Raw genomic sequence first — 51153 nt, 5'->3', positions numbered from 1 at the left:
GGCCTTGGCTGCGGTGATCAGCTCTTGGGCGCCGGGGTTGAAGCGCAGTCGTTCGGTAAACACCTGCTCCATGTGCTGCACCGTCACGCCTTGGAGCAGGGCCACGCGCTGGCGCAGGCTTTCTTTGTAGTCGGTGATCACGCCCTGCATGGCGGCTTCGGTGATGGCCGCCACCTCGGCCTTGCGGCCTGCGGCATCGGCGATTTCGTCCACGCACTCGATGTTGATGAGCGTGGAGTCCATGTCAAACGCGATGAGCTTGTAGGCGGACAGGGACAGCGGGGGCTCGATGCCCTGGACAACAAGGCCGGGCGCGAATTCGGTAGCGTGGGCCATGGCAGAAACGGAGGATTCGATTTGTGGGGACATAACCCGCAATGGTATCGCTCCCCCTCAGCCGCCTGGCCCGCACGGGCCGGTTTCAGTGTGACGGTGGCAGGTTGTTGCCGAGACCCGCGTGTGCGCCTGTGGCAGGGTGGGGTGTGGGCGGCTCGTTCATCTTGACCAGGAACATGCGCACAAAAAATGCCGCCATGCACAGCATGAACCCGATGCCGATGATGCTCATCAGGCCGTAGTCGGTGGAAAACAGGTCGGTCAGCAGCTTCATGGGGCACTCCTTTGTTGGGGTGCCCCACTATCACGCCGGGGGTTGAAAAAGCCCTTGTGTTGCGTCAAACACCGGGGTGGCGCAGTCTGGCTGCGTCAGCCCATGGCCGGGTAGGCGCCTGTGCCTTCGGGCCAGGCGGTAAGCACCTCAAAACCGTCGGCGGTGACTGCCACCATGTGCTCCCATTGCGCCGACAGGGAACCGTCGCGCGTGACCACGGTCCAGCCGTCTGCCAGTTCGCGGATGTCGCGCTTGCCCGCGTTGATCATGGGCTCGATGGTGAAGACCATGCCTTCCTCCAGCCGCAGCCCCTGCCCGCGCTGGCCGTAGTGCAGCACTTGGGGCTCGTCGTGGTAGATCTGCCCAATCCCGTGCCCGCCGTACTCGCGCACTACGCTGAAGCGCTCGCGGTGCGCCACCGTCTGAATCGCGTGCCCGACATCGCCCAGCGTGGCGCCCGGCCGCACCTGCTGAATGCCCGCCCGCAGGGCCTCATAGGTGGTCTCCACAAGGCGGCGTGCCAGCGCGCTGGGTTCGCCCACAAAGTACATGCGGCTGGTGTCACCAAACCACCCGTCCTTGTTGACGGCCACGTCGATGTTGACGATGTCGCCCGCTTTCAACACCGTGTTGGCCGACGGAATGCCATGGCAAACCACCTGGTTGACCGAGGTAAGCACCGTTTTGGGAAACTCCATGTAGCCCAGGTTGGCAGGGATCACCTTCAACTCGTTCACGATGAAATCGTGGCAGCGCTGGTCCAGCGCTTCGGTGGTCACACCGGGTTGTACATAGGGGGTGATCATGCGCAGCACCTCGGCCGCCAGCTGTGCTGCCTCGCGGGCCATGGCGATATCGGCTGGAGATTTGAGAGGAACGCGGGATCTCATTGGACGCGCCTTCTGGACTGCATGGGCTGTGCGGGCACAGACGCGGCCACGGTGGCCAAATCAAACCCCCCGGCTTGTTCTGCCCGGATCAGCATCTGGCAGATTTCGCTGTGGTCGAGGTGGGGATGCAGCTCGGCCAGCATGCCGATGCGCATCCAGTGTTCTGCTTGCGCGTTGATGGAACGAGACAACGCGTTGCTGGCAACGCGCAGGTTCTCATGCATTTGATCTGAAATTTTGACGATACCCATGCCGCGAATTGTATATGAAACGTATATGGTTCATATGCTTTTGGGTTGGGCGTGACCTCCGACTACCTCAGCGACGGAACCGTGCACGGTACGCCCGTGAGGCTTATTGCGGCACCAACTCTGCAGCCTTCACCAGCTCCGCGTGGATCTTGATCTCTTGCGTGATCGCCTCCTTGAGCACTGGCGCTGACAACGCGGCGGTGGCGCCGTGCCGCTTTTCATGCGCCAAGGTCGTTTTTATTCAAAAAGCTATAATTTTGATAGCTTATAGCGCTTATTGGATAAGCGCTAGAGGCCAATTTGACTCATATTCTCTCGGTGCTAGGCCACCACCGGCTGCCCCAGCGAGCGCAAGATGTCCCGCACCATCTGCGCCCGGTCTTTCGGGTCCTTCAGTTCGCGCTCGATGCGCAGCTTCTCGTTGCCCGCCAGCTTGATGTGCTTGTTCTTCTGGATCAGCTCGATGATGCGCATCGGGTCAATCGGCGGCTGCGGTTTGAAGGTGATATTGATCACGCCGGGGGCAGCATCGACCTTCACCACGCCGTAGGGCTGGCTCAGCACGCGCAGGCGGTGCACGTCGATGAGGGTCTGCGCCTGCGGCGGCAGCTTGCCGAAGCGGTCCACGATCTCTTCGAGCAGGCCGTCGATCTGGTCGGGCGTCTTGGCCGTGGCCAGCTTCTTGTAGAACGACAGGCGCAGGTGCACGTCGCCGCAGTAGTCGTTGGGCAGCAGGGCGGGGGCGTGCAGGTTGATGTCGGTGGTCACGGACAGGGGGCTCAGCAAGTCGGGCTCCTTGCCGGCTTTGAGCGACTTCACAGCCTCGTTCAGCATTTCGTTGTACAGCTGAAAGCCGACTTCGAGCATGTTGCCGCTCTGGTTCTCGCCCAGCACCTCGCCCGCACCGCGAATTTCGAGGTCGTGCATGGCCAGGTAAAAGCCGCTGCCCAGCTCTTCCATCTGCTGGATGGCGTCGAGCCGTTGCTGCGCGTGTTTGGTCAGGCCCTCGATGTCGGGCACCATCAGGTAGGCGTACGCCTGGTGGTGGCTGCGGCCCACGCGCCCGCGCAGCTGGTGCAGCTGCGCCAGGCCGAACTTGTCGGCGCGGCTCATGATGATGGTGTTGGCCGTGGGCACGTCGATGCCGGTCTCGATGATGGTTGAGCACAAGAGGATGTTGTAGCGCTGGGCCACGAAGTCGCGCATCACGCGCTCCAGCTCGCGCTCGGGCATCTGGCCGTGGGCCACGGCGATGCGGGCCTCGGGCAATATCTCTTCGAGCTTCTGGCGCCGGTTCTCGATGGTTTCCACCTCGTTGTGCAGAAAGTACACCTGCCCGCCGCGCTTCAACTCGCGCAGCACGGCCTCGCGGATCACGCCCGTACCCTCGTTGCGCACAAAGGTCTTGATGGCCAGGCGCCGCTGCGGTGCGGTGGCAATCACACTCAGGTCGCGCAGGCCTTCGAGCGCCATGCCCAGCGTGCGCGGGATGGGGGTGGCCGTCAGCGTCAGCACATCCACCTCGGCGCGCAAGGCCTTCATCTGCTCCTTGTGGCGCACGCCGAAACGGTGCTCCTCGTCGATGATCAAAAGACCCAGGTCGTGGAACTTGGTTGATTCACTGAGCAGCTTGTGCGTGCCGACCACGATGTCTACCGTGCCGTCGCCAATGCCCTTGATGGCAGTGGTGATCTCTTTGCCCGAGCGAAATCGCGAGACCTCGGCCACCTTGACGGGCCACTTGCTGAATCGGTCTATCAGCGTCTGGTAGTGCTGCTCGGCCAGCAAAGTGGTGGGTGCCAAAAATGCCACCTGCTTGCCGCCGGTGACCGCGACGAACGCAGCGCGCAGCGCGACCTCGGTTTTGCCAAAACCCACGTCCCCGCAGACCAGGCGGTCCATGGGGCGGGGGCTGATCATGTCCTGGATCACCGCGTGGATGGCGGCGTTCTGGTCCGCGGTCTCGTCAAAGCCAAAGTCGTTGGCGAATGTTTCGTAGTCTTGAGGGCTGTAGCGGAAGGCATGGCCCTGGCGCAGTGCACGACGGGCGTAGATGTTGAGCAGCTCGGCCGCGCTGTCGCGCACCTGCTCGGCGGCCTTGCGCTTGGCCTTTTCCCATTGGCCGCTACCGAGCTTGTGCAGCGGCGCCTCGTCGGCGCTCACGCCGGTGTAGCGGCTGATGAGTTGCAGCTGGCTCACCGGCACATACAGCACGGCCTTGTCGGCGTACTCCAGGTGCAAGAACTCCTGCATGGCAGGCGTGCCGTCGGGGTTCTTGTTGCCCACGTCCATGTTGACCAAGCCGCGGTAACGGCCGATGCCATGCTGGCTGTGCACTACCGGGTCGCCCACGTTCAGCTCGGCCAGGTCCTTGATCAGCGCCTCGACGTCGCTGACCTGCTCCTGCTTTTTGCGGCGGCGCGTGGTGGGCCCGGCGGCAAACAGCTCGGTCTCGGTCACGAAGTCGATGCCGTCCTCGATCCAGCTGAAGCCCACGGTGAGCCCGGCGGTGGCAATGCCCACCTTTTCGTCGGCTGTGCCCTGGAACTCGGCCAGTGAGTCGAACGCGGGCGGGCTGACCCCGCTGGCACGCAAAAAGTCGAGCAGGCTCTCGCGCCGGCCATCGCTCTCGGCCAGCAGCAGCACGCGGTGCTGCGTGTTGCGGATGTGGGCGTGCAGCCGGGCCAGCGGGTCCTCGGCCCCGCGCACCACCGACAAATCGCCGAGCTTCTGGAAGTGCGGGTTGTCGGCAATGTCCTCCACCCCGGGGCGAATGGACAGCTGCGCGTGCAGGTTGGCGCGCGTGTAGAACTGGTCTACCGAGAGGAACAGCGACTCGGGCGGCAGCGCCGGGCGCTCCGGGTCGCCCTGGATCAGGCGGAACCGGTCTTTCGTGTCCTGCCAGAAGCGCTGGAAAGCCGGCTCCAGGTCGCCATGCAGCACCACCGTGGCCTCGCCACCCAGGTAGTCGAACACGGTGGCTGTGTCGTCGAAGAACAGCGGCAGGTAGTACTCGATGCCCGCCGTGGCCACGCCGTTGCCCATGTCCTTGTAGATGCGGCTCTTGGTCGGGTCGCCCTCCAGCATCTCGCGCCAGCGGCTTCGGAACTTGGCGCGCGAGTCGTCGTCCATCGGGAACTCGCGGCCGGGCAGCAGGCGCACTTCGGGCACGGGGTACAGGCTGCGCTGGCTGTCCGGGTCGAAGGTGCGGATGCTGTCGATCTCGTCGTCGAACAGGTCCACCCGGTAGGGCACCAGCGAGCCCATGGGAAACAGGTCGATCAGCCCGCCGCGCACGGCGTATTCACCCGGGCTCACCACCTGGGATACATGGCTATAGCCTGCCAGCGTGAGCTGGGCCTTGAACTTCGCTTCGTCGAGCTTCTGCTTGACCTGAAAATGGAAGGTGTAGCCCGCCAGGAAGGACGGCGGTGCCAGCCGGTACAGCGCCGTGGTGGCGGGTACCAGCACCACGTCGGCCCCCGTTTCCCCATCCTTTTGGCTGATGCGCCACAGCGTGGCCAGCCGCTCGCTGATCAAATCCTGGTGCGGAGAGAAAGTGTCGTAGGGCAGTGTCTCCCAGTCCGGGAACAGAGCGCAGCGCAGCGAGGGCGCGAAGAACGCCATTTCCTCGATGAGGCGCTGGGCATCGGTGGCGTCGGCAGTGACGATGGCGGTGGTGCGACCCCCTGCTTTGTCGCGCTCGGCCAGCCGGGCCAGCAGCAGGGAATCGGCGCTGCCCACGGGACGGGGCAGGGTGAAACGTTTACCGGGGGAGAGTTTGGGCAGTTCCATGCGGACGGTGTCGTCTGGGCCCGCCGCATCCCCTGGGGCGCAAAACGCGCACGGGCTGGATGGGGGGCAGCGGGAGATTTTAGAATGAGCGACCCATGACTGCTCCGTTGCTGCAACCTCCGCTCGCCCCCTTGTCCGCCCACGGGCGTTTTTGGGCACTGGTGCCCTGCGCAGGGATCGGCTCGCGCGCCATGGCGGCGGGTGCTGCGGCTCACCCCCCCGCAGGGGGCTCCTCGCCCGCCCCTGCAGGTGAGGGCTCCTCCAGCATTTCGACGCTGGCCGCATTTTCAGCCGCAGAAGTGGCACCATCTGTACTTACTGGCCCGTTACCCAAGCAGTACCACCCGGTGGCCGGTCATCCGATGGTGTTGCACACACTGGGTGCCTTTGCCGGCGTGGGACGGTTGCTGGGCACGCTGGTGGCGGTGGCGCCGGGCGACCATTTTCTGGACGCCCATGCCCATGCGGCCTTTTTTGTGGTCGAGTGCGGCGGCCCTACCCGGGCCGACACGGTGTTGGGGGGGCTCAAGGCACTGCTGGCGCGCGGGGCGCAGCCAGACGACTGGGTGCTGGTGCATGACGCCGCGCGGTGTCTCATCACCTCCGAACAGATCGATACCCTCATCGATCAATGCGCAGGCGACAGCGTGGGCGGCCTGCTGGCCCACAAGCTGGCCGATACGCTCAAGACGTCCATTGACGGGCCAGGCGGCGTGCGGGTGGCCTCTACGGTAGACCGCAGCAACAAGTGGCTGGCGCAGACACCGCAGATGTTCCGCATCGGGCCGTTGATGGACGCCATCGAGAAAGTGGGCTCCAACGTGACCGACGAGGCCAGCGCCATGGAGGCGATGGGCCTGCACCCCCGGCTGGTGCCGGGCGGGGCGCAGAACTTCAAGGTGACGTACCCCGACGACTTTGCGCTGGCGGCGGCCGTGCTGGCGCAGCGCGGTTATGGAACCACGCTGGCGCGCTTTGGTGGAGAGCGGGGCCAGGTGACGGTGACCCCGGGCAAAAAGAACCTGTTCTGAGCGGTGGATCGGCTGCTTTGTGCCACCGCACAAAGGCACCACCCGACCAGCGCCAACCACACACATCAATACAAGGCAATGCCATGAATTTCAGGATTGGGGAAGGTTGGGACGTGCATGCGCTCGTGCCAGGCCGCAGGCTGGTGGTCGGGGGGGTGGATGTGCCCCACACGATGGGACTGCTAGGACATTCGGACGCTGACGTGTTGCTGCACGCCATCACCGATGCGTTGTTGGGCGCGGCAGCGTTGGGCGATATCGGCAGCCATTTTCCGGATACCGACCCCACCTTTCGCGGCGCGGATTCCGGCGTGCTGCTGGCCGAGGCCACGCGGCGCGTTCGTGCCGCGGGCTTTGAGATCGGCAACATCGACAGCACCGTGGTCGCCCAGGCGCCGCGCCTGGCACCGCACATTCCCGGCATGCGCGCGGCCATTGCCCACGCCGTGGGTATCGCGCAGGACCAGGTCAACGTCAAGGCCAAGACGGCCGAGCGATTGGGGCCGGTGGGGCAGGGTCTGGCGATGGAGGCACGGGCGGTCGCGCTGATTTACAAGACCTGACGCGCCGTCGGCGCGCCCCAGACGCTCAGGCGCTTTCGCGCTGGATGATCGAAAAACCGACGTCTACCATGGGCTGCGCAACCACCTTGCCTTCAGCCCGGTCAGCGATCCACTGCGCAGCAGTCTGGCCCATGCGTGCACCGTCGATGCGTACGGTCGACAGGCGGGGGCTCACGGTCTGTGCAAAGTCAATGTCGCCAAAACCCATCACGGCCAACTGCTGCGGCACGGCAATGCCGCGCACGCGCGCCTCGGTCAGAACTCCCAGCGCCAGCATGTCAGAGCTGCAGAACACGGCGTCGATGTCGGGCGCATCGGCCAGCAGCGCGGCCAGACCTTCGCGGCCATCGGCATGGGTGGTGGGCGACTTGCCCAGCCGCATGGCGGGCGGGCGCAGACCCAGACGCAGGGCGGCGGCTTCAAACCCGCTGGCGCGGCGCGCAGCCCGCTCGTCGCCGCCGCTGAGCAGCGCCAACCGCCGCCGCCCTTTGGCAAACAGGTGTTCGCACACAGCGGTGCCCAGTTCTTCGTGCCGCAGGCCTACCAGCATGTCGATGGGGGTGTCGGTGAAGTCCCAGGTTTCGACGATGGGAATGCCGGATGCCATTAGCAACCGTCGACCCTCGGGCGAGTGCATGACCCCTGTGAGCACGATCCCGTCCGGTCGCCGCCCCACGATGGCGCGCAGCAGCTCGTCTTCGCGTGAGCGCGCGTAGCCCACCTGGCCCACCATTACCTGAAAGCCGCGCTGCTCCAGCGCATCGGTGAGGGCCTGCACCATCTCGCCGAACAAGGGCCCGGAGAGTGTGGGCACCAGTGCCGTGACCACATGGCTGCGCGCAGAGCGCAGCCCCCCCGCTACGAGGTTGGGCACATAACCTAGTGCAGATACCGATTCCTGCACGCGTGCTCGTGTGCGCTCGGACACCTGCTGCGGCGTATTGAGCGCGCGCGAGACCGTGATCATCGACACGCCAGCGCGCTCGGCCACCTCGCGCAGCGTGACAGCGTGGCGGTCGCGGCCGAGGGCGGCGTGAGAGGGGATGGGGCCGGACGCTTGCATGGTGGCGGAGTCTAAAGCGCAAACCCAACCCAAGCGCCGGAAGGTGCTCACTCGGGTTTCAGCAAACACGCGGTGTATCAAAACTAGGGTTTGTCCTATGTTGTCTGATGATGTTAACGTTAACATTTGCGTATTCGCTGATTTTTTCCGACAAAACCGGAGAAATTCAGTTCTTGTATGACCAGTTGACGTGTCCCTCTGTCCACGCTTGCTACTCACCATGACCCCTCAAGAACTCAAAACCATCATGGGCTCCGGCCTGCTGTCCTTTCCGATCACGGACTTTGACGAGCAGGGCGAGTTTCGCCCCAAGACCTACATCGAGCGCCTGGAGTGGCTGGCCCCCTACGGCGCCAGCGCGCTGTTTGCCGCCGGTGGCACGGGCGAGTATTTCTCGTTGGCTGGCGCCGAGTACAGCCAGGTCATCCAAACCGCTGTGGACACCTGCCGCGGCAAGGTGCCGATCATTGCGGGCGCTGGCGGCCCCACCCGCACCGCCATCGCCCATGCACAAGAGGCCGAGCGCCTGGGCGCACACGGCATTCTGCTGTTGCCGCATTACCTGACCGAAGCGGGCCAGGAAGGTCTCATCGAGCATGTGGCTCAGGTCTGCAACAGCGTGAAGTTTGGCGTCATCGTCTACAACCGCGACCGCACCAAGCTGACGGCCGAGTCGCTGGCCATCCTGGCCGAGCGCTGCCCCAACCTGGTCGGCTTCAAGGACGGCGTGGGCAACATCGAAATCATGTCGTCCATCTACATGAAGATGGGCGACCGCTTCTCGTACCTGGGCGGCCTTCCTACGGCCGAGGTGTATGCGGCTGCGTACAAGGCGCTGGGCACGCCGGTGTATTCGTCGGCGGTGTTCAACTTCATCCCCAAGACCGCGATGGAGTTCTACAAGGCCGTGGCGGCTGACGACATTGCCACCCAGCACCGCCTTCTCAAGCAGTTCTTCATGCCCTACCTGGCCATCCGCAACCGGGTGGAAGGCTATGGCGTGAGCATCATCAAGGCGGGCGCCAAGATCGTGGGCCACGACGGCGGCCCGGTGCGCGCACCGCTGACCGACCTCAAGCCTGCGGAGATGGAAGAACTCAAGGCGCTGATCGACAAGCTCGGCCCGCAGTAAGCGCTGGCCAGACTTCAGACAACCACTTTCCCCAAGGCCCCGCAGAGGGTCGCTCACCAAGACCACAACCTAAGGAGACATCCCTCATGCCTATTCAGAAACTGCTGCTGCTTGCCAGCGCCTGCACCTTGGCTTTTGCCGCCTCGGCTCAGACCGGCAATTCCGCCGCCTGGCCTGAAAAGCCCGTCACCATCGTCGTCCCGTTCCCTGCCGGGGGCTCTACCGACATGGTCGCCCGCGCCATGGCTGTGCACATGGGCGAGAAACTGGGCCAGAATTTTGTGGTGGACAACCGCCCCGGTGCCACGGGCACGCTGGGCGCTGGTGCGGTCAAACGCGCTGCGCCGGATGGCTACACGCTGTTGGTATCGTCCCTGGGCGCCTTCGTCGTGGCGCCGCACCTGCTCAAGAGCGTGCCGTATGACGCGCTCAAGGATTTCGACTACATCACCGTGCCCGTGCAGGCGCCCAATGTTCTGGTGGCAGCACCGGGCCAGAAGGCGCGCAGTGTGAACGAGGTGATCGCTCAGCTCAAAGCCAACCCCGGCAAGGTGAGCTTCGCCAGTTCGGGCAATGGCTCGTCGGACCACCTCTCGGCCGAGGTGTTCTGGCAGCAAACCGGCACCGAAGGCCTGCACATCCCCTACAAGGGCGGCGCACCGGCCATCAACGACCTGCTGGGCGGGCAGGTGGAGTTCTCGTTCCAGAATGTGAACGCGGTGCTGCAGCACATCCGCGCCGGCAAGCTGCATGCGATTGCCGTCACCGGCGACAAGCGCAGCCCCGTGCTGCCCGAAGTGCCCACCCTGGCCGAGGCCGGCGTGGCCGGTGCCGAGGTCTACTCGTGGCAGGGCATGGCTGCGCCCAAGGGCCTGCCGCCCGCGGTCAAGAAGAAGCTCTCGGACGCCGCCATCGCCGCCATGAACGACCCCGCCGTGAAGAAGCGCATGCTCGACCAGGGCCTGGAGATCGTGGCCAGCACGCCCGAAGCCTTCACCGCCTACCAGGCGCGCGAGTTCGCGCGCTGGAAAACAGTGATCGAAACCCGAAAAATCACTGCTGATTGAGCCCTGCCACGGGGCGCCTTCGCACGCCCCATCTTCGTTTCCAGACCACCATGACCACCTCTTCCATCCCTTCTGCCATCAGCACCCCTGTCGTCACCGAGCTGCGCGTGGTGCCCGTGGCGGGCCACGACAGCATGCTCATGAACCTGAGCGGTGCGCACGGCCCCTTCTTCACGCGCAACCTGATCATCCTGCGCGACAGCGCGGGCAACACCGGGGTGGGCGAGGTGCCCGGCGGCGAGAAGATCCGCCAGACCATCGAGGACGCGCGGCCGCTGATCGTGGGCCGGCCCATCGGCCACCACAACGCCGTGCTCAACGCCATGCGCGCCCAGTTCGCCGACCGCGATGCGGGCGGGCGTGGCCTGCAGACCTTCGATCTGCGCATCACCATCCACGCCGTGACGGCGGTGGAGTCAGCCTTCCTCGACCTGCTGGGCCAGCACCTTGGCGTGCCTGTGGCCGCGCTGCTGGGCGACGGGGTGCAGCGCGATGCGGTGCAGATGCTGGGCTACCTGTTCTACGTAGGCGACCGCGAAAAGACCGACCTGGCCTACCGCACCGAGCCCGGTGCCGACAACGACTGGTTCCGCCTGCGCAACGAGAAGGCCATGACCGCCGATGGCATCGTGCGCCTGGCCGAGGCAGCGTACGAGCGCTACGGCTTTGCCGACTTCAAGCTCAAGGGCGGCGTGCTGCGCGGCGAGGAAGAAGTCGAGGCCATCCGCGCGCTGCACGAGCGCTTCCCGGAGGCGCGCGTGACGCTGGACCCCAACGGCGGCTGGCTGCTGAAGGACGCCATCCGCATCACGCGCGACCTGCACGGCGTGATGGCCTATGCCGAAGACCCCTGCGGTGCTGAAGGCGTGTTCTCCGGCCGCGAGGTGATGGCCGAGTTCCGCCGCGCCACAGGCCTGCCCACCGCTACCAACATGGTGGCCACCGACTGGCGCGAAATGGCCCACAGCCTGGCCCTGCAGTCGGTGGACATCCCCCTGGCCGACCCGCACTTCTGGACCATGGCCGGATCGGTGCGCGTGGCCCAGATGTGCCAGGCCTTCGGCCTGACCTGGGGCTCGCATTCCAACAACCACTTCGACGTCTCGCTGGCCATGTTCACCCACGTGGGCGCCGCTGCCCCGGGCCGCGTCACGGCGATCGACACGCACTGGATCTGGCAGGACGGCGAGCGCCTGACCAAGGAGCCATTCCAGATCAAGGACGGCTTCATAGAGCTGCCCAAGAAGCCCGGCCTGGGCGTGGAGCTGGACATGGATGAGGTCGAGCGTGCCCACCGCCTGTACCTGCAGCACGGCCTGGGCGCGCGCGACGACGCGATTGCCATGCAGTACCTGATTCCGGGCTGGAAGTTCAACAACAAGGCGCCTTGCATGGTGCGCTGAGGGATATTGCGGTCTGGCCGCCTCCACCTTCTGATGCCGATACGATGCGCCAAAAACAAAGCCCTCCAAGTGAGGGCTTTATTCATGGGGCAGGGCGGAGCGATCACGCCATCCGGTCTTCGGCCCGCCGACGCGGAAGCTGGCGTTTGATGGACGGACGCTGCAGGCGCTGTTTGGGGTCTGCGCCTTCGGGCAGATCCGTGGCCCGTTGCAATTGCAGGTGGGCTACCAAGCCGCCGGTGCTGGAGTTGGCCAGCGCAAAAATACCGCCCATGCGCTGCACGGTCTTGTCAACAATGGACAGCCCCAGTCCGGCGCCCGCGGCTGCCGTGCGCGCGGTGTCGCCGCGAAAGAAGGGCTTGGTGAGGCTGGACAACTGCTCGGGCGGGACACCCGGGCCGTGGTCGCGCAGCTTGACCAACACCCAGTTTTCGCGGCCCTTCGCTACGATATCGACATTGGTGATTCCGGTGTCGTCCGCCTTGCCGTAGCGCCGCGCGTTTTCCAGCAGATTGGATATCACGCGCGCCAGTTCCACTTCGTCGGCCAGCACATTCAAGTCTTCGGGCACCGTCATCGTGATCTGCAGCTCGCGGTGGTCTTGCACGGCATACACGCAGGACGACACCACGGCGAGGAGGTTGACCGGTGTCAGCGTGACATGGTCCGGCCGCGCGTAGTCCAGAAACTTGTCGATGGTGGCATCCAGCTGCACGATGTCGGCCACCATGTGCTCGCGCGCCACTTCATCGGTCACGCTCATTTCGGTCTCCAGCCGCAGCCGGGCCAGCGGCGTGCGCAGGTCGTGCGAGATGCCCGCCAACATCACCGCGCGGTCTTGTTCCAGCTTGGCCAGTTTTTGCGCCATGCGGTTAAAACCAATGTTCACCTCGCGGATTTCGCTGGTGACCACTTCTTCGTCCAGGTGGCTGGCCGCAAAGTCACCGTCCTTGACGCGGTTGGCTGCGTATGACAATTGCTTGAGCGGCCGGTTGATCAGCCGCGCAATGGCCGCGGCGCCCGCCAGCGACAGCGCTGCCGCGGTGATCAGCCATATCAGCCAGGTGCGGCCCCCGGCGGGGCTGAAGCGCGAGCGGTCCATCAGCAGCCAGTTAGGGTCCCCGTTGATGTTGAAGCCGACCCACAGGCCGTTTTCACCATTCACGCTCTGCGCCACGATGGTGTCTGGCCCCAGGCGCTGGGTCAGCTCGTCGGTCAGGCGGTTGCCCAGCGCGGTGTTGTCCAGCAGCGCAAACTTGTCTTTGGGTTCGCGCGGGAGGATGCGCACACCCTCCTGGTCCGCCATGGTCTTGATGAGCGACACGCGCGCAATGGCATCGGAGTGCACCAGCGCCGCGCGGCTCAGGTTGACCAGTGAGGCGATTTGCTGCGCGGTGTGCAAGGTGCGCGGTTCAAATTCGAGCGCGCGCAGCGTTTGCAGCCACGCCAGAATGCTGCCGACCAGCAGCAGCGCCAACAGAAAAAACGTGCGCCAGAAAAGATTCAAGCCCACGCGCGCGCGCTGTTCCCTCGCTTTGCGAAGCGATTCAAGCGGCGCGGGGCTGGTGGCGTCGGAGGGGGCGGTCACGGACTGCCGAAACGGTGATCTCGGCTTGCCGTCGGTCTTGCGCATGAAAGGGCTCAGCTCGTTCCGTCCGGAACAAATACGTAGCCCACACCCCACACCGTCTGGATGTAGCGCGGTGCGGCGGCGTCCACTTCGACCAGTTTCCGAAGGCGTGACACCTGCACGTCCAGGCTGCGGTCAAAAGGCTCGAACTCACGGCCACGGGCCAGCAAGGCCAGTTTTTCACGCGACAGAGGCTGGCGCGGGTGGCGAACCAGGGCCTTGAGCATGGCGAACTCGCCAGTGGTCAGGGGCAGTTCTTCGCCATTGCGCTGCAGGGCGCGGGTGCCCAGGTCGAAGGTGAAGGGGCCAAACGTGACAACCTCGTTGTCGCCCGACGGTGCGCCTGGCGCCTCTTGGGCGGGGCGGCGGCGCAGCACGGCGTGGATGCGGGCCAGCAGTTCGCGGGGGTTGAAGGGTTTGCCCAGATAGTCGTCGGCGCCCACTTCCAGGCCCACGATGCGATCCACGTCCTCGCCCTTGGCGGTGAGCATGATGATGGGGGTGCGGTCATTGGCGGCGCGCAGACGGCGGCAGATGGAGAGGCCGTCCTCGCCCGGCATCATCAGATCCAGCACGATGATGTCCACCGTCTCACGCAGCAGCAGGCGGTTGAGTGCCTTGCCGTCTTCCGCGACCATGACTTCAAAGCCTTCCTGGGTGAGGTAGCGGCGGAGCAGATCGCGAATTCGCGCATCGTCGTCCACCACCAGAACTTTGTCGGTGCGATTGGTTGTTGTGGCCATATTGATCTCAAGTCCAATTTGTAACAGAGCCGATTCTGACCAGTTGAAACGCCGAAGTTCGGCTTTTGGGGCCTGGTTTGACCAACTGTTACAAGTTTTGCGCAGCTTCGCGTTGCGTGTAACGCGGCTTTATCGCTGGGGTCACCGGATGCCGTTAAGGTGGTGCCCCGCACTGACCCTACCCGGATGATGCACCGATACCAAGGACTGACCTCATATGAAAATCACTACTAAATTAATAGCTGCTAACGCTTTACTGGTGTGCGCTGGAGCCACTTTTGCTCAAAATCCTGCAGTGACCGAGCCCCGCAATGTGGTGCAGTTGTCTGCCACCGGCACGGTGGAAGTGCAGCAGGATTTGCTGGTGCTCAACCTGTCCACCAACAAGGAAGCCGCCGACGCCGCCACCGTTCAGACCCAGCTCAAGCAGGCGCTGGATGCAGCGCTGACCGAAGCCAAGCGCAGCGCGCTGCCTGGTCAACTTGACGTACGCACCGGCCCGTTTGGCCTGTACCCGCGCTACGGCAAAGACGGCAAGATCAACGGCTGGCAGGGCCGTGCCGAACTGGTGCTGGAGGGCCGCGACTTTGCCCGTATCACCGCCACAGCCGGCAAGATCCAGACACTGGCGATCAGCAACGTGGCGTTTGGCCTGTCGCGCGAAGCCCGTGCCAAGGTCGAAACCGAGGCGCAGACCGAAGCCATCGAACAGTTCAAATCCCGTGCGGCCGAACTGGCCAAGGGTTTTGGCTTCAGCAACTACAGCCTGCGCGAAGTGGCTGTGAACAGTAATGAAATGGTGCCCGGCCCGCGTCCGCGCATGATGGCGGCCGAGGCCAAGATGGGCTCGTTTGCTGATTCTGCCGTGCCGGTAGAGGCGGGCAAGGCCCAGGTCATCGTAAACGTTTCAGGGTCGGTGCAAATGCGCTGATTTTCAAGCTAAATTGGCTGCTAGCGCTTATCTGTAAAGCGCTGGCAGCTATCATTTTTGAAGAAAGCAGCGCGTGCGGCCGCCACTCGGGGGGCTCTCGGCTTACTGCGCTGCCCAGCCGCCGTCCATGTTCCATGCCACGCCACGCACGTTGTTGGCGGCAGGGGAGCAGAAGAACACGGCAAGTTCGCCCAGCTCTTCGGGCGTGGTGAACTGCATGGACGGTTCTTTTTCGCCCAGCAACAGCTTTTTGGCGTCTTCGTTCGACAGTCCGTGCTCTGCAGCTTTGGCGTCCACCTGTTTTTGCACCAGGGGCGTCAGCACCCAACCGGGGCAGATGGCATTGCAGGTGACACCCGTGGTGGCGTTCTCCAGGGCTGTGACCTTGGTCAGACCGACGATGCCGTGTTTGGCGGCCACGTACGCAGACTTTTGCGCCGAGCCCACGAGGCCATGCACCGATGCCACGTTGATGATGCGGCCCCAATTGGCGCTCTTCATGGCTGGCAGCGCCAGGCGGGAGGTGTGGAAGGCGCTGGTGAGGTTGATGGCAATCACCGAGTCCCAGCGCTCCACCGGGAAGTCTTCAACATTGGCCACGTGCTGGATGCCGGCGTTGTTGACCAGAATGTCGACGCGGCCAAACTGGCTGGCGCTGTACTTCATCATGTCTTCAATGTCGGCCACACGGCTCATGTCGGCGCCGTGGTAGGCCACTTGGGCACCTGCAGATTCACCCGCCGCCAGCACCTCGGCACGGGGGCTGTCCACATCGCCAAAGCCGTTGAGCACAATGTTGACGCCCTGGCGGGCGAGGGCCTTGGCGATGCCAAGACCAATGCCGCTGGTGGAACCGGTGACGAGGGCAGTTTTGCCTTTCAGCATGAGAGTCTCTCCGAATGAATTACGATGCAACGCAAGGAAAAGTCGGCACGCATGCGTTGGTGATGCGGGCCGACTTTCACAAGCATTATCAAGCGCCGCTCCAGGATTTCGCACCCATGAATGAACCTACGCTGAACTACGTACTGTGCCCTGGTTCCGCGGCCCCGTCCTCGCCTGCCGGTGATGCCCCGGCTTCAACCCCACAGCACCGCATGGCGTATTGGGAGTGGAATGCCACCGGAAACCCGGTGCATCCGCATGTTGTGGTCTGCGTACATGGACTGTCACGCCAGGGGCGCGATTTCGACACCCTGGCGCGTGGGTTGAGCCAGCATGCGCGCGTGGTGTGCCCTGATGTGGTCGGGCGCGGCCAAAGCGATTGGCTGGCCGATCCCATGGGTTACCAAATCCCTCAATACGCGGCCGACATGCTGGCGTTGTTGGCGCAATTGCACCAGCAAGGCCCCATCACCACCCTGGATTGGGTGGGCACCAGCATGGGCGGGCTGATTGGCATGGGCGTCACAGGGCAGCCGGGGCTGCCTTTGCCCGTGCCGGTGCGTCGCCTGGTGCTGAACGACGTGGGGCCGGTGATTGAGTGGCTGGCGCTGCAGCGCATCGGCCAATACCTGGGGCAGCTGGCGCGTTTTGAATCGGTGCAGCAGGCGGCCGACGCCATGTGGGCCATTTCCACGAGCTTTGGGCCACACACACCAGCGCAGTGGCTGGAGCTGTCGCGCGCCATGGTGCGCCCGCTGCCCGACAAGGACGGGGGTGGCATGACCCTGCATTACGACCCGGCCATTGCCGTGCCGTTCAAGGCCATGACGCAAGAGTCTGCGGCAGCCGGAGAAGTGGCGCTGTGGCAGCTGTATGACCACATCACGGCGCAAACGCTGCTGTTGCGGGGGGCGCAGTCGGATCTGCTGTCGCCTGAGACCGCACAGGCCATGGCGCAGCGCGGGCCCCGCGCGCGGGTGGTCGAATTTGAAGGCGTGGGGCACGCGCCCACGCTGGTGGCGGCCGATCAGGTCGCCGCCGTCACGGACTTTCTACTGGCCGGGGAAGGGGGTGCGGCGGGATGAAGACAAACCCCGCCGCCCAGGCGTCCTTCGCCCCCCAGTCTGACGCTCTTCCGCAGCTCATTGCTGCCACTGCGCACACGCTGCCAGAGCAGGTGAACGCGTTGGCGCGGGCGCGAGCCTTTGCCGAGCCTTTGATGGCAGGCGAAACGCTGACCTCCGGCGAAAACACGCTGGCCCATGCGGATGCCGTGGCCACGATTTTGAAAAGCATCGGAGGCTCGGAGGCCATGCAGGCTGCCAGCTACCTGGTGCACGCATGCATTCACCTCAACAAACCCGAGGACGTGATTGCGAAGGCCTTTGGCGCCAATTTTGCGGCGCTGGCGGTGGAGACCACCAAACTCATGCGCGTGCAGGAGCAGGCCCGCGCCGCCGAGCATCTGGACGATCCGGTCATGCAGACCGAAAACGTGCGCAAGATGCTGCTTGCGTTCTCGCGCGACTTGCGGGTCGTGATGCTGCGGTTGGCATCGCGCCTACAGACACTGCGCTTTCACGCGTCCACCAAGCGCCCTGTGCCGCCCAGTCTGGCGCGTGAATCGCTGCAGGTTTTTGCGCCGCTGGCCAACCGTCTGGGCATCTGGCAGGTGAAGTGGGAGCTGGAGGACCTGTCCTTTCGCTTCCTGGAGCCCGACACCTACAAGGACGTGGCCCGCCTGCTCGACGAGAAGCGTGGCGAGCGCGAGGTGTACATGGAGCAACTGCGCGGCCGGCTGGAGTCTGATCTGCGTGCGCGCAGCATCAGCGCCAGCGTGCAAGGGCGGCCCAAGCACATCTACAGCATCGTCAAAAAGATGCGCGGCAAGTCGCTCAACTTCGATCAGGTGTTCGACATCCGCGCGCTGCGCGTGGTGGTGCCTTCGGTGAAAGACTGTTATGCAGCCCTGAGTTGGGTGCACGAGCAGTTCAAGCCCATCGTCGAAGAGTTTGACGACTACATCGCCAAGCCCAAGCCCAACGGCTACCAGTCGCTGCACACCATCGTGCGTGACGACCACGGCAAGCCCATCGAGATCCAGATCCGCACGCAGGCTATGCATGAGCATGCCGAGCATGGCGTGGCTGCACACTGGGCCTACAAAGAGGCGGGCGCCAAGGGTTACGCGGGCGTGTCGGCCACTGGCGAATATGACGCCAAGATTGCCGTGTTGCGCCAGCTGCTGGCGTGGGAGCGCGACCTGTCGGGCTCTGTGCCCAACCGGGGCCTGTTCGAAGACCGCATCTACGTGCTGACGCCCGATGCCGCCGTGGTGGAGCTGCCCCAGGGAGCCACCCCCGTAGATTTTGCGTATGCGGTCCACACGAGCCTGGGCCACCGTTGCCGGGGTGCCAAGGTGGATGGCGCCATGGTCACGCTCAATACGCAGTTGCAAAACGGGCAGACGGTGGAGATCTCCACCGTCAAGGAGGGGCGCCCGTCGCGCGACTGGCTCAACGCGGATCTGGGCTATCTCACCAGCAACCGGGCCAAAGCCAAGGTGCGCGCCTGGTTCAATGCCCAGGCCACGCACGAGACGGTTGGGCGGGGTCGCGAGGCGGTAGAAAAGCTGCTCCAGCGTGAGGGCAAGACGGCCATCAAACTTGATGACTTGGCGGTGCAACTGGGCTTCAAGTCGGCCGATGCGCTGTTTGAAGTGGTGGGCAAGGACGAGTTCTCGCTGCGCAACATCGAAACCGTGCTGCGCCCGCCCGAGCCGGTCATTCAGCCCGACGATTTTCTGCTGCTCAAGAAAACGCGCACGAACACATCTGCTCCGAAGGGCGGGGTGCTGGTGGTGGGCATCGACTCGCTCATGACGCAATTGGCCAAGTGCTGCAAACCTGCGCCGCCGGACGATATTCGGGGGTTTGTCACGCGTGGCAAAGGCGTCAGCGTGCACCGGGCCGACTGCAGCAACTTCCGCGAGATGGCCGCGCGCAGCATTGAGCGCGTCATTGATGTGGAGTGGGGCACCCCCAAATCCGCGGCGACGGTTGCCGTCTACCCGGTGGATGTGGCGGTAGAGGCGGCAGACCGCCAGGGTCTGCTGCGCGATATCTCCGAAGTGTTTGCGCGCGAGAAAACCAATGTGATTGGCGTCCAAACCCAGTCGGTCAAAGGCACCGCGTGGATGACGTTTACGGTCGAGGTGTCCGATTCAGGCCGCCTGAACAAGGTGTTGGCCATCGTTGCCGGGGTATCGGGGGTGCGTTCGGCGCGCCGCCGTTAAATGGCAATGCGCCTGCGCACCGCGCTTTGTTGTGCGCTTTGCCAAATGGCCTGGTTTTTATGGCTATAATCGTGGTCTTGATTAACGACAGGCGCGTAGCTCAGCTGGTTAGAGCACCACCTTGACATGGTGGGGGTCGTTGGTTCGAGTCCAATCGCGCCTACCAAACACCGCAAGCCAAACCAGGGCTTGCAAAACGAAACAGCCCGCTTATTCAGCGGGCTTTTTTGTTTCTGCACGGTTGCTGTTGTTGTGCAGGACTTTGCCTATCGCAATCATGGGCCATCGATGGTCCGCTGAGGCTGCATGCGCCCGATGCGCTTTCTGGCTGAGACGTGTTCTGGACTTTGTCTGACAAAGCTGGACGACGCGGGTGGATAACCTCGTGGCTCCATTTAGCAAGGGCGACTCATCATGAACACATCGCAAAACGTCTCAGATGCACCCTATGCGTTTGCAGACGCTGATCCAGAGTTCGGAACGTATGACATTCGAATCTTCTGGCTGGCAGCGCTGGCCGCGGTCGTCGCCGTGTTGGCGGTGGCCTATTTCAAAATGGGTTACTGAGGGAGAAACTCCGATTTCGCTCCCTTCGACGGGAAGCGCTTTCGGTTCTTGTCAGTGATACAACCTGCAGTTTGCAGCGCCGCCCCAGCCTCGTTTGAATGGGTCTGGCGGCAGCTAACAGGATCAAAAGTGCGGTGGCGGGTCTTGCACCGGCGGTACGCCGGGTTGGGGTGGTGGATCACCCTTGGTAGGCTCGGGAGCCCAGGTGGGGGGAGTTTCCACGGGAGGGAACGGTGGCACCGGGGAGGGCGAGGGGGCTGGCAGCATGGTAGGTTCCTTTCAAGTTGAATCGGTCAGTTCAGACTTGACCTTACCCACCAGTCTGGTTGCTCTGTGCCAGTCAACTTCCCGAGTTCCTGTCGATTTTTAGAGTCCCCAGAGCCACCTCCTCGCTCTCAATCGCCCAGCTCATGGCATGTTCATGGCGCGAGTCGCTGGCAGGTTGCCTGCGGCTGTCTTGAGATCTTCCGCGCCAGCAGGCATCCGAACCTGGGGCAAACAGTCGGGGTATTCCCGTTGGATGAATGTGACGAGCGCCTCGCGCACGCGGCAACGCAGGTCAAAAGCGAGGCCCGACGAGCGTGCCGAGACCAATACGCGGATCTGGATGGTGCGCTCGGTCACGTCGGTCAGTTGCAGCACGCTGACACGCTTGTCCCACTCCGGTGCGGTCTCCAGAATGCGCTGAAGTTCAGCGCGCAGTGGGTCCAGCGGCAGGCGGTAGTCGGCAAACAAGAACACCGTGCCCAGTATTTCCGAGCTGGTCCGTGTCCAGTTCTGAAACGGGTGTTCAATGAACCACTGCAGCGGAATGATGAGGCGCCGCTCATCCCAGATGCGCAGCACCACGTAGGTGCTGGTGATCTCTTCCACACGGCCCCACTCGCCTTCGATGATGAGCACATCGTCGATGCGAATCGGCTGCGCGAGCGCAATCTGCAGCCCCGCAATGATGTTGCTGAACACCGGGCGTGCGGCAATACCTGCCACGATGCCCACCACCCCGGCCGAAGCGAGCAGACTGGCACCCACCTGTCGCGCCCCCGGAAAGGTCATGAGCATGAGCGCCAACCCCGCCATCACCACCCCCGTCATGGCGGTGCGCGACAACACACGCGCCTGGGTGGCAATGCGCCGGGCGGTCAGGTTGTCTTCCACATCTGCGGGGTGTTGGGCAATGATGCCGTTGGCGAGACCTCCAATGGCTGCAATCAGCAACCAACAGGCTCCGGCAATGATGGCCAGTCCGTTGATATGGCGGATGCCACCGATGTAAAGCAGGTCGTTGCCAGCGGCCTGCCACACCATTTGCAAGGCAATCAGCGGCAGCAAAACCCGCATGACGGGGATACAAGCCAAGACGACTGTGTGCACCACCGGAAGTGGTGCGGTCGCCCGGCGCAGCACGATGGCGATGATGCGATGCGCGATGGCTGCCAGGGTGATAGCAAACAACGCGGCTACAGCAGTGGCGAAACCAGGGGAGAGTTCAAAACCTTCGGGCATGGGCGCAGATGAGATGGCAGATGGGCAAGCGGCAACTATCCCACCGGCTTGCCAAGGCGTCTGTCGGACGTTGTCCCGCACGGTTTTGACGAGGATGTCGGGCAGATGCGGAGTGCTGATGGTGGCTGGCGGCGGTTTGCGCGCTGGGTGTCGCACTCGCGACAGAACGTGCGCAGACTTCATCAGGGTATTCCTTTGCTGGTGCGTGGGCGCCCGTTCCCTAGAATGTGCTGCACTGCAATACATGGGTGTCTAACCCGAGGAGTTCGTCGTGTCCGAACAGAAAAGTGCCGCTCCCAAGTCGGTGCAACGTGTCATCAAGAAGTACCCCAACCGCCGTCTGTACGACACAGACACCTCCACTTACATCACGCTGGCCGAGGTGCGCCAGCTCGTCATGGCCAACCAGCAAGTGGTGGTGCGCGACGCCAAAACCGGTGAAGACCTGACGCGCAGCATCCTGCTGCAGATCATTCTGGAAGAAGAGGCCGGTGGCGCGCCGATGTTCACCGAGGCGGTGCTGGCCAACATCATCCGTTTCTATGGCCATGCCATGCAGGGCTTCATGGGCGCCTATCTGGAAAAGAACGTGCAGGCCTTTACGGACGTGCAAGCCAAGCTGGCCGAGCAATCACAAAGCGTGACGCCCGAGATGTGGGCCCAGTTCATGAACCTGCAGTCGCCCATGCTCAAGGGCATGATGGGCAATTACGTGGAACAGTCCCAGTCCATGTTGACGCAGATGCAGGAGCAGATGCAAAAGCAGACCGAGCAGATGCTGGGCGCCTTTGGCTTGAAGAGATAACCCTCTGAGTCGCCTGCGGCGCCTTCCCCCTTCAAGGGGGACGACCCCAGTGGCCTGGCAAAGCCAGTTCCACGGGGTCCGCTGATAGTTAGATCGCGGTAGTTTCACGGGCCCTGGGGCGCGCAAACTTTGCTGCGAATCGGCAATACCACCCGTTCAACCCCGGAACTGGGACAATACGGGGATATGAGCGAAGCACTGTCCCCCACAAAAACACCCAAAGTCGGATTTGTCAGCCTGGGCTGCCCCAAGGCCCTGACTGATTCCGAACTGATCCTCACGCAACTGAGCGCCGAGGGTTACGAAACCTCCAAGACCTTCCAGGGCGCGGACCTGGTCATCGTCAACACCTGCGGCTTCATCGACGATGCGGTCAAGGAAAGCCTGGACACCATCGGCGAGGCGTTGGCCGAAAACGGCAAGGTCATCGTCACTGGCTGCCTGGGCGCCCGCACCGGCGACGATGGCGGCAACATGGTGCGCAAGATGCACCCCAGCGTACTGGCTGTGACCGGCCCCCACGCCACGCAAGAGGTGATGGACGCCGTCCACCTCAATTTGCCCAAGCCACACGACCCGTTCATTGACCTGGTGCCCGGCAGCTTCGGCATTGCAGGCATCAAGCTCACACCCAAGCACTACGCGTACCTCAAGATCAGCGAGGGCTGCAACCACCGCTGCACCTTCTGCATCATTCCCTCGATGCGCGGCGATTTGGTGTCGCGCCCCATCGGCGACGTGCTGAGCGAGGCCAAGGCCTTGTTCGCTGGCGGCGTCAAAGAACTGCTGGTCATCAGCCAGGACACGTCCGCCTACGGCGTGGACGTGAAATACCGCACCGGCTTTTGGGACGGCAAACCCGTCAAGACCCGCATGCTGGAACTGGTGCAAACCTTGGGCGAAATTGCCGAACCCTATGGTGCCTGGGTGCGCCTTCACTACGTGTACCCGTACCCCAGCGTAGACGAGGTCATCCCGCTCATGGCCACCGGCCGTGTGCTGCCTTACCTCGACGTGCCCTTCCAGCACAGCCACCCCGATGTCCTCAAGCGCATGAAGCGCCCCGCCAGTGGCGAGCGCAACCTGGAGCGCATCCAGCGCTGGCGCGAGGCATGCCCCGAGATCGTGATCCGCAGCACTTTCATTGCAGGCTTCCCCGGCGAGACGGAAGAAGAGTTTGCGCACTTGCTCGACTTTGTGCGCGAAGCGCAGATCGACCGAGCGGGCTGCTTTGCCTACAGCGACGTGACCGGCGCCGCTGCCAACGAGCTGCCCGGCATGCTGCCGATGGAAGTGCGCGAAGAGCGCCGTGCCCGCTTCATGGCCGTGGCCGAAGAGGTGTCGATTGCCAAGCTGCAGCGCCGTGTCGGCGCCACCATGCAGGTGCTGGTCGACTCAGCCCCCGGCCTGGGCCGCAAGGGTGGCGTGGGCCGCACCTATGCCGATGCGCCCGAAATCGACGGCACCGTGCAGCTGCTGCCGCCCGAAAAAATCAGCAAGACCATGAAGGTGGGCGAGTTCACCAAGGCCCGCATTGTGGGTGTGCGTGGGCACGATCTGGTGGCGCTGCCAGTGTGAGTTTTGTCAAAAATAGGAGCTACCAGCGCTTGAATTTATTCGGTTTCAATGTGATTTGATATTGAAAACCATGAATGACAAGCGCTACAAGCTCTTATATTGATAGCTGAGACCGCGATATCGCAGGGCGATTCCCCGGCGAATTCGTATATGCTTTTGGCGGCGTACCCCATCCGGGCGACACATACGAGGAATACATCATGGGTCTCATCCAGGCGGCTGTTGGTTCGATTGGCGGGATGCTCGCCGATCAGTGGAAGGATTTCTACACCGTGCCCGAGGGCCTGCCTGCCACGGCGGCGTTGTTCGCCGCGGTACCGCGTGGCACAAACGCCGGGCGGGGTTCGAACACCAAGGGGTCTTCGAACATCATCACCAATGGCTCCAAGATCGTTGTGCCCGAGGGCTACGGCCTGCTGCTGTTCCAGGATGGCGCCATTACCGGCTTTGCCGCCGAGCCCGGCGGCTACGAGTGGAATTCCAACGATCTGCAGTCAAAGTCGATCTTCACCGGCGGCGGTTTTGTCGAATCGATGGTGAAGCAGAGCTGGGAGCGCTTCAAGTTTGGCGGCCAGCCCGGCTCGCAACAGTCCGCGTTCTTCGTTTCGCTCAAGGAACTGCCCGACAACCGTTTCGGCACGCAGTCCGACATCTACTGGGATGACCGCTACCTCAATGCCCAGGTCGGCGCCATCACACGCGGCAGTTACACGCTGAAAATTGTCGACCCGATCCTCTTCGTCAAGAGCTTTGTGCCGGCCAAGTACTTGCAAGCGGGCCAGGTGTTTGATTTCACCGATCTCGACAATGCAGCGGCCAGCCAGCTTTTCAACGAGGTAGTGGGGTCGCTCGCTCCGGCGTTCAGCCTGTACACCAACGACCCCGAAAAGGGCAACCGCATCACCAAGATCCAGCAGGACTCGGTCGGTTTTGCCAAGAGCCTGTCGGACGCGGTGGAGAGCGCCTACCAGTGGAAATCCGACCGCGGCCTGGCTATCGTCAAAACCGCCATCATCTCGATCGAGTACGACGCCCAGACCAAAGAGCTGCTCAAGACCGTGCAGCGCGCGGATGCGCTGCTGGGCGCGCGCGGCAATTCCAATCTGCAGGCCTCCGTCGCAGCGGGCATGCAGTCTGCGGGCGAAAACAGCGGCGCCAACGGCATCTTTGGCATGGGCATGGCAGCGGGCGTGGCAGGCATCAGCGGGCTGCAGCAGCCCGTGGCGCCCGCGGTGCCCGTGCCCGCTGCACCGGCCCCTGCGCCAGCCGACGACCCGATCGCCCGGCTGACCAAAGCCAAACAGATGCTTGATGCGGGCCTGATCACCCAGGCCGATTACGACGCCGTGAAGGCCAAGGCGCTGGGCCTGTAGGTTTCACCACATGACGCAGCCTGTGATGCCCACCGGGCCGGGGTCGCCGCGGGACGTGCCGCCCGCGCCAGGGCAGTTCCCGGTCGACCCGGCAACGCTGCCTGCATCGATTCGCGACGAATTGCAGGCCCCTGACCCCACCGCCATCGACACCTCGGCCACCGAACTGCGCGATGGCGTCAACCGCTGCCCAAAGTGCGGCTCCACCGAGGTCCGGCACCGTGCGGGCTCCGACAAGCTGATCTGCCTGTTCTGCCGCCATGAGTGGGTGGGTACGCGGGTAGAGGACGAATTCGGTCTGGGCGAGGGCATCGACGATCTGCGTGGAACGGTGATCGCCTCCGGGGCCAAGACCATCCAGGCCGATGTTTCCAGCCTGCGCACCTTCAAGTGCGGCGGCTGCGGCGCAGAAGTGGTGATCAACACCGAAAACGCGATGACGGCGCGCTGTCATTGGTGCCGCCACGTGCTGGGCGCCAACGAGCAGATCGACAACGGCGCTGTGCCCGATGCCGTTTTACCTTTCCACATCAAGAAAGACGACGCGGTGGCGCGCATCCGCCAGTTTGTGGGCAAGCGCCAGATGTTTGCGCTCAAGGCCTTCAAGGAAGAGTTTTCCCCTGAAAACGTGCTCGGCGTGTACCTTCCCTACATGGTGGTGGATGCTAAAGCCAGTGCTCAGGTCGCCGGGTTTGGCGAGGTGGAAACGCGCCGCTACACACGTGGCGAGGGCAAAGACCAGAAGACTTACTTCGATGCCGACGTGTACCAATTGCAGCGGCATGTGGACTTCACGGTGGACGACCTGACGATGGAGTCGAGCGCCCAGCGTGGCAACCTGGACACGAAGGCCAACACCAACAACATCGTAAACACCATCCTGCCCTTTGACACCAAAAACGCGGTGACGTGGAACGCCTCGTACCTGGCGGGCTACACCTCGGAAAAACGCGATCGCGACGTTGCGCACCTGAACCCGCAACTGGAAGACCAACTGCTCTCCATTGCGCGCGCGCAGGTGCAATCGTCGGTGCGCCAGTACGGCCGTGGCGTGCGCTGGGAGCAGGAAAGCATCGACGTGCAGGGCACGCGCTGGGTGGCGATGTATCTGCCGGTGTGGCTGTATTCGTACCAGGAGCCGGGCAGTGGTAGCAAAGGGATGTTGCACTACATCGCAGTGAACGGCCGTACCGGCGAGACCATGGGCAGCGTGCCGGTGCAGCAGTGGAAGCTCATCACCGCCGCGCTCACCGTGGGCACGTTGGTCGAAGGCGTGGCACTCTGGTTGGTGGGGAGATGACCATGGACAGCGACGGCATTCTTTTTCTGCTGGCCCTGGGCCCGGCGAGCGCTGCGGGGCTGTACTGGATGTTGTACCGCTACTACCGCAATACCGACAAATCGCACCATTTCGAGAGCGAGACCGAGGTCAAGGCGCAGCCGGTCACGGGTGTTGGCGAGGACGCGAAAGTCAACGAAATCCGTGGCACGCAGGAGACGCAGATTCGCGGCAATAACGTGGGTGACTATCGCAAGCGCGTGCAACGCACATAGCCGTTGTACACACGGCCCGCGCGCCAACAAAAAAGGCTTCCCGAGGGAAGCCTTTTTTGCGGATGGCAACTCGCCAACGTGTGGATTACACGCGCTTGCGGTATTCGCCGGTGCGGGTGTCGATTTCGATCTTGTCGCCTTGCGACACGAACAATGGCACGGGCACTTCAAAGCCGGTGGCGATCTTGGCGGGTTTAAGCACCTTGCCGGACGTGTCGCCCTTGACGGCTGGCTCAGTCCAGGTGATTTCGCGGTCCACGCTGGTGGGCAGTTCGACCGAGATGGCCTTGCCGTCGTAGAACACCACTTCCAGCGTCATGCCGTCTTCCAGGTAGTTCAGTGCGTCGCCCATGTTTTCGGCTTCGACTTCGTACTGGTTGTATTCGGTGTCCATGCAGACATACATGGGGTCAGCGAAGTAGGAGTAGGTGCACTCCTTCTTGTCCAGGATCACGTTGTCGATCTTGTCGTCGGCCTTGAACACGTTTTCGGTGCCGAAGTTGCCGATCAGGCTCTTGAGCTTCATGCGCACGGTGGCTGCACCGCGGCCGCCGCGGGCGTATTCGGTCTTGAGGACAACCATGGGGTCCTTGCCGTGCATGATGACGTTGCCGGCGCGAATTTCTTGAGCGATTTTCATAGCATGTTGCTTGGGTTGGGGCCGCTCAACGCGTGGGCTCGTGGTCTTCTGAGGGCAGAAGGCTCGCCTTGCCTATGCATGTTCCGCGGCGGGACTGCGCGGGTGCTGGACACCGGTGTGCCGCACCTGTTTTGCGCAAAGCCTCGGATTTTACCGTTTTTCGGCGACAAAGCCCAAAAGTTGTGCGACGAGATCGTCTTGCATCAAAAGGCGTGCGCGCGCCGCCTGAATGCAGGCCGTCCATTCGGCCAGCGTTGTGTCGTCAGGCCACTGCAGGGGTGCGCTGTCCAGTCCGTTCCAGGTGGCATGAAACGCGCGCAGGGTGGCGGGCGCGTCCAGCCAGTCCAAAAATGCCAGCAGCTTGGCATGGTGGGCGTTGTCGTCTTGCGGGTAGATGTGCCAGACCAGCGCCTGCCCGGCCCACAGCGCCCGCACCAGCGAGTCTTCGCCCCGCACGGCGTTGAAGTCGCAGGCCCACAGCATCTCGTCAAACGCGGCTTGTGGGCGGTGGGGTAAATATGAAATTGATAGCTGGTGGCGCTTGTTGGATAAGCGCTGGAGGCCATTTTGGCTTGTATTTTCTGCCAGGGCTGACCGCACGGCAGCCGCGGGGCGGCCCGGCGTGACCAGGAGCTGCGTGGGTCGTGCCTGGCTTTGCTGCAGCAGGTCGGGCAGTGCGGCGGGCTCGTAGCAAAACAGTGACACCCAGCGTTGGCCAGGCCCGACTTCACCCAGCCCGAACGCCGCCGCGTGTGTGGTGCGCCAGGCGGTGCGATCAAACAGTTCACGCCGCGCCATCAGGTCCGGCTCGCGCAGCAGACCGCCTGTGGCGGGGGTGAAGCCGGGGTAGAAGAACCAGCGCGTCCAGCCTGTCGCCGGGCCGGACATGAGCAGGGAGGGCAGGCGATGGTTGCGCTCGACATAGCGTTCTGCCGACAGGTATTCGAGATTGATCCAGAGAGGTTGGGTGCCTGTTTTTTGGTGTTTTTGGCCTCTAGCGCCTGATGGATAAGCGCTGTAAGCTATAAATTCAGGAGCAATTTCGCAACCAAACGCTTCCACCATCACATCCGGTGCGGGCTCGCCCGGGCCGGGGGGTGGCGAGCCCCAGGCGCGCAACTCCACGCCGGGGCAGCCTTCGGGCGCCATCCATGCCAGGGCCGAGGCGTCGTCCACCCACAAACGCACGCGGTGCCCCTGGCCAGCCAGCTGCGCCACCAGTCGCCAGCACACGCCGATGTCGCCAAAGTTGTCGATCACGCGGCAGAACACATCCCACTGGAGGGGTGGAGTGCAGGGTAGAGTCATGTCAGTTGTCCAATATTGCTGCGCACCACACCACATGCGTCTGAAACGGGCGCCGCCAGGATAGGGGTAGCCGCGCAAGGGCCGCCCCGCCGTTGAGACGGCGCTTCGCTTGCGTGCGCTGGCTCAGTCCCCCTGCCCGCATTGCGCAGCAATGCGAGAGCGGGGGGAAGGCCCGCAGGGCCTCAGGGGGGCGTTTCATCGTGCGCGCAAATGCTCCACCAACAGCCGGGCAACGCTGGAGAGCGATTCTTCAGACCGCACACACAGCGCCAGTCGCCGCTGCGCCCAGGGTTCGTTCAGTGTGACGGTGCGGATGGCCAGCGTGCCCTGGTACAGCGCAGCACTGCCACGCGGCATCACCCCCACGCCCAGGCCCGCGTTCACCATCAGGCACAGCGCGTCGTAGCTGGTGACCTGCATGCGCAAGCGCAGCGGCAGGCCCGCCTCGGCGGCGGCGCGCGTCAGCTGGTTGTTGATGGCGCTGTTGGGGTGCGCGCCGACAAAATCGAAAGGCAGGGCGTCTTCCAGCCGCACGGACTTGCGCCGTGCCAGCGCGTGGCCGGTGGGCACCACCAGCACCAGTTCATCGCTGCGGTACGGGAGCAGCGTCACGCGTTCGCCGTAAGTGCCTTCGTTCAGGATGCCGATGTCGGCTGCGTTCTCGGCCACGGAATGGGCTATCGCGCTGCTGATCTGCTCCTGCAGTCGCACATCCACCTGCGGGTGTCGCGCCAAAAAACTTTGCAGCTCGGCGGGCAAAAACTGCGTGATGGCCGAAATGTTGGCCACCACCCGCACATGGCCGCGCACGCCGGTGCCGTATTCGCGCATTTGCGTGGCGATGCCATCGAGGTCGTTGAGCACGCCCCGCGCCAGGTTCAGCAGCGCAAAGGCGGCGGCAGTGGGCTCGGTGCCCTTGTTGCTGCGCGTGAAAAGGTCGACGCGCAAGGCCGATTCCAGGTCGGCCAACCGGCGGCTCACCGCCGATGCCGCCAGGTGCTCGCGCGCGGCGGCGGCGGCGATGGTGTTTTCTTCCATCACAGCCACAAACAGGCGCAGGGAGACGGGGTCGAGTTTCATGGAGGGTGGATGGTAAGGCAGCGCAAGGCCAAGTCTTCGCCATGCCGGTTTGCGATGGCGACCTGTTGCATGAGCGTTTTGCAGGCGAGGCGACTGTGCGCATCATTCGCGCCAACAAGCCAAGGGTTCATGGGATATGAATCACCCCCATACCGTTCAGGCTGAGCTTGTCGAAGCCCTGCGCCGCGCTTCGACAGGCTCCGCGTGACCGGGTTGGGGCGCATTGGGCCACTTGGTATCAGACCCCGCAGGAGACACACATTTCCATGGATTCCATCGCCTCCCCCGCCGCGCTGCACGGTGTGCGCGTCATCGAAATGGGCCAGCTCATCGCCGGGCCCTTCTGCGGCAAGACACTGGGCGAGTTTGGCGCCGACGTGATCAAGATCGAGGCACCGGAGACCGGCGACCCGCTGCGCAACTGGCGCCTGATCAAGGAAGGCACTTCCGTCTGGTGGCAGGTGCAGTCGCGCAACAAGCGCTCGGTGGCGCTGGACCTGCGCCAGAAAGAAGGCCAAGCCATCGCCCGCCAACTGATTGCCGAGGCGGACGTGCTGGTCGAGAACTTCCGCCCCGGCACGCTCGAGGGCTGGGGCATGTCGCCCGACGAGCTGCACGCGATCAACCCCGGCCTGGTCATGCTGCGCATCTCAGGCTACGGCCAGACGGGCCCCTACCGCGATCTTCCGGGTTTTGGCGCCATTGGCGAGGCCATGGGCGGCCTGCGCCACCTGACGGGCGAACCCGGCCGCGTGCCAGTGCGCGTGGGCGTGTCGATTGGCGACACGCTGGCGGCGCTCCACGGCACCATCGGCGTGCTCACGGCGCTGTACCACCGCAAGGTCAACGGCGGCAAAGGCCAGGTGATTGACGTGGCGCTGCACGAGGCGGTGTTCAACGTGATGGAGAGCCTGATCCCTGAATACAGCGCGTTTGGTGCGGTGCGCGAGGCCGCGGGCAGCGCGCTGCCGGGCATTGCGCCCAGCAACGCCTACCCGTGCACCGACGGCTGGGTGCTGGTGGCGGGCAATGGCGACAGCATCTTCAAGCGCCTGATGGACGCGATTGGCCGTGCCGACCTGGGGGCCGCCCCCGACCTGGGCGACAACGCAGGCCGCGTAGCGCGCGTCGAAGAAATCGACGCCGCCATCGGCAAGTGGAGCGCGCAGCGCACCGTGCAGCAGGTGCTGGACGCACTGGGCACCGCCCGCGTGCCCGCAGGCAAGGTCTACACCGCCAAGGACATTGCCGAAGACCCGCATTACCGCGCCCGCGACATGCTGCTGACCCAGCAGACGCGCGATGGCTACAGCGTGGAAGTGCCGGGCATCGTGCCCAAACTATCGGCCACGCCGGGGACCATCCGCAGCAGTGCGCCGCACCTGGGGGATGACACGGATGCCGTGCTGGCCGAGGCTGGGTTGACGACAGAACAGATTGCGCTGCTGCGCAGCAAGGGGGTGATCCAATGAGTACGTCCCACACCGTGTGGCAGGGTGCGAACCGGCGCATCCACATGCAGGAAGTCGGGCTGCGTGACGGCCTGCAGATGGAAAAGGCCTTTGTGCCCACGGCCGACAAAATTGCAATGTGCAATGCGCTGTCAGCAGCGGGCTTGTCGAAGATCGAGGTGACCTCGTTCACCTCGCCCACGGCCATCCCGGCGCTGAAAGACGCCGAAGTGGTGATGCGCGAGATCACCCGCCGCCCCGGCACCGTCTACACCGCGCTGGTGCCCAACCAACGCGGGGCAGAGCGCGCCATCGAATCGCGCACGGATGAGCTGAACCTCGTCATGTCGGTCAGCGCCACCCACAATCTGGCCAACCTGCGCATGACGCAGGAGCAGTCGTTTGCGGCGCTGGTGCAGGTGGTGGCCATGGCGCAGAGTGCCCAGGTGTCAGTCAACGTATCTCTGTCGTGTGTGTTTGGCTGCCCCATGGAGGGCGATGTGCCCGAGGCCGATGTATTTGGCTGGGTGCAACGCTTTGTGGACCGGGGCGTGCGCGGCATCACGCTGTGCGACACCACCGGCATGGCCTACCCCACGCAGGTGCACCAGCTCACGGCAGCGGCCCGCGCGCGCTGGCCGGGTGTGGAGTTCACCCTGCATTTCCACAACACACGCGGCATGGGCCTGGCCAATGTGCTGGCGTCTATCGACGCAGGCGCAGACCGGTTCGATGCCTCGCTGGGCGGCCTGGGCGGCTGCCCTTATGCACCGGGTGCCAGCGGCAATGTGTGCAGCGAAGAAATCGTGCACGCGCTGGCGTTGATGGGGTACGACACCGGGGTGGACTTGGACCAACTCGTGGCAGCGGCGCAGCAGTTGCCTGCGCTCATCGGCCACGACATTCCCAGCCAGATCGCCAAGGCGGGCCCGCGCCTGGCGTTGCACCCGGTGCCTGCCGATTTCGACGCGATCCGCGAACGGGCGCTCACGCGTTCCTAGAGTTTTTAATTTTTCAGCAACAACAAGGAGACAGAGACATGAACATCACCCGCAAACAATTCACCACCATCGCCCTGGGGGCGTTGGCAACGGCCCTGTGCACCGGCGCCTTGGCCCAGGGCACCTACCCCACCAAAAATGTGACCATGGTGGTGCCCACCGCCGCAGGTGGCACCACCGATCTGTCGGCCCGCATGCTGGCCCAGGCGCTGGCCCCGGTGCTGGGCCAGTCGGTCATCGTGGACAACAAGGGCGGTGGCAACGGCAACATTGCTGCCAGCATCGTCAAACGTGCCGAACCCGATGGCTACACCGTGTTCATGCAGTACTCGGGCTACCACGTCATCTCGCCCCACATCACCAAGCAAAAGCAGTGGGACCAGGCGGACTTTCAACCCGTGGCCAATGTCATCTCGGCCCCGCAAATCATCGTGGTGCGCAATGACCTGCCGGTGAAGACACTGGCCGAACTCATCGCCTATGCCAAGGCCAACCCCGGCAAGCTCAACTACGCGTCGTCGGGCAATGGGTCGCTGCAGCATGTGACCGGTGCCATGCTGGAACAACAAGGCGCCATCAAGATGGTGCACGTGCCCTACAAAGGCACTGGCCCCGCGCTGCAGGATCTGCTGGGCGGCCAGGTGGATCTGACGTTTGGCACCGCGCCGCCGTTCATGCCCCACATTGCCAGCGGCAAGCTGCGCGTGCTGGCCGTGACCGGCAAAGAGCGCCTGCCCAGCCTGCCCGACGTGCCCACCACGGCCGAGGCGGGTTACCCCAAGGTCGATGCGACGTCGTGGTTTGCGTTGTTTGTGCCCGCTGCGGTGCCCAAGCCGGTGGTGGACAAGCTCACCGCCGACATCCGCACCGTGGTGCAAAGCGCCGCCTTCAAGCAAAAGGCGCTGGAGCAGGGCTCCACGGCCGACTACCAGACCCCGGCGCAGCTGGGTGACAAGGTCAAGGCCGACCTTGCCAACTGGGCGTCGGTGGTGAAAAGCTCGAAGATCGAAGCGGAGTAATGGTCAAATTGGCCGCTAGCGCTTGATAGGTAAGCGCTAGCAGCTATTTATTTGATAGTGGGTAGGCCATGCTGCGCGCGGGGCCACAATACGCGCCATGTCCCATTCCGAAGAACTTCTGGCGCAGGTGGCTGCGCTGCCTGCACTGCCCGGTGTCTACCGCTATTTCGACGCCCAGGGCGCGCTGCTGTATGTGGGCAAGGCGCGGCACCTGAAGCGCCGCGTTTCGAGCTATTTCACCAAGAACCATGGCGGCACGCGCATCGGCCACATGGTCAGCAAGATCGTCCGCATGGAGACCACGGTGGTGCGCTCCGAGGCCGAGGCGCTGCTGCTCGAAAACAACCTCATCAAGTCGCTGAACCCCAAGTTCAACATCCTGTTCAGGGACGACAAGAGTTATCCGTATCTCAAGATCACGGGCACCGCGGCCGGTACAGGTGATGCGCCGGGTCAGAAGTTTCCGCGCATGGCGTACTACCGGGGGTCGGTGGACAAGCGCCATCGGTACTTCGGCCCGTACCCCAGCGCCTGGGCGGTCAAGGAAACGATCCAGCTGCTGCAAAAGGTGTTTCGCCTGCGCACCTGCGAGGACACGGTGTTTGCCAACCGCACGCGGCCCTGCCTGCTGTTTCAGATCAAGCGCTGCACGGGCCCGTGTGTGAACCTGATCTCGCCTGAGGCCTACGCCGCCGATGTCTCGCACGCTGAGGCCCTGCTGCGCGGCGAAACGCAGGAGGTGCTGCAGGCCATGGAGGCGCGGATGATGGCGCACTCCGACAAACTCGAATTTGAACAAGCGGCCGAGGTGCGCAACCAGATCCAGGCGCTGTCGCGTGTGCTGCACCAGCAATCCATCGAAATTGCGGACGACAAGGACGTGGACATCCTGGCTGTGCGTGTGCAAGGCGGCCGCGCCTGCGTGAACCTGGCCATGGTGCGCGGCGGGCGGCATCTGGGGGACCGGCCGTACTTCCCGGTGCATGTGGAGGATGCGGCCGCTGTGTTTGAGGAAGAGGGCGATGACGGCGCCCCGACCAAGCCGGTTCGCCGGGTCGAGGTGCTTGTGCTCGAAGCCTTCATCGCCCAGCACTACATCGGCGTGCCGGTACCGCCGGTGCTGGTGACCAGCGAGCCGGTGGACAAGGCGCTGCTGGAGGCACTGGGCGACCAGAGTGGTGTGCGCGTCACCGCCATCCATCAACCCCGCGAACAACGCCGCGCCTGGCTGGACATGGCGCAGAAGAACGCCGACCTGCAACTGGCCCGGCTGCTGGCCGAAGAAGGATCGCAACAGGCCCGCACCCGTGCTCTGGTCGAAGCGTTGGACCTGCCGCCCGAAGACCTGGACCAACTCACCATCGAGTGTTTTGACATCTCGCACACGGGCGGTGAATCCACGCAGGCGTCTTGCGTGGTGTTTCACCACCACAAGATGCAGAGCAGCGAATACCGCCGCTACAAGATCGAAGGCATCACCGGTGGAGACGACTATGCCGCCATGCGCCAGGTGTTGACGCGTCGCTACAGCAAGGTGGCCGAGGCCGCGCGCGAAGCGGGGGGCATCGACTTTGCGGCCGCACCACCGCCGGATACATCCAATACCGACGGCGCGGTCAAGCCGAAAGGCGTGGCGCGTCTGCCCGACCTCGTTCTCATTGACGGTGGCAAAGGCCAGGTGGGGGTGGCGCGGGAAGTGTTCACCGCGCTGGGTCTGGACTTGACCCGCATCGTGGGCGTCGAAAAAGGCGAAGGCCGCAAGGTGGGACTGGAAGAACTGGTGTTCGCGGATGGGCGCGAAAAGGTCTACCTGGGCAAGGATTCGGCCGCACTGATGCTGGTGGCGCAGATCCGCGACGAAGCGCACCGTTTTGCCATCACCGGCATGCGCGCCGCGCGCGCCAAGGTGCGCGTGGGCGGCGGCCAACTGGAGGAGATTGCAGGCGTGGGGCCCAAGAAGCGTGCACGTTTGCTGCAGCGGTTTGGCGGGGTGCGTGGGGTGGCGTCTGCCAGTGTGGAAGACCTGATCAGGGTGGATGGCATCTCGCGCGAGCTGGCGGAAGAGATCTACCGGGCGTTGCGCTGAGGACCAGAGGCACCACGGCTAATTTCGCACACGCCGCAATTCGCCGTGTTGCCATGACACAATCGCCGCCATGTTCTGGACTATCCCCACCTTGATGACCTGGACGCGCATCGTCGCGATACCCTTGATCGTGGGGGTTTTCTACGCGCCGCTAGACCCGGCCATGCGCAACCTGATTGCCACCGTGATGTTTGTGGTGTTTGCCGCCACCGACTGGTTGGACGGCTACCTGGCCCGCAAGCTCAACCAGACCTCGTCGTTTGGTGCTTTTCTGGACCCGGTGGCCGACAAGTTTCTGGTGTGTGCATCGCTCCTGGTGCTGGTGCATCTGCAGCGCGCGGATGTGTTTGTGGCGCTCATCATCATCGGCCGCGAGATCGCCATCTCGGCCCTGCGCGAGTGGATGGCGCAGATTGGCGCCAGCAAGAGCGTGGCCGTGCACATGATCGGCAAGGTCAAGACGACCGTGCAGATGGTGGCCATTCCCTTCCTGCTGTACGACGCGCGCCTGTTCGGCGTGATTGACACCGGCGTGTGGGGCACCTGGCTGATCTGGGCATCTGCAGTGCTCACGGTCTGGTCCATGGTGTATTACCTGCAGAAGGCGCTCCCTGAAATACGGGCTCGCGTCAAGTAAATTTCAAGTCATTTGTGCCTCTGGCGCTTGATGGATAAGCGCTGGTAGCTATATTTTCAGGAGCGTTTGAATGGCGAAACATCGCATTGCAGTCATTGCCGGTGACGGCATCGGTAAGGAAGTCATGCCCGAGGGCCTGCGCGTGATGGACGCCGCAGCGCGCCAATTTGGCATCGACCTGCAGTTCGACCATTTCGATTTTTCAAGCTGGGACTATTACGAGAAGCACGGCAAGATGCTGCCCGACAACTGGAAGGAGCAGATCGGCGGCCACGAAGCCATTTACTTTGGTGCCGTGGGCTGGCCCGAGAAGATTGCCGACCATGTCTCGCTGTGGGGCTCGCTGCTCTTGTTTCGCCGCGAGTTCGACCAGTATGTCAACCTGCGCCCCGCGCGTCTCATGCCCGGTGTGATCGCCCCCGTGGTGCGGCGCGATGGGTCGCCCCGTCTGCCGGGTGAAATCGACATGTTCATCGTGCGCGAGAACACCGAGGGCGAGTACTCCAGCATTGGTGGCCGCATGTACGAAGGCACCCCGCGCGAGATCGTGATGCAGGAGACGGTGATGTCCCGCCAGGGCGTGGACCGCGTGCTGAAGTTCGCGTTTGAATTGGCGCAGTCGCGCCCAAAGAAGCACCTGACGAGTGCCACCAAATCCAACGGCATCGCCATCACCATGCCCTACTGGGACGAGCGTGTGGCCGAGATGGCCAAGTCGTATCCGGATGTGAAAGTCGACAAGTTCCACATCGACATCCTCACAGCGCATTTTGTGCAGCGCCCCGATTTCTTTGACGTGGTGGTGGCCAGCAATCTGTTCGGCGACATCCTCAGTGACCTGGGCCCGGCCTGCACTGGCACCATCGGCATTGCGCCCAGCGCCAACTTGAACCCCACGCGCACCATGCCCTCGTTGTTCGAGCCGGTGCACGGCTCGGCGCCCGATATAGCGGGGCAGGGCATTGCCAACCCCATCGGCCAGATCTGGTGCGGCGCGATGATGCTGGATTTTCTGGGTTATCGCCCCGCACACGACGCCGTTTTGGCCGCCATAGAGTCCGTCCTCGACCCCAAAAGCGGCGGCCCGCGCACGGCAGATTTGGGTGGCACCGCCAGTACGCAAGACGTTGGAAAAGCCATTGCCGAGGCTTTATCGAGCTTTGGGGGTTGATGGCGCTGAAGTGTCAATACGGAATGCTGCCCATACGGCGTGTTTGAGACAAAAACAGCCTGCAAGCCCTGTCGCAGCGTGAAATGCGACTAGAATTCATTCCAACGCTGCCTCAAAACAGCGTGTTGTATTGACACCCGGAAACTCGATGGCTTTAATCTGATGCAGCAGCACCTGCTGTGTATGCCAGTCATTCCCCCGTCCAATCACCACCAGCCCCAAGGGCTGTGCTTTTTGACGTGTGAAGACCAGATATCCGCGAGATATTCCATCAACTCTTTTCCGAGAGGCTTCTTGTGAACAAAACCGAACTGATTGAGCACATCGCTACCAACGCCGACATCTCCAAGGCCGCTGCGGCACGTGCTTTGGAATCCACGATCGAGGCAGTCAAGAAGACCCTGAAGAAGGGCGGTACCGTATCGCTCGTCGGTTTCGGCACTTTCGCAGTGGGCAAGCGTGCTGCTCGTACAGGTCGCAATCCCCGTACGGGCGATACGATTAAAATCAAAGCTGCTAAAGTTCCTAAGTTTCGTCCTGGCAAGGCATTGAAAGATGCCTTGAACTGAGGATCAGTTTAGGTGGGGTCCTTAGCTCAGTTGGTAGAGCGGCTCCTTTACACGGAGTAGGTCGGCGGTTCGAGACCGTCAGGACCCACCACCACCGAACAAAGGCGAACGTAAGTTCGCCTTTTGTTTTTTTGCCTTCTGAAAGATCGACCATGTTTGAATCCATCCGCAAGCACTCCAGGATCGTGATGATCTTATTGTTCTTGCTGATCATTCCTTCGTTTGTGCTGGTAGGCATCGACAGCAACTACTTCTCCGAAAAGAGCCCGGTGGTGGCACGTGTTGATGGAAACAACATCAACCAGACGGACTGGGACAATGCCCATCGCGTGGAGTCAGACCGCATACGTGCGCAGTCTCCCACGGTCGATCCCAAGCTGTTGGATTCGCCGCAAGCACGCTACGCCACCCTGGAGCGCTTGGTGCGTGACCGGGTGCTGGCTGCAGCGGCGCAAAAGATGCATTTGGTGACCACCGACGCCCGCTTGGCCCGCAGCCTGCAAGAGATTCCTGCAATTGCAGGCCTCAAGCGCGCCGATGGCACGCTGGATGCGGAGGCCTATCGGGCATTGGTCGGCAGCCAAGGCCTGACGCCAGAGGGCTTTGAAGCCAACGTGCGTCGTGATCTGTCGGTCAACCAAGTCATGGGTGGTGTGATGAGTACGGTGATCAGCACCGACGCACAAATCAAACTGGCCCTCGATCCGCTGTATCAGCGCCGTGAAATCCAGGTTGCACGCTTCAACCAGGCAGACTTTGCTTCGAAGGTGTCACCGACGGATGCTGACCTGGAAACTTATTACAAGGCGCACCCGGCGCTGTTCCAGCAACTGGAGCAAGCCGCGGTTGAATATCTGGTGCTCGATGTCGATAGCGTGCGTGCAGGCATTACGCTCAATGAAGATGATTTGCGTACTTATTACAAAGAAAACGTAGAGCGTCTGGCGGGCAAAGAAGAGCGTCGTGCGAGCCACATCCTGATCAATGCCTCAAAAGATGCGCCCGCTGCGGACCGTGAAAAGGCCAAGGCTCGCGCCACACAGTTGCTGGAGCAGGTGCGCAAGGCCCCCGCCACTTTTGGTGACGTCGCCAAGAAGTCGTCTGACGACACAGGCTCGGCAGCCCTGGGCGGTGACCTGAATTTCTTTGGCCGTGGTGCGATGGTCAAGCCGTTTGAAGATGCTGCTTTTGCGTTGAAGAAGGGCGAGATCAGTAACGTGGTCGAATCTGATTTTGGCTTCCATATCATCCAGCTCACGGACATCAAGACGCCGCGTCAACCAACGTTCGAAGAGCTGCGGCCATCCATGGAAACCGAGCTGAAGCAGCAGCAGGCCCAGCGCAAGTTTGCCGAAGTGGCCGAGACATTTACCAACGGTGTGTATGAACAGGCCGATAGCCTGCAGCCCGTGGCTGAGAAGTTGAAACTCAAGATCCAGACGGCAACGGGCGTCACCCGCACACCCGTTCCAGGCGCTGTGGGCCCGTTGGCCAATGGCAAGTTTCTGGAAGCCCTGTTTTCTTCAGACTCATTGCAGAACAAGCGCAACACTGAGGCTGTCGAAGTGGGTCCTAGCCAAATGGTGTCCGGTCGGGTGACCACCTACACGCCCGCCCGCACGTTGCCGCTGGAAGAAGTGCGCGCCCGTGTTCGCAGCCTGTACGTTGCAGAGAAGGCGGCTGAACTCGCGCGTGCTGAAGGCGAATCAAAGCTGACCGCTTGGAAGGCTGCTCCGGCATCTGCCGCAGGTTTGGCCGCGGCGGTAGAGATATCGCGTGAGCAGCCTCAGAACCTCCCTCGCCCTGTGGTTGACGCCGCATTGCGTGCGCCCGCTGACGCCTTGCCCGGATGGGTGGGTGTAGACCTGGGTGCCCAAGGTTATGCCGTCGTCAAGGTCAACCGGGTGGTTCCGCGCCAGGCGCCTGATGCAGCACGCGCAGTGCAAGAGCGCCAGCAATACCTGCAATGGTGGACCACAGCGGAAGGCATGGCTTACTATGAGATGCTCAAACAACGCTTCAAGGTCCAGATCAAGGCGCCACGTCCGACCAGCGCCACAGCGCAGGCTGCGGTAGAAAATTGAACGTTTTGGCTCTGGAGTGAAAATCCCGGGCTATAATACAAAGCTACGGTGGCTGTAGCTCAGTTGGTAGAGTCCAGGATTGTGATTCCTGTTGTCGTGGGTTCGAGCCCCATCAGCCACCCCAAATAAGTAAAAGCCTTGCAACGTTCTGCGTCGCAAGGCTTTTTGCTTTTCGCCGACTGGAAACTGACTGGATTTAAGTGCGCGTGTGCTTATTTTGTCGGCCATTTGAAGGGGTGTTGTCTGCTCAGGCCATGGCGCACCGCATACTGCGTGCTCTACCTTTCAGGAGCTTCAGATGAGCCTTGTGATTCGCGATGCGTCGCCCAGTGAAAAACGTGGCAACGCCATGTCCGCAGCCCTTGCCAAGGAGCAACTGGAGTATGCGGTCCAGATCGTGCAGGAGGTCCTGCCTAAAAGCGCAGGAGATGGTGCTTTGATCGGTGCGGTGATGCAGGCGATCGCGATGAACTACGCCGCCGTTCCCCAACCGAACCGTTAACGGAGTGGCAGAGAAGCCTCAGCATCGTTTTTGAATGGCGCTTGCTTGCGCTGAACAACGCTGTTGCGGCTCAGCAAGTGTTTTGCTCATGGCGCAAGATATTGAAAGCGACTGATGCAGGCGAGCAATCAAAATGTGCCTGGCCTGCCCGGAGGGACTCGAACCCCCGACCTATAGCTTAGAAGGCTATTGCTCTATCCAGTTGAGCTACGGGCAGATGGGCTTTCGGCTGTGGTGCCTACTCGCGGAGCGGAAGGGTACTTCCGCGGCTGCGTTGGGCGCAGTGCGTGGATCATACCCGGCCTGTGGCGCCGATCCTCCGGCTGTCCGCGCGATTTTGCGGTAGCGTAGGTGTTGAGGTTATAACGGGAGCGCGCACCCGCGCATCTATACCGCTCACTTCCATGCCACACAGCGTCACACTCATCCACACCATCGCCGCAGCGCTGGGACTGGCGCTTGCGCTGGGTTTTGTTGCTACGCGTTTGCGGCTTCCGGCGTTGGTGGGCTACCTTTTGGCGGGGGTGGTGCTGGGGCCCTTCACTCCGGGCTTTGTGGCCGACGCTGCCATGGCGAGCCAGTTGGCAGAAATAGGGGTCATGTTGCTGATGTTTGGCGTCGGCCTGCATTTTTCGTTCGGAGACCTGCTGGCGGTGCGCAAGATCGCGGTTCCTGGCGCGGTGGTCCAGATGATGGTTGCAACGGCATTGGGAATGGCCCTGGCCATGTGGTGGGGGTGGGGCTTGGGTGGCGCGCTGGTGTTTGGCCTGGCGCTTTCTGTGGCCAGCACAGTAGTGCTACTGAGAGCATTGGAGACGCTCGGCATTCTCGATACACACACCGGCCGCATTGCGGTGGGGTGGCTGGTGGTGGAGGACCTTGCCATGGTGTTGGTCCTGGTGTTGCTGCCGCCACTGGCGGGTTGGCTGGGCGGCACCACGGCTGAGGTAGATGGCGCGACGCTTTGGCAGACCCTGGGTTGGACCTTGCTTCAGGTCGGCGGGTTTGTAGCGCTGATGCTTTTGGTGGGGCGTCGCTTGTTTACTTGGGTTCTTTGGCAGGTTGCGCGCACAGGATCGCGTGAGTTGTTCACCCTGTGTGTGGTCGCTGCGGCCGTAGGCATTGCTTTTGGGTCGGCAGCCTTGTTTGGGGTGTCGTTCGCTTTGGGCGCTTTTTTTGCGGGCATGGTGATGCGCGAGTCGGAGTTCAGCCACCGTGCTGCCCAGGAGTCGCTTCCGCTGCGAGACGCTTTTGCCGTACTTTTTTTCGTGTCGGTCGGCATGTTGTTCAACCCTGCCGTGTTGTGGGACCGCCCCCTGCAAGTGATCGCGGTGGTGGCGATCATCATGGTAGGGAAGACATTGGCTGCCGCGGCACTCGTGCTCGCGTTTCGATACCCGCTCAACACCGCACTCACCGTGTCCGCCAGCTTGGCGCAGATCGGGGAGTTTTCGTTCATCCTGGTGGCGCTCGGGTCTTCGCTGGGGTTGCTGCCGCCCGAAGGGGCGAGCTTGGTGTTGGCCGGGGCACTCTTTTCCATGGCGCTCAATCCCTTGCTTTTTCATGCGATTGCACCGCTGCAGGCCTGGTTGCTCGCGCGGTCGGCGTTGGCCCGTCGGCTGGAGCAGCGCGATGACCCGCTGGCGGAGTTGCCGATGAGCACGGATTCGCGTTATCTCGCGCGGCAGGTAGTCCTGGTGGGTTATGGACGGGTGGGGCGTCGGGTAGCAAACGCTTTGGCGGCAAGCGACATTCCTTTTGTGGTCGCTGAGCAAAACCGCGAACTGGTGGAAACATTGCGCGCTGCGGGTATCGCCGCTGTTTTTGGCGATGCCACCGATCCAGCCGTGCTGATCCAGGCCCATATCGCACGGGCGGCGATGCTGGTGATCGCCACCCCAGACACCCTGAATGTGCGGCAGATCATTGAAACTGCCAAAACGCTGAACCCCGCCATAGAAACGGTGGTTCGCAGCCAGGGCGAGGAAGAAGCCCGTGTATTGCGGCAGGATTGGGACAGCACCGTGTTTGTCGCCGACGAAGCGCTGGCACAAGCGATGTCCAGGCATGTGCTGGAGCGTACGGAGGCGCGCTTGGCGCGGCACACTTCGCCAGCGCCGCTGCACGAGCGGGGCTGAAAATCTATATAAAAATGGCCTCTAGCGCTTGATGCATAAGCGCTGGTAGCTATTAATTTGATACTAAATCGACCTGTTCGGATTCAGTGCGCCTGTTGGGCGGTGGTCCGCACGTTGTCTGCCGTCTGACCGAACAAGACCTTGCGCAGCGCGCCGGTGAGCGTGCCGCAGCTACTGCTCAGCGCCAACCCTCGCTGCACCGCAGGCAGCGCCGCCCCAGTGCAGGGGGCCAACGCTTGAGACAGGCGCAACGCCTCCCCCCGGCGGAACACCAGCAAGCGCGCAGCAACGCGCCCGACAGGTCATCGCAAAACCTATTCGTTTTCTTCAAACACCAGGGACGGGGTAGACATGACCCGTGCTGTTTGCCCCAGCTCCTCAATCAAGCGGTTGGCAAAATAGCTGTTCTGCGTGTCGGGTTCCAGCGCTGCGACCGCCAAGTTGGCGCGTGGCTGGTTCAGCGGCACATAGAAGCTCCCGGCGGGAACGTCAATTGCGCTGCGAACCGGCGATACCTGCACACGCACAATCCCTGAGCCTCCGGCAATGGTGCCAATCACGTCCTGACGGTCGCCCGATTCGCGTGCAGTCTCGCGGTAGGTGTCGGCCAGTACGGAGCCGGACTCTGCGATGCGCAGCACCTGCAGTCCGAGCAGCTTGAGGCGTTCGACCGCGGTCGTTGAACTTGCTGCCAGCCAATAGCCGCAGGGCCGTGCACGTGTTTTCGTGGGGCGCAACGTCAATGACGAATTCCAGTCAACACGAATGGCCTTGTCTGCGCCCGTTTCGGGGTCCAGAAAGTCCAGATCGCGTTGGGTGGGGGTGGCCGCAGCTTCGATCACCACTTGATCGCGGCACGCCTGGGCGCTGATGTCCCGCACCACAAAAGACCGCACTTGCTCCAGATTGGCAGCCCGGTCTGCTGTGCTGCGCAGCGCGCTGGTGATGGCCGTGACCTGTGCGTGCACGCGCCGCTGAATGTGCATGCGACCGATACCTACACCGCGCGTTTCGATCAGGAGACTCACGGTGTTTTTGAGGCCGTTGACATTGCGTCCGGTGTCGGGCTGCGTGCCGCCCATCGAAATGCGCTTGTCGTCCGGGTTGGTCGACGTGGTGTAGTACCAGTCACTTGTCAGGCCTTGGCCTTTGAGCGCCGCCACCATGGGCTGGTGGTACCACTCCTGGGACGCTTTGGTCAGAAACTCTGGGTAGTTGGCTGTGGTGGTGTACTGCAACAACGCGTCATAGCGCTGGATGGCGTTGAATTTTTGCAGGTACCGGCCCACCACGGTGTATTCATGCGCGTCGACCACGAGGATGGGGCGGTAGTCGTTGACTACCTGGGCCAGGGCACGGGCTTCGGGGGTGTTCAGCAGCAGATGGTCGCGGTTCATGTCCACGCCATTGGCGGTGACCCGGGTGCTGGCGGCCGCACCGTCCGGGTTGGCACGGGGCACCACGATGACGTTGATGCGATCCAGCAGAGGCTCCAGCAGACCTTGCGTCAGCTCGCGGCTGACCACCAGCAGTGCTTCGCCACCCGCTGGTTCATCACCATGCTGCTGGCCGATCAGAACCACGGTCGGGCGACCGCTGGATTCCAGCGTTGCCGGGTCTGTGTTTGCCGCGCGTGTGGCCACCACACCCAGGATAGGTTCGCCGCGCTGCGACATCCCCAGGTTGAGCAGCTTGGTGCGCGTGGCGCCGGACTGGGCGGAGTCGGTGAGTGAGCGCAGCCATTGGCTTAACTCGGCATTGGTGGTGAACGCCCTGCGGTCTTGCCCCAGGCCCGGCGTGCTGTAGGCCATGGACGGGTCAGGAAACCGGGCTGCCACCGCTGCGCCATAGGGTGGCGCCATCGGCCCTTCGTTCTGCACCAACAAGGGTGCCGGAGGGGGCAAGGGGCTGGCTATAACCGCGGGTTGCGGTGGCTGCGGCGGCTGGCCCAGGGGTGTTGGTACAACCGTACCCTGCTGTGCGCGCGGCACCGGCGCGGGGGCGGTCGGCCGCTGGGCTGTTTGTGAGGATGGCCAGGGTGGGAGGGGGGTACTCGAACAAGCCGTCAGCAGCACTGCTGCCAGTACCGCAGTGGCTTTCCAGGGCAGGGGCCGTGACGGCGTGTGTGTTGCAGCTGAGGCCGGGGAGTTTGAAGGCCTGCGGCTGATGAAGGTTTGCATGGTCATGGTGGTTTCTGCCGATGGATGCCACGCGGGGCGGCGTTTGTTACGGGGATGTTACCTGCGTGTACCCACCTCGCCGTGTCAGCGTACATCCCGTTGCAAACCGGCGGTTGACAGAAATTCTCACCGGCCCGCCAAGCCCTAGAGGCCAATCTTGGTGGGGTTGCAGGCTACAACGCACCCGAAACAACTGGTGGAGGCGGGGCCTGCATTTGTACGCGCAGCAACGCCCGGACGAAGCCGTGGTCGGAGCGCGTGCGGTCCCGGCCTTCGTGCAAGTGGTCATTGAAATAGTCCACCCGGCGCACGTCGCCCACGCTGTTGCGCCCATTGGGCAAAAACTCTTCACTCACCAGGATTTGGTCCAGCACATAGGGCGCTCCCTGGTGAATGTGGGAGTAAGCCACGTCCTTCTTCAGCGCCATCTCGCCCTGCAGGTCGTAAGCATTGAACAGCGCTACGTCGCGGGCCGAGCGGTCGTACGCGATCTCGGTGGTCGCACAGATGAGCTGTGTGGTCACGCTGTCGGGCGTGTCGTTGAAGTCCCCCATCACCACCAGCGGCACGCTGGTGCGCTCCAGCAGGTCGATCACCAAGCAGCGCAGGGCCATGGCCTCAGCGCCACGCATCACCAGCGAGCGCAGGGAGGCAAGGGCTGCCACCTTGCGGTCATCCTTGTCCTCCAGCGCGCGGCCCTGCGCGTCTTGCAAAAACTTGGGGCGCTTGGATTTGAGGTGGGCGGTGAGCACGTTCACTGGCTGGCCGTGCTTCATGCGCAGTGTGGCCACCATGGGTGGGCGCTCAAAGCGCGTGTGCATCCCCAGGCCCGGAACTTCTACCTGGAAGGCTGGCGGAAAGTCGGCGAACGACTGCACGGCCTCTACTTTGAGCCGTGTGGCCATGCCTACGCGGGGCGTGCCCTGGGCGCCTTGGTGTGTGGCATCGTTCTCGGCGCCTGGCACCGAGACGAAGTCATACCGAAGACCGCTGTGTGAGAGCGCCTCCTTGAAGGCAGTTTCATCCCACACTTCCTGCACTGCCAGTACATCGGCATTCAGCATGCGAAACCGACCCCCCAGCCACTCCACCTTACGCTCGTATTCCGCACGGGTGTATGCATCCTGGTTGGGGTAGAACACGCGCCCGGCGTTGGCCAGATTGAGCACGTTGCAGGTGGCCACCATCAGGGTGGCCAGTGGCGGACGGGTGTCGAGAAGGTTGGGGCGCATGGGATGGGCGAAGAGCCCCGGTGCGGGCAGTGGCTGGAGGTAGGGCCATCCTAGCGGCTTTGTGTCGCGCGCCGTGGGATCCGGGTAGTCAAGCCATCGCAGGCGTTGCCATGGCCACTACTCCAGCGCGTCACCCTGCACTATCTGAGTCTCTGGTGTCCCGTGTGTCTTTCCGGCCAGTACGGCTCGCACCAATGCCCGCGCCACGTCTGCACCCGGTCGGGCGCGGTAGTTCGCAGGGATCACGGGGTCTAGCCACTGAAACGCCTTGATGGACAGCGACTCGGCCGGGCGTGCCGCCTGGCCCAGGGTCTGGCGTTCGCCCAGAAGCAGCGAGGGCCGCGCAATCACCAGCGTGGCAAAGCCCAGCTCTTGCAGAGCCTGTTCGACTTCGCCCTTGACGCGGTTATAGAAAATTCGTGAGTGGGCATTGGCGCCCATGGCGGTGACTACGCCGCAGCGCGTGGCGCCAGCGGCCCGCGCTGCGCGCGCTGTGGTCAGGACGGCATCGTGGTCCACGGCGCGAAACGCTTGCTGACTGCCTGCGGCTGCGATGGTGGTGCCGAGCGTAATGATCACGTCGTCCACACGGGGCAGGGCGGGAATACGGGGATTCGCAGCCAAGGCTGCGAAATCCACGGCATGCAGATGCAGCCGTGGGTGTGTGATGTCCGGCACACGCCGACCCTGGGCATGCAAGGCATGCACTTCGGGTGGTAGCGCCCCTTCGGGCGCCGTCTTTGCTGATGTTGGGTGGGTTGTCGCTTTTGGTGCTGACGAATCAGCGGCCAAAAGAGCCGCGAGAGCCGCCCGGCCCACGAGGCCCGTTGCCCCGGCCACCAGAACCACCCGTACCTCCGCCATAGCCGCCACCTCCCGAGTTGCCGCGATAACCGCCACCACCGCCGCCGCCACGGCGGCCACCGCCGCCCATGCTGTCCACGCTGGTGCGCATCGGATCTGGCTGGCCGCCGGCGGCATGGCCCGAGGCGCGATTGCCAGGGTTGCTGTGGCCCGATTGCGTGCCCAGATGGGCGTTCATGCGAGGCGGCTGCGAGTCGTCGTAGCGATTGCCGCCACCGCCACCGTCATATCCGCCGCCACCACCGCCACCGGAACGGCCGCGTGCAGGAGCCTGGCCACCGGCGCGTGCGCCGCCGCCCTGGCCGCCACCACCGGCACGGCCGCCGCGCGGGCCATTGCCACCGCCACCACCGCCGCCAGCACTTGCGCCGCCACCGGCACGTCCGCCACGGGCACCGCCGCCGCCACCATTGCCGCCGCCTGCACGGGGGCCGCGTTCACCGCCGCCACCACCAGCGCTAGCACCGGCACCCTGACCGGCCTTGTTGGTGCGGATGCGGTCCATCATTTCGCTGCGGGCGGCCTTGGCGGCGGCCTGCATCACGTCACGGCTTGGAGGCTTGCCTGCGCCACCCCAGATGGTCTGGCGGCCCATGGCAATGGGCTCGGCCTTCTCGCCAGCGTCGGGGCCGAAGCCTTCGATGATCTGGACCGGAATCTGCTGCTTGGTGAAGCGCTCGATGTCCATCATGAAGCCTTCTTCGTCCATGCAGACCAGGCTCACGGCTTCACCGGTGGCGCCAGCACGGCCGGTGCGGCCAATGCGGTGCACGTAGTCTTCGGAGACGTTGGGGATTTCATAGTTGACGACATGTGGCAAGTCATCAATGTCGATACCGCGCGCTGCGATGTCGGTGGCCACGAGGGCGCGGATGTCGCCACTCTTGAAACCAGCCAGGGCCTGTGTGCGGGCGCTTTGGCTCTTGTTGCCATGCAGGGCCATGGCTTGCACGCCATTTTTGGTCAAAAATTCGGCCACGTTGTTGGCGCCGAACTTGGTGCGGGTGAACACCAGCACCTGGCTCCAGTTGTGCTGCTGGATGATGTGCAGCAGCACTTGTTTCTTCTTGCCACGGCCCACAGGGTGGATCACCTGGGTGATGCGCTGCACTGTGGTGTTGCTGGGCGTGACCTGGATGCTCTGGGGGTTCTTGAGCAGGGTGTTGGCCAGGTCGCGGATTTCATCGCTGAAGGTGGCCGAGAACAGCAGGCTCTGCTTTTCGCGGGGCACCAGGGCCAATACCTTCTTCACGTCGTGGATGAAGCCCATGTCCAGCATGCGGTCGGCTTCATCGAGCACCAGCACCTGCACGGTCGACAGGTCCAAGAAACCCTGTTGCTGCAGGTCCAGCAGGCGGCCCGGAGTGGCCACGAGAATGTCCACGCCGCGCTTGACGCGATCAATCTGTGGGTTCATGCCAACACCGCCGAACACGACGGTGGAGTTGATGTCGAGGTATTTGCCGTACTCGCGTACGGATTCTTCTACCTGAGCGGCCAGTTCACGCGTAGGGGTCAGCACCAGAGCGCGGATGCCCTTGCCGCCAAATTTGTTCTTGGGCGCAGCGCTTTGCGAGAGGCGGTGCAGCATGGGCAGGGTGAACGCGGCGGTCTTGCCGGTCCCGGTCTGCGCGCCTGCTAGCAGGTCATGGCCTGCCAGCACGGCTGGAATGGCCTGTGCCTGAATGGGTGTGGGGGTTTCGTAGCCCGTTTCGTGCACGGCCTTCAGGATGGCAGGAGCCAGATTCAGTTCGTCAAATGTCATGTCGTTGGATGCGCCCGTCCGGGACGCTGGGTATCGGCCTGTCGTAGCAACCGGGTGGGTTGCCGAGCCAGTCTAAGGCTGATGAGGTTCAAAGGTGGGAGCCCGGAATTTGCTTCCTTCGTCCCCAGCAGTGTGCTGATGTGACGGGCAACTGGAGCCCGCAACGGAAGATATTGTCGCATGGCCCGATAATCACGGTTTGCGCGCAGAATTTCTTCTGCCCACTTTCGCAGGTTTAAGACACAAGCAAATGGCCCAATACGTATTTTCCATGAACCGCGTCGGCAAGATCGTGCCGCCCAAGCGCCAGATTCTTAAAGACATTTCCCTGAGTTTCTTCCCGGGCGCCAAGATCGGTGTGTTGGGCACGAACGGCTCTGGCAAGTCCACCTTGCTCAAGATCATGGCCGGTGTGGATAAGGAAATTGAAGGCGAAGCCATCCCCATGGCGGGTCTGAACATCGGCTACCTGCCCCAGGAGCCCCAGCTCGACCCAGAGCAGACAGTTCGGGAAAGCGTGGAAGCGGCCATGGGCCGTGTGTTCACCGCCAAGGCCCGCTTGGAAGAGGTGTACACCGCCTACGGTGAAGAAAACGCCGATTTCGACGCCTTGGCCGCCGAGCAGGCCGAGCTCGAAGCCATCATCGCTACCGCCGGGACTGACTCGGAGCACCAGCTTGAAATCGCTGCCGACGCTCTGCGCCTGCCCCCATGGGATGCCAAGGTCGGCCTGCTGTCCGGCGGTGAAAAGCGCCGCGTAGCCCTGTGCCGCCTGCTGCTGTCCAAGCCCGACATGCTGCTGCTCGACGAACCCACCAACCACTTGGACGCCGAATCCGTGGATTGGCTGGAGCAATTTCTGCAGCGCTACTCGGGCACCGTGGTGGCCATCACCCATGACCGCTACTTCCTCGACAATGCGGCCGAGTGGATCCTGGAACTGGACCGTGGCTCCGGCATTCCCTACAAGGGCAACTACAGCGACTGGCTGACCCAGAAGCAGGCCCGCCTGGAGCAGGAGCAAAAGGGCGAAGAATCGCGCGCCAAGGCCCTTAAGAAGGAGCTGGAATGGTCGCGCCAGAACCCCAAGGCCCGCCAGGCCAAGAGCAAGGCCCGCCTGGCCCGCTTTGAGGAACTGTCGGACTTCGAGTACCAAAAACGCAACGAAACCAACGAAATCTTTATCCCCGTGGCTGACCGCTTGGGCCATGAAGTGATCGAGTTTGAAAACGTCACTAAGTCCTTTGGTGATCGCGTGCTCATCGACAACCTGAGCTTCAAGGTGCCCGCTGGCGCCATCGTCGGCATCATCGGCCCCAACGGCGCCGGTAAATCCACACTGTTCCGCATGATCGCGGGCAAGCAGGCACCCGACAGCGGCACCGTCAAGATTGGCTCCACCGTAAAGATGGCCTTTGTCGATCAAAACCGCGACGATTTGGCCAATGAAAAGACGGTGTGGGAGGACGTCTCGGGTGGCCTCGATATCCTGAACGTGGGCAAGTTCCAGATGGCCAGCCGTGCATACTGTGGCCGCTTCAATTTCAATGGAGGCGACCAGCAAAAGCGCGTCGGCTCGCTGTCCGGTGGTGAGCGGGGCCGTCTGCACTTGGCTAAAACCCTGATTGCGGGCGGCAACGTCCTGATGCTTGATGAGCCGTCGAACGATCTGGACGTGGAAACCCTGCGGGCCCTGGAAGATGCGTTGCTCGAATTCGCTGGGTCCATCATGGTCATCAGCCATGATCGCTGGTTCCTTGACCGCATCGCCACGCACATCCTGGCCTGCGAAGGCGACAGCCAGTGGACGTTTTTTGACGGCAATTACCAGGAATACGAAGCGGACAAGAAAAAGCGCCTGGGTGAAGAGGGTGCTAAACCCAAGCGGATGCGGTTCAAAGCGCTCAAATAAGGCGTCAGGTCAAGTAGCATTGCAGCCGGAAGTTTTTTTCTTTCCATCCCCACCATGTCCCAGACAGCGCCTCGTCCGAAAGCCATTTTCCGCGCCTGTGTTGTCAACGCTGTGCGTGGCGGCGAGGCGCTCATGGGGGAACTGGTCAAGGTCACGCAAGGGGCCCTCACAGGGGAAGAGTCCAACAACCGCAATATCCAGCAACGCAACCTGATCAGCGACAGCCTGCGTTTTCTGAACCAGCACGAGGCAGCGCTGGTCAAGGGCTACCCCATGGCGCTGCTGGAGATCTTTGCGGAGGGGCCCGCCGCTTCTAAAGGGCGGACGGCCGATGACACCGGCATGGATTTTGGCGAACTCTCCCTCATGGATGAGAGTGAGATGCAAGCCCAGGTGGAGCTTTCCAAAGCCCAGCAGTCGGCCTTGCATGCCACCGATGCAGTGTTGGCAGAACTCAACACCCTAGTGAGTGCCGCGCAGGGGTTGCGCAGCGTGCAGCCCGAGCGCAACCCGTTGCGCCCCGAAAGTTACATCCGGGCATTGCAGCAGGTCGTGGGCGAAACAGGCGTGTCGCCCGAGGTGCGCCAGCTCTGGATGCAGCACATGCGCGATCTGCTCGGCAAGCTGCTGGTCGAGGAGTACAAAAAAACCGCAGCCAGCTTGCGTGAACATGGTGTACAGCCCGTGGGGTATGCCGTGCTGGGCACGCCCGCTGGGGCGAGCGGCGGTGGCGGGCGCGGTGGGCAAGGCAGTGGTTACGGTGGCACGGGATACGGCGGAGGCTATGGTGGCCCCAGTGGGCCGGGCACGGGCTACGGAGGGGGTTACTCCGGCTATGGCCC

Annotated in this window: 44 protein-coding genes, 4 tRNA genes and 1 pseudogene; 29 read left to right on the top strand and 20 right to left on the bottom strand. The window is 63.1% G+C overall.

Annotated features, from left to right (window positions below; genetic code table 11):
* From ACK41V_RS14345 to mfd, 6 genes and pseudogenes are all read right to left on the bottom strand, one after another.
* Positions 1-336 (bottom strand): annotated as a pseudogene (locus tag ACK41V_RS14345) (phosphoserine phosphatase SerB); the annotation flags it as partial.
* 85 nt (positions 337-421) lie between these two features.
* Positions 422-610 carry a DUF3149 domain-containing protein gene (locus tag ACK41V_RS14340; RefSeq protein ID WP_409783272.1) on the bottom strand — a complete coding sequence of 63 codons (189 nt, stop codon included), beginning with the start codon at positions 608-610 and terminating at the stop codon, positions 422-424.
* Positions 611-705: 95 nt separating this feature from the next.
* A complete protein-coding gene (gene map, locus ACK41V_RS14335; RefSeq protein WP_409783271.1) occupies positions 706-1500 on the bottom strand; it encodes a type I methionyl aminopeptidase in 795 nt (264 codons plus the stop codon).
* Positions 1497-1751: a ParD-like family protein gene (locus ACK41V_RS14330; protein ID WP_409783270.1), complete on the bottom strand. Its 255-nt coding sequence runs from the start codon at positions 1749-1751 to the stop codon at positions 1497-1499. The genes map and ACK41V_RS14330 overlap by 4 nt, the downstream gene beginning before the upstream one ends.
* A 103-nt stretch (positions 1752-1854) precedes the next feature.
* Positions 1855-1980, bottom strand: a complete 126-nt coding sequence (locus ACK41V_RS14325) for a hypothetical protein (RefSeq protein WP_409783269.1) — start codon at positions 1978-1980, stop codon at positions 1855-1857.
* A gap of 92 nt (positions 1981-2072) precedes the next feature.
* Positions 2073-5546, bottom strand: coding sequence for a transcription-repair coupling factor (mfd, locus tag ACK41V_RS14320; RefSeq protein ID WP_409783268.1), 3474 nt, complete (start codon positions 5544-5546; stop codon positions 2073-2075).
* A gap of 95 nt (positions 5547-5641) precedes the next feature.
* On the opposite strand from mfd, the gene ACK41V_RS14315 reads away from it, so the two are divergent.
* Positions 5642-6577, top strand: coding sequence for a 2-C-methyl-D-erythritol 4-phosphate cytidylyltransferase (locus ACK41V_RS14315; RefSeq protein ID WP_409783267.1), 936 nt, complete (start codon positions 5642-5644; stop codon positions 6575-6577).
* Positions 6578-6660: 83 nt separating this feature from the next.
* Positions 6661-7140 (top strand): 2-C-methyl-D-erythritol 2,4-cyclodiphosphate synthase, encoded by a 480-nt coding sequence (gene ispF / locus ACK41V_RS14310; RefSeq protein WP_409783266.1) that lies wholly within the window; start codon positions 6661-6663, stop codon positions 7138-7140.
* Positions 7141-7165: 25 nt separating this feature from the next.
* On the opposite strand, the gene ACK41V_RS14305 is transcribed toward ispF, so the two are convergent.
* On the bottom strand, positions 7166-8203 hold the full coding sequence (locus tag ACK41V_RS14305) for a LacI family DNA-binding transcriptional regulator (RefSeq protein WP_409783265.1): 1038 nt from the start codon (positions 8201-8203) through the stop codon (positions 7166-7168).
* Positions 8204-8423: 220 nt separating this feature from the next.
* Here ACK41V_RS14305 and kdgD point away from each other — a divergent pair, with 220 nt between their 5' ends.
* From kdgD to gudD, 3 genes are all read left to right on the top strand, one after another.
* A complete protein-coding gene (kdgD, locus tag ACK41V_RS14300) occupies positions 8424-9335 on the top strand; it encodes a 5-dehydro-4-deoxyglucarate dehydratase (protein WP_409783264.1) in 912 nt (303 codons plus the stop codon).
* An 86-nt stretch (positions 9336-9421) separates the two neighbouring features.
* Positions 9422-10402 (top strand): Bug family tripartite tricarboxylate transporter substrate binding protein, encoded by a 981-nt coding sequence (locus ACK41V_RS14295; protein ID WP_409783263.1) that lies wholly within the window; start codon positions 9422-9424, stop codon positions 10400-10402.
* A 50-nt stretch (positions 10403-10452) separates the two neighbouring features.
* Positions 10453-11805 carry a glucarate dehydratase gene (gudD, locus tag ACK41V_RS14290; protein WP_409783262.1) on the top strand — a complete coding sequence of 451 codons (1353 nt, stop codon included), beginning with the start codon at positions 10453-10455 and terminating at the stop codon, positions 11803-11805.
* Positions 11806-11908: 103 nt separating this feature from the next.
* Here the strand turns inward: gudD and ACK41V_RS14285 are convergent, their stop codons facing one another.
* Positions 11909-13438: an ATP-binding protein gene (locus ACK41V_RS14285; protein WP_409783261.1), complete on the bottom strand. Its 1530-nt coding sequence runs from the start codon at positions 13436-13438 to the stop codon at positions 11909-11911.
* An 8-nt stretch (positions 13439-13446) separates the two neighbouring features.
* Positions 13447-14178, bottom strand: a complete 732-nt coding sequence (ompR, locus tag ACK41V_RS14280; protein ID WP_010460834.1) for a two-component system response regulator OmpR — start codon at positions 14176-14178, stop codon at positions 13447-13449.
* A 217-nt stretch (positions 14179-14395) separates the two neighbouring features.
* Here ompR and ACK41V_RS14275 point away from each other — a divergent pair, with 217 nt between their 5' ends.
* The gene (locus ACK41V_RS14275) at positions 14396-15109 is read left to right on the top strand and encodes an SIMPL domain-containing protein (RefSeq protein ID WP_409783260.1); all 714 of its coding nucleotides are present in this window, start codon (positions 14396-14398) and stop codon (positions 15107-15109) included.
* A 102-nt stretch (positions 15110-15211) separates the two neighbouring features.
* Here ACK41V_RS14275 and ACK41V_RS14270 read toward each other — a convergent pair whose 3' ends face one another.
* The gene (locus ACK41V_RS14270) at positions 15212-15994 is read right to left on the bottom strand and encodes a 3-hydroxybutyrate dehydrogenase (protein WP_409783259.1); all 783 of its coding nucleotides are present in this window, start codon (positions 15992-15994) and stop codon (positions 15212-15214) included.
* 116 nt (positions 15995-16110) lie between these two features.
* Between ACK41V_RS14270 and ACK41V_RS14265 the strand changes: the two genes are divergently transcribed.
* The 4 genes from ACK41V_RS14265 (at position 16111) to ACK41V_RS14250 (ending at position 19856) form a co-directional block, all read left to right on the top strand.
* On the top strand, positions 16111-17079 hold the full coding sequence (locus ACK41V_RS14265) for an alpha/beta fold hydrolase (RefSeq protein ID WP_409783258.1): 969 nt from the start codon (positions 16111-16113) through the stop codon (positions 17077-17079).
* Positions 17076-19289: a RelA/SpoT family protein gene (locus ACK41V_RS14260; protein ID WP_409783257.1), complete on the top strand. Its 2214-nt coding sequence runs from the start codon at positions 17076-17078 to the stop codon at positions 19287-19289. The genes ACK41V_RS14265 and ACK41V_RS14260 overlap by 4 nt, the downstream gene beginning before the upstream one ends.
* Positions 19290-19378: 89 nt before the next feature.
* Positions 19379-19455: transfer RNA gene (locus ACK41V_RS14255), tRNA-Val, on the top strand.
* A 248-nt stretch (positions 19456-19703) separates the two neighbouring features.
* Positions 19704-19856 carry a hypothetical protein gene (locus ACK41V_RS14250; RefSeq protein WP_409783256.1) on the top strand — a complete coding sequence of 51 codons (153 nt, stop codon included), beginning with the start codon at positions 19704-19706 and terminating at the stop codon, positions 19854-19856.
* Between the two features lie 123 nt (positions 19857-19979).
* Here the strand turns inward: ACK41V_RS14250 and ACK41V_RS14245 are convergent, their stop codons facing one another.
* Both ACK41V_RS14245 and ACK41V_RS14240 read right to left on the bottom strand, forming a co-directional pair.
* Positions 19980-20123: a hypothetical protein gene (locus tag ACK41V_RS14245; RefSeq protein WP_409783255.1), complete on the bottom strand. Its 144-nt coding sequence runs from the start codon at positions 20121-20123 to the stop codon at positions 19980-19982.
* A 141-nt stretch (positions 20124-20264) separates the two neighbouring features.
* Positions 20265-21362, bottom strand: a complete 1098-nt coding sequence (locus ACK41V_RS14240) for a mechanosensitive ion channel family protein (RefSeq protein WP_409783273.1) — start codon at positions 21360-21362, stop codon at positions 20265-20267.
* Between the two features lie 271 nt (positions 21363-21633).
* Between ACK41V_RS14240 and phaR the strand changes: the two genes are divergently transcribed.
* From phaR to ACK41V_RS14215, 5 genes are all read left to right on the top strand, one after another.
* Positions 21634-22167 carry a polyhydroxyalkanoate synthesis repressor PhaR gene (gene phaR, locus ACK41V_RS14235; protein WP_409783254.1) on the top strand — a complete coding sequence of 178 codons (534 nt, stop codon included), beginning with the start codon at positions 21634-21636 and terminating at the stop codon, positions 22165-22167.
* A 186-nt stretch (positions 22168-22353) separates the two neighbouring features.
* Positions 22354-23745, top strand: a complete 1392-nt coding sequence (gene rimO / locus ACK41V_RS14230; RefSeq protein WP_409783253.1) for a 30S ribosomal protein S12 methylthiotransferase RimO — start codon at positions 22354-22356, stop codon at positions 23743-23745.
* A 200-nt stretch (positions 23746-23945) separates the two neighbouring features.
* Positions 23946-25118: an SPFH domain-containing protein gene (locus tag ACK41V_RS14225; RefSeq protein WP_409783252.1), complete on the top strand. Its 1173-nt coding sequence runs from the start codon at positions 23946-23948 to the stop codon at positions 25116-25118.
* A 10-nt stretch (positions 25119-25128) separates the two neighbouring features.
* Positions 25129-26418, top strand: a complete 1290-nt coding sequence (locus tag ACK41V_RS14220; RefSeq protein ID WP_409783251.1) for a TFIIB-type zinc ribbon-containing protein — start codon at positions 25129-25131, stop codon at positions 26416-26418.
* Positions 26419-26420: 2 nt separating this feature from the next.
* Entirely contained in the window at positions 26421-26672 is a 252-nt protein-coding gene (locus ACK41V_RS14215) for a hypothetical protein (protein ID WP_409783250.1), read from the top strand.
* Between the two features lie 85 nt (positions 26673-26757).
* Here the strand turns inward: ACK41V_RS14215 and efp are convergent, their stop codons facing one another.
* The 3 genes from efp to ACK41V_RS14200 form a co-directional block, all read right to left on the bottom strand.
* Positions 26758-27312 (bottom strand): elongation factor P, encoded by a 555-nt coding sequence (gene efp / locus ACK41V_RS14210; protein ID WP_100410906.1) that lies wholly within the window; start codon positions 27310-27312, stop codon positions 26758-26760.
* A 150-nt stretch (positions 27313-27462) separates the two neighbouring features.
* Positions 27463-28620, bottom strand: a complete 1158-nt coding sequence (gene earP / locus ACK41V_RS14205) for an elongation factor P maturation arginine rhamnosyltransferase EarP (protein WP_409783249.1) — start codon at positions 28618-28620, stop codon at positions 27463-27465.
* A 195-nt stretch (positions 28621-28815) separates the two neighbouring features.
* Positions 28816-29700 (bottom strand): LysR family transcriptional regulator, encoded by an 885-nt coding sequence (locus ACK41V_RS14200; RefSeq protein WP_409783248.1) that lies wholly within the window; start codon positions 29698-29700, stop codon positions 28816-28818.
* Between the two features lie 266 nt (positions 29701-29966).
* On the opposite strand from ACK41V_RS14200, the gene ACK41V_RS14195 reads away from it, so the two are divergent.
* The 11 genes from ACK41V_RS14195 (at position 29967) to ACK41V_RS14145 (ending at position 40220) form a co-directional block, all read left to right on the top strand.
* Entirely contained in the window at positions 29967-31172 is a 1206-nt protein-coding gene (locus ACK41V_RS14195) for a CaiB/BaiF CoA transferase family protein (RefSeq protein ID WP_409783247.1), read from the top strand.
* A complete protein-coding gene (locus ACK41V_RS14190; RefSeq protein ID WP_409783246.1) occupies positions 31169-32152 on the top strand; it encodes a hydroxymethylglutaryl-CoA lyase in 984 nt (327 codons plus the stop codon). Before ACK41V_RS14195 ends, ACK41V_RS14190 begins: the two co-directional genes overlap by 4 nt.
* 38 nt (positions 32153-32190) lie before the next feature.
* Positions 32191-33171 (top strand): Bug family tripartite tricarboxylate transporter substrate binding protein, encoded by a 981-nt coding sequence (locus ACK41V_RS14185; protein ID WP_409783245.1) that lies wholly within the window; start codon positions 32191-32193, stop codon positions 33169-33171.
* A 97-nt stretch (positions 33172-33268) separates the two neighbouring features.
* Positions 33269-35257 carry an excinuclease ABC subunit UvrC gene (uvrC, locus tag ACK41V_RS14180; protein ID WP_409783244.1) on the top strand — a complete coding sequence of 663 codons (1989 nt, stop codon included), beginning with the start codon at positions 33269-33271 and terminating at the stop codon, positions 35255-35257.
* A gap of 70 nt (positions 35258-35327) precedes the next feature.
* The gene (gene pgsA / locus ACK41V_RS14175; RefSeq protein ID WP_409783243.1) at positions 35328-35894 is read left to right on the top strand and encodes a CDP-diacylglycerol--glycerol-3-phosphate 3-phosphatidyltransferase; all 567 of its coding nucleotides are present in this window, start codon (positions 35328-35330) and stop codon (positions 35892-35894) included.
* A 70-nt stretch (positions 35895-35964) separates the two neighbouring features.
* On the top strand, positions 35965-37065 hold the full coding sequence (locus tag ACK41V_RS14170) for a tartrate dehydrogenase (protein ID WP_409783242.1): 1101 nt from the start codon (positions 35965-35967) through the stop codon (positions 37063-37065).
* Positions 37066-37361: 296 nt separating this feature from the next.
* Positions 37362-37634: an HU family DNA-binding protein gene (locus tag ACK41V_RS14165; RefSeq protein WP_056164954.1), complete on the top strand. Its 273-nt coding sequence runs from the start codon at positions 37362-37364 to the stop codon at positions 37632-37634.
* Between the two features lie 15 nt (positions 37635-37649).
* Positions 37650-37725: transfer RNA gene (locus ACK41V_RS14160), tRNA-Val, on the top strand.
* Positions 37726-37786: 61 nt separating this feature from the next.
* Positions 37787-39718 carry a SurA N-terminal domain-containing protein gene (locus tag ACK41V_RS14155; protein ID WP_409783241.1) on the top strand — a complete coding sequence of 644 codons (1932 nt, stop codon included), beginning with the start codon at positions 37787-37789 and terminating at the stop codon, positions 39716-39718.
* A gap of 48 nt (positions 39719-39766) precedes the next feature.
* Positions 39767-39842 (top strand) — tRNA-His (locus tag ACK41V_RS14150).
* A gap of 174 nt (positions 39843-40016) precedes the next feature.
* A complete protein-coding gene (locus tag ACK41V_RS14145; protein WP_409783240.1) occupies positions 40017-40220 on the top strand; it encodes a hypothetical protein in 204 nt (67 codons plus the stop codon).
* Between the two features lie 140 nt (positions 40221-40360).
* On the opposite strand, the gene ACK41V_RS14140 is transcribed toward ACK41V_RS14145, so the two are convergent.
* Positions 40361-40437, bottom strand: a tRNA-Arg gene (locus tag ACK41V_RS14140).
* 187 nt (positions 40438-40624) lie between these two features.
* Between ACK41V_RS14140 and ACK41V_RS14135 the strand changes: the two genes are divergently transcribed.
* Positions 40625-42358 (top strand): cation:proton antiporter, encoded by a 1734-nt coding sequence (locus ACK41V_RS14135; RefSeq protein ID WP_409783239.1) that lies wholly within the window; start codon positions 40625-40627, stop codon positions 42356-42358.
* A gap of 314 nt (positions 42359-42672) precedes the next feature.
* Here ACK41V_RS14135 and ACK41V_RS14130 read toward each other — a convergent pair whose 3' ends face one another.
* The 4 genes from ACK41V_RS14130 to ACK41V_RS14115 form a co-directional block, all read right to left on the bottom strand.
* Positions 42673-44544: a M14 family metallocarboxypeptidase gene (locus ACK41V_RS14130; protein ID WP_409783238.1), complete on the bottom strand. Its 1872-nt coding sequence runs from the start codon at positions 44542-44544 to the stop codon at positions 42673-42675.
* A gap of 167 nt (positions 44545-44711) precedes the next feature.
* A complete protein-coding gene (locus ACK41V_RS14125) occupies positions 44712-45770 on the bottom strand; it encodes an endonuclease/exonuclease/phosphatase family protein (RefSeq protein WP_409783237.1) in 1059 nt (352 codons plus the stop codon).
* A 117-nt stretch (positions 45771-45887) separates the two neighbouring features.
* Positions 45888-46478, bottom strand: coding sequence for a nucleoside-diphosphate sugar epimerase (locus ACK41V_RS14120; protein WP_409783236.1), 591 nt, complete (start codon positions 46476-46478; stop codon positions 45888-45890).
* Between the two features lie 73 nt (positions 46479-46551).
* The gene (locus tag ACK41V_RS14115) at positions 46552-48399 is read right to left on the bottom strand and encodes a DEAD/DEAH box helicase (RefSeq protein WP_409783235.1); all 1848 of its coding nucleotides are present in this window, start codon (positions 48397-48399) and stop codon (positions 46552-46554) included.
* A gap of 250 nt (positions 48400-48649) precedes the next feature.
* Between ACK41V_RS14115 and ettA the strand changes: the two genes are divergently transcribed.
* Positions 48650-50311, top strand: a complete 1662-nt coding sequence (gene ettA, locus ACK41V_RS14110; RefSeq protein ID WP_409783234.1) for an energy-dependent translational throttle protein EttA — start codon at positions 48650-48652, stop codon at positions 50309-50311.
* A 54-nt stretch (positions 50312-50365) separates the two neighbouring features.
* Positions 50366-51153: DUF1631 family protein (locus tag ACK41V_RS14105; RefSeq protein ID WP_409783233.1), on the top strand; the 788-nt coding region annotated here is incomplete at its 3' end.

The sequence above is a fragment of the Acidovorax sp. genome, from assembly GCF_046291265.1.
Lineage (GTDB): Bacteria > Pseudomonadota > Gammaproteobacteria > Burkholderiales > Burkholderiaceae_C > Acidovorax.
This window is presented reverse-complemented; position numbering and strand designations above follow the sequence as displayed.

Excerpts from the sequence above, each read along its gene's own strand:
- ACK41V_RS14115 (WP_409783235.1), bottom strand. The coding sequence starts at position 48,399 with ATGACATTTGACGAACTGAATCTGGCTCCTGCCATCCTGAAGGCCGTG.
- ACK41V_RS14220 (WP_409783251.1), top strand. The coding sequence starts at position 25,129 with ATGACGCAGCCTGTGATGCCCACCGGGCCGGGGTCGCCGCGGGACGTG.
- ispF (WP_409783266.1), top strand. The coding sequence starts at position 6,661 with ATGAATTTCAGGATTGGGGAAGGTTGGGACGTGCATGCGCTCGTGCCA.
- efp (WP_100410906.1), bottom strand. The coding sequence starts at position 27,312 with ATGAAAATCGCTCAAGAAATTCGCGCCGGCAACGTCATCATGCACGGC.
- earP (WP_409783249.1), bottom strand. The coding sequence starts at position 28,620 with ATGACTCTACCCTGCACTCCACCCCTCCAGTGGGATGTGTTCTGCCGC.
- ettA (WP_409783234.1), top strand. The coding sequence starts at position 48,650 with ATGGCCCAATACGTATTTTCCATGAACCGCGTCGGCAAGATCGTGCCG.
- ACK41V_RS14135 (WP_409783239.1), top strand. The coding sequence starts at position 40,625 with ATGCCACACAGCGTCACACTCATCCACACCATCGCCGCAGCGCTGGGA.
- rimO (WP_409783253.1), top strand. The coding sequence starts at position 22,354 with ATGAGCGAAGCACTGTCCCCCACAAAAACACCCAAAGTCGGATTTGTC.
- kdgD (WP_409783264.1), top strand. The coding sequence starts at position 8,424 with ATGACCCCTCAAGAACTCAAAACCATCATGGGCTCCGGCCTGCTGTCC.
- ACK41V_RS14145 (WP_409783240.1), top strand. The coding sequence starts at position 40,017 with ATGAGCCTTGTGATTCGCGATGCGTCGCCCAGTGAAAAACGTGGCAAC.
- ACK41V_RS14190 (WP_409783246.1), top strand. The coding sequence starts at position 31,169 with ATGAGTACGTCCCACACCGTGTGGCAGGGTGCGAACCGGCGCATCCAC.
- uvrC (WP_409783244.1), top strand. The coding sequence starts at position 33,269 with ATGTCCCATTCCGAAGAACTTCTGGCGCAGGTGGCTGCGCTGCCTGCA.
- ACK41V_RS14295 (WP_409783263.1), top strand. The coding sequence starts at position 9,422 with ATGCCTATTCAGAAACTGCTGCTGCTTGCCAGCGCCTGCACCTTGGCT.
- map (WP_409783271.1), bottom strand. The coding sequence starts at position 1,500 with ATGAGATCCCGCGTTCCTCTCAAATCTCCAGCCGATATCGCCATGGCC.
- ACK41V_RS14285 (WP_409783261.1), bottom strand. The coding sequence starts at position 13,438 with ATGCGCAAGACCGACGGCAAGCCGAGATCACCGTTTCGGCAGTCCGTG.
- ACK41V_RS14200 (WP_409783248.1), bottom strand. The coding sequence starts at position 29,700 with ATGAAACTCGACCCCGTCTCCCTGCGCCTGTTTGTGGCTGTGATGGAA.
- ACK41V_RS14305 (WP_409783265.1), bottom strand. The coding sequence starts at position 8,203 with ATGCAAGCGTCCGGCCCCATCCCCTCTCACGCCGCCCTCGGCCGCGAC.
- ACK41V_RS14125 (WP_409783237.1), bottom strand. The coding sequence starts at position 45,770 with ATGCGCCCCAACCTTCTCGACACCCGTCCGCCACTGGCCACCCTGATG.
- ACK41V_RS14340 (WP_409783272.1), bottom strand. The coding sequence starts at position 610 with ATGAAGCTGCTGACCGACCTGTTTTCCACCGACTACGGCCTGATGAGC.
- pgsA (WP_409783243.1), top strand. The coding sequence starts at position 35,328 with ATGTTCTGGACTATCCCCACCTTGATGACCTGGACGCGCATCGTCGCG.
- ACK41V_RS14170 (WP_409783242.1), top strand. The coding sequence starts at position 35,965 with ATGGCGAAACATCGCATTGCAGTCATTGCCGGTGACGGCATCGGTAAG.
- ACK41V_RS14240 (WP_409783273.1), bottom strand. The coding sequence starts at position 21,362 with ATGCCCGAAGGTTTTGAACTCTCCCCTGGTTTCGCCACTGCTGTAGCC.
- gudD (WP_409783262.1), top strand. The coding sequence starts at position 10,453 with ATGACCACCTCTTCCATCCCTTCTGCCATCAGCACCCCTGTCGTCACC.
- ACK41V_RS14130 (WP_409783238.1), bottom strand. The coding sequence starts at position 44,544 with ATGACCATGCAAACCTTCATCAGCCGCAGGCCTTCAAACTCCCCGGCC.
- ACK41V_RS14260 (WP_409783257.1), top strand. The coding sequence starts at position 17,076 with ATGAAGACAAACCCCGCCGCCCAGGCGTCCTTCGCCCCCCAGTCTGAC.
- ACK41V_RS14275 (WP_409783260.1), top strand. The coding sequence starts at position 14,396 with ATGAAAATCACTACTAAATTAATAGCTGCTAACGCTTTACTGGTGTGC.
- ACK41V_RS14185 (WP_409783245.1), top strand. The coding sequence starts at position 32,191 with ATGAACATCACCCGCAAACAATTCACCACCATCGCCCTGGGGGCGTTG.
- ACK41V_RS14215 (WP_409783250.1), top strand. The coding sequence starts at position 26,421 with ATGGACAGCGACGGCATTCTTTTTCTGCTGGCCCTGGGCCCGGCGAGC.
- ACK41V_RS14250 (WP_409783256.1), top strand. The coding sequence starts at position 19,704 with ATGAACACATCGCAAAACGTCTCAGATGCACCCTATGCGTTTGCAGAC.
- ACK41V_RS14195 (WP_409783247.1), top strand. The coding sequence starts at position 29,967 with ATGGATTCCATCGCCTCCCCCGCCGCGCTGCACGGTGTGCGCGTCATC.
- ACK41V_RS14315 (WP_409783267.1), top strand. The coding sequence starts at position 5,642 with ATGACTGCTCCGTTGCTGCAACCTCCGCTCGCCCCCTTGTCCGCCCAC.
- ompR (WP_010460834.1), bottom strand. The coding sequence starts at position 14,178 with ATGGCCACAACAACCAATCGCACCGACAAAGTTCTGGTGGTGGACGAC.
- mfd (WP_409783268.1), bottom strand. The coding sequence starts at position 5,546 with ATGGAACTGCCCAAACTCTCCCCCGGTAAACGTTTCACCCTGCCCCGT.
- ACK41V_RS14270 (WP_409783259.1), bottom strand. The coding sequence starts at position 15,994 with ATGCTGAAAGGCAAAACTGCCCTCGTCACCGGTTCCACCAGCGGCATT.
- ACK41V_RS14155 (WP_409783241.1), top strand. The coding sequence starts at position 37,787 with ATGTTTGAATCCATCCGCAAGCACTCCAGGATCGTGATGATCTTATTG.
- ACK41V_RS14245 (WP_409783255.1), bottom strand. The coding sequence starts at position 20,123 with ATGCTGCCAGCCCCCTCGCCCTCCCCGGTGCCACCGTTCCCTCCCGTG.
- ACK41V_RS14225 (WP_409783252.1), top strand. The coding sequence starts at position 23,946 with ATGGGTCTCATCCAGGCGGCTGTTGGTTCGATTGGCGGGATGCTCGCC.
- ACK41V_RS14330 (WP_409783270.1), bottom strand. The coding sequence starts at position 1,751 with ATGGGTATCGTCAAAATTTCAGATCAAATGCATGAGAACCTGCGCGTT.
- ACK41V_RS14265 (WP_409783258.1), top strand. The coding sequence starts at position 16,111 with ATGAATGAACCTACGCTGAACTACGTACTGTGCCCTGGTTCCGCGGCC.